The following is a 44095-nucleotide window of genomic DNA, read 5'->3' as shown; positions in this document are numbered from 1 at the left end:
ATACTGCACCGACAGCCAGCCCAGGTTCAGTGCCGAGACGAAAGCCCTGGCGATCGAGATGTACATGAATGGCATGGGCATCCGGGCGATCGGCCGGGTGCTGGGWGCATCGCCGGCGGGGGTCCTCAARTGGATCCGCAAGGAGCATGCGRCKCTGCARSAGAARYTGGCRCAWGCCGCTCCGGTCGACACCGGGGTAGCCGACGTCATCGAGATGGACGAGATCTACACCTACGTCCAAAAAAACGGCAGCGAGCGGTGATCTGGACGGCGTACAGCCGCCGGCATCGACGCGTCGTCGCATACCATGTGGGCGATCGCGGCGTCAGAAGCGCGACCGCCATCTACACCCTGGYCAAGGCCGCTGTCGGCCAGATCAGCGCCATCTTCACCGACGCCAACTCCTGCTACCACCTCGCCTTTGCGCGGATCGGCGCGCCCGAACCCCACCAGCAGACCAAGGCGCAGACGCATCTGATCGAATCGTCCAACGCCTCGTTCCCGCTTCAACCGCCGAACCAAACGCGCCTCCAAGACCCAACAGATGCTCGAGATCACCCTCGACATCTTCCTCGCCAGAAAACGTCTACAGAGTCCGAMGTGAACACTCCCGCCTGCGCGGGGGTACGCAATGTCGCGGATCATGACGGCCAAGGGTATCCCCCTGCCCGCACCTAAATGGGAGTACGGGACAAGGCGGGGGATAAGTACTTTCGCAGTTACCCTACCTTCGCCGCGTCACGACATCGACAAGGCGATCCCGTCAGATGTCGGCGTATACGTGGCGCTCGGCCTTGGCACCCGGATGGGTCACCGCGCCCTGATAGGCCGGGCCGACCGTCGTCGAATAGCGCCACAGTGCCCCTGCCTGATAGTCGTTGACGCGTGGTTGCCATTTCGCGCGGCGGTCGGCGAGCACGTCGGGGGCGACGTCGAGGTCGATGGTACCGGCTTCGGCATCGATGGTGATGATATCGCCTTCCTCGACCAGCGCGATCGGACCACCCTCTGCCGCTTCGGGACCGACATGGCCGATGCAGAAGCCGCGCGTCGCCCCCGAAAAGCGGCCATCGGTGATCAGCGCGACGCTTTCGCCCATGCCGAGGCCGTAGAGCGCGGCGGTGGTCGACAGCATCTCGCGCATGCCGGGACCGCCCTTCGGCCCTTCATAGCGGATCACGACGACCGATCCTTCCTTGATGCTGCGCGCCTCGACGGCGGCGAAGGCGTCCTCCTCGCAATCGAAAACCTGTGCGGGTCCCGTGAATTGCAGCCGCTTCATGCCGGCGACCTTCACGATCGCGCCATTGGGGGCGAGCGTTCCGCGCAGGCCGACGACGCCGCCGGTCGGCGACAACGGCGTCTTCACGTCGTAGATCACCTTCTGATCGGGGTTCCACGTTACTTCGTCGATATTCTCGCCCAGTGTCTTGCCGGTGACGGTCATGCAGTTGCCGTCGAGCAGGTCGTTGGTCAGCATCGTCTTCATGAGCATGTAGACGCCACCGGCCTCATACATATCCTTGGCGACATATTTACCGCCGGGCTTGAGGTCGGCGACGTAAGGCGTTGATTTAAAAGCTTCCGCCACATCGAACAGGTCGAAGTCGATGCCGGCTTCGGACGCCATCGCCGGCAGGTGCAACGCGGCGTTGGTCGAGCCGCCGGTCGCGGCGACGACGCGTGCGGCGTTGATGAAGGCAGCGCGGGTGGCGATGTCACGCGGGCGTAGGTTCAGGCGGACCAGTTCCATGACCTGCTTGCCCGCGGCAATCGCGATCTCTTCCCGGCTGCGATAAGGGGCGGGCACCATGTTGGAGTTGGGCAGCGACAGGCCGATCGCTTCGCCGACGCATGCCATGGTGTTGGCGGTGAACTGACCCCCGCAAGCGCCGTGGCCGGGACAAGCTACCTTTTCGAGCGCGGTCAGATCGTGCAGCGGACAGGTGCCGGCGGCATAACGGCCGACCGCTTCGAACACGTCGACGACGGTGACGTCACGGTCCTCGAACCGGCCGGGCAGGATCGATCCGCCATAGACGAAGATCGACGGCACGTTCAGCCGGAGCATCGCCATCATCATGCCGGGCAGCGATTTGTCGCAGCCGGCAAAGCCGACCAGCGCGTCGTAGCAATGGCCGCGGACCGACAATTCGACCGAATCGGCGATGACTTCGCGGCTGACCAGCGAGGATTTCATCCCCTGATGACCCATGGCGATGCCGTCGGTGACGGTGATGGTGTTGAAGCGGCGCGGCATCCCGCCGCCGGCTATGACACCTTCGCGGGCGGCATCGGCCTGGAAATCGAGCGTCGTGTTGCACGGCGCGCTGTCGTTGCCGGCGGAGGCCAGCGCGACGAAGGGCTTGGCGATGTCCTCTTCGGCAATGCCCATCGCGTAATAATAGCTGCGATGCGGCGCGCGTTCGGGGCCGACGGAAACATGGCGGCTCGGCAGCCGCGACTTGTCGAATTGCTGGGTCATGGCGACAGCCTATTGCGCAGCCGGAGCGTTCAGCGCAAGTCCGTTGCGCACGACGGCGATCATCTCGGTCAGGATGGCGCACCATCGGGCGACGCCGGCGGCATCGGCGATCAGGTCGTTGCGGATCTCGACCGATAGCGACGCAATACCCTGTCCATTGGCATGACGGTCGAGCGTCGCGTTGAGCAGACGGCCGGAATAGGGCTGCTGATCGCCGGTCGGAATGCCCTGCGCGCGGAGGAAATCGATCGCGATGCGGGCGGCGCGGTCGTCGCGGCCATAGAGGATGCCGGCTTCCCACGGGCGTGGGCCGTCGCCGGTTTCGAGCTGGCGGGTGAAGCTGTGGATCGCGACGATCAGGCGCGGGCGGTCGCGGCGAACCTGCGCGCGGATGGCGCGGTGATAGGGGGCGTGGAAGCGGGCGATGCGATCGGCACGGTCGGCATCAATATTGGCCGGGATGGCATGGCCGTCGGAAACGATGGGGATCAGGCCGGGATGGTCGGTCTGGCGGTGAAGGTCGATGACCAGCCGTGAGACGGTGCCGAGGATCGCGGGCGCATCGAGACTGGCCGAGAGTGCGTGGGTCAGCGGTCCTGCCCCGATATCGACGCCGATATGCAACGACAGCAATTCGGGCGCGATGGCGATATCGGGCGGGACGAATGCCGAGGCGTGATCGCAGAGCAGCAGCAGCGACGTGTCGCGGCCGGGGAGATGATCGGTCATGGAAACTCCGGCGGGCGGCGGGACTGGAAGGCGGCGAGCCCTTCGCGCAGTTCGGGGCCGGCAAAGGCGGCGTCGAACCGGGCCTCGCCACCGGGTTCGGCGTCGAGCGAACGCTTGAGGCCGCGCACGGCTTGCGGGGCGTTTGCGGCAATTCGGGTGGCCAACTGCATGGCGAGCGGGAGTGCCGCGGGGGCGCGGTGGTGGATCAGGCCGATCGCCAGTGCTTCATCGGCGGCGATGGCGTCGCCGGTGAAGAGCAGCCGGGCGGCATGCCCCCGCCCGACAGCGGCGGTCAGGCGGGCGACGTCGGCGGGCGGATAGTGGATGCCGAGCCGCGCGGGCGGAACCGCGAAGCGCGCGTCGTCGCCGGCAACGACGATGTCGCAAGCGAGGATCAGCGCGACCGCTGCGCCGAAACAGCCGCCATCGACTGCGGCGATGACCGGCATCGGCAGCGCGGCGACACCCTCGATCGCGGCGGACAGTGCTTTGCGGAAGGCGGTGGCGCGGTCGGGCTGGCATTGCAGTTCGGCGAACTCGGCGATGTCGGCACCGGCCGAGAAGATGCCCGGTTCACGCGAGGCGATCAGGACGGCGCGGGCGTCGCCGGCGGCAAGATCGGCAACCGCGGCGGCGAGATCGTGCCAGTGCGCGATCGACAGCGCGTTCCTTGCGCTCCCCCGTGCCAGCCAGATCGTGGCGACCTGCTCGCCCTGCGTAACCCCGATCATCGGGGAAAAGTGGGCGGCGTCCGGAGAGACCGCCCACGGACGATCCGCTCGTAGCGTTTGATCCGCGCCCCTTGCCATACAATCTTCGTGCCAGGTCGATCGCCGGGAGGGAATGGCTCACCCTGCCCCGTTTCGATACGAACCGCCGTCACGCGAGGTTCGTTTCGAGGCACCACCAGCCGGGCTGTGCGGTCCGGATGGTGGCGGCGGCGTCGGTGCGGGCGGCGGCGGAGTCGAATAGCGCGAAGCAGGTTGCGCCCGATCCGGACATGCGCGCGAGGCTGACGCCCGGCGCGGCATTCAGCAGGGCGAGCACGGTGTCGATCGCGGGTGCCAGTGCGCGGGCGGGCGGTTCGAGATCGTTGCGACCGGCCAACGCGATCGTCAGCGCATCGCCCTCCGCGATCGGACCGCGATCGATGCGGTCCCATCCGGCAAAGACCTGCGCGGTCGACACGGCGACGCCGGGATTGACCAGCAACACCGGCAGCGTTGGCGCATCGATCGGGGTCAGTCGCTCGCCGCGTCCGCGCCCGATCATCGTCCGCCCGACCAGACAGGCGGGAACATCCGAACCGAGTCGGTCGGCGATCGCCATCAGCGCCGGATCGTCGAGCGCCGCGCCGTACAGCCGCGCCATCCCGCGCAGCGTCGCGGCGGCATCCGCCGATCCACCGCCGATGCCCGATGCGACCGGCAGATGCTTGTCGAGCAGGATCGCGAGCCGGTCGCCGGAGCCGAAGGTCGTCCGAAACGCGTCGCGCGCGCGGGTGACAAGATTGTCGCCCTCCCCGCTCAAACCGGCGGCGAACGGGCCGGTGATGGTGAAGCCGTCGTGCGCGGCGGGGGTTAGCGTCACCGTGTCGCCATCGGCGACGAACGCGAACAGCGTTTCGAGGTCGTGATAGCCATCGGCGCGCCGGGCGCGGACATGGAGCGCGAGGTTGAGCTTGGCGGGAGCGGGTTCGACGATCATCGGATCAGCGTTGCGACGAAGCGGGTCCGTTCGCAAGCTTGCTCGCCAATCGGGCCGCATCCGCGCCCTCCGCCTCGACCGACGCCGCCCGCCATGCGTAGCGCGCCTCGACCCGGCGACCGGCGTTCCAATAGACGTCGCCGAGATGTTCGTTGATCTCGACATCGTCGGGCGCTTCGCGCGCGGCCCCTTCGATCAGCGGCAGCGCGGCGGTCAGGTTGCCGGCCCGGAACCTTGCCCAGCCGAGCGAATCGGCGATCGCCGGGTCCTTGGGCGCAAGCGCATGGGCCTGTTCGAGCATGCGCGTCGCTTCGACGACATTCTCGCCGCGATCGACCTGCGCATAGCCGAGATAGTTGAGCGCGGCGGGTTCCTGCGGGGCCAGTTCGACCGCGCGGCGCAGCATCGGCAGCGCCCCCGCCCAGTCGCCGGCACGGTCGAGCGCCGCGCCGCGTTGCAGATAGAGCGACCAGTCGTTCGCCGCGCCCGGCCGGGCCATGGCGCGGGCATAGACGGCGGCGGCTTCCCCCGCCCGACCGGTTTCGAGCAGCAGATCGGCATAGCGGCGCAGGCCGGCGGTGGTCGCGTCGAGGCGATCGGCCTGTCTGGCGGCCAGCGCCAATGCCGCATCGGGTTTGCCGGCGCGCTGCTGGATGACGATGGCGAGCGCGGCGGCGCTGGTCGCGAACGGATCGTCGGCGGGGATCGCCGCCAGCGTCGCCTGCGCTTCCGCCGTCGCTTCGCTGCGGGCGAGCGCGTCAGCCAGCGCGAGCCGGGCGCGGGAAAAATTCGGGTCAAGTTGGAGCGCCGAGCGGCTGAGCATGATCGCCAGCGGTTCGGTCCCCTCGGCCGACAGGTCGCCGGCCATGCGCGCGAACAGGCGGGAAATGCCGAAGCGGGCATCGCCTTTGCTGCCCCGACCAAGCACGGCCGCGCTGCGCGACAGGACGGGGTCGCCACCGGCAAGCAGTGCGCGCGCCGTCGTACCATCGCCTGCCCGCGCCAGCAGTTGCGCGGCGTTCAGGCGAAGATCGGCGTCGTTGCCGCCGGTGGTCAGCAGGGCACGGACTGCAGCTACGCCTTCCGCCGTCTGTCCGGTCGCGAGCAGGCGCAGCGCGCGGTTCTCGGCGGCATAGCGGCGGGGGATCGCGCCGCCGTCGCCGGTGATTGCCGGCGCGGGCTGATCGACCCATTCGGCCAGCAGCGGCGCGAGGAAGCCCAGCGGCGATCCCGCCAGTCGGGTCAGCGCCATCCGCTGTCCGGCCACGTCGCGCCGGACGACGGCATCGGCGAGGCCGAGGATGTCGAGATCGGGCGGCGCGACATCGGCGGCGCGCAGCACCGCCCCGGCGCGGCGGACCAGCGCCAGGTCACCGCTCGCCAGCGCCTCCCGCAGTGTCCGCACGGCGATGACCGGATCCGACGGCTGTGCCGCCAGCGCCTGTGCATAGCCCTGCGCCGCGATCGTCACCCGGCCATCGGCATCGGCAGCGCGAGCACGGGCATAGGCAGCGAGCGGGGTGTCGGCGGCGGCCGGCGACGCGACCAGCGCCGCCACCAGCAGGCCGATACTACATGTTCGGATAATTCGGTCCTCCGCCGCCTTCCGGCACCACCCAGTTGATGTTCTGCGTCGGGTCCTTGATGTCGCACGTCTTGCAGTGGACGCAGTTCTGCGCGTTGATGACGAATTTGGGATCGTCGCTCTCCGCCCCGACGATCTCATATACGCCCGCCGGGCAATAGCGTTGCGCGGGTTCATCATAGAGCGGCAGGTCATATTTGACCGGGACGTCGGGGTCTTTCAGCGTCAGATGGACCGGCTGATCCTCCTCATGATTGGTGTTCGACAGGAACACCGAGGACAGGCGATCGAAGCTCAGCACGCCATCGGGCTTGGGATAGGCGATCGGCTGCACCTGATCCTTGCGCCACAGGCTTTCGTGATCGGGATGGTGGCCCATGGTGAACGGCATCCGCAGCCCCCAATGCTCCGCCCACATCGTCGCGTTGGCGACGCCCGACCCGACGAAATCACCGAATTTCTTGACCAGCGGCACCACGTTGCGGACGGTGCGCAGCTCCTGATACACCCAGCTCGCTTCATAGGCGGCGGTATAGGCGGTCAGTTCGTCGCCCTGCCGCCCGTCGCGCACCGCGGTAAAGGCGGCTTCGGCGGCCATCATGCCCGACTTCATCGCGGTATGGATGCCCTTGATCCGCGGCACGTTCAGGAATCCCGCCGAACAGCCGACCAGCACGCCGCCGGGGAAGGTCAGCTTCGGCACCGACTGCCACCCGCCATCGTTGATCGCACGCGCACCGTAAGACACGCGCTTGCCGCCCTTCAGGATCGCGGCGATCGCCGGATGGGTCTTCCACCGCTGCATCTCGTGGAAGGGCGAGAGATAGGGGTTCGAATAGTTGAGCCAGGTGACGAAGCCGAGCGCGACCTGCCCGTTCGCCTGATGATACAGGAAGCCGCCGCCGTTCGACCCGCGCGTTTCGCTAAGCGGCCAGCCCTGCGTATGGATCACGCGGCCGGGGACATGGTTTTCGGCCGGAATGTCCCAGAGTTCCTTGATGCCCAGCCCATAGACCTGCGGCTGGCTGTCGCGTGCGAGATCGAAGGTCCGGATGATCTGTTTGGACAGATGCCCGCGCACCCCTTCGGCGAAAAACGTATATTTGGCATGGAGTTCGAGGCCGGGCTGCCAGTCGGGCTTGTGCGTGCCGTCGCGCGCCACGCCCATGTCGCCGGTCGCGACGCCCTTCACCGAACCATCCGCATGATACAGGATTTCGGCCGCCGCGAAACCGGGGAAGATTTCGACGCCCATCCCCTCGGCCTGTTCGGCCAGCCAGCGGCACATATTGCCGAGCGACCCGGTATAGGTGCCGGTATTCTGCATGAACGGCGGCAGGATACGGTGCGACACCTCGCTGCTGTCGGTTGCCGACAACAGCCAATGGTGGTTCTCGGTCACCGGAACCTCGGCCATCGGGCAGCCCATCGTCCGCCATTCGGGCAGCAGTTCGTCCATCGCGCGCGGATCGAACACCGCGCCCGACAGGATATGGGCACCGACCTCCGATCCCTTTTCCAGCACGCACACGGCCAGTTCCTCGCCCGTGTCCGCCGCCATCTGTTTCAGCCGGATCGCCGCGGACAGGCCGGCAGGCCCCGCGCCGACGATCACGACGTCATAGGGCATCGATTCCCGTTCGCTCATCTTCCATCCTCATCGCGGGCGCTGCGCACTGCCCGTATCGTCGCGTCGCTGCAACGCCCTGTCCTCCCCCACGATTTGGGCAGATTGACGGGGAGGTCAAGGAGAGCGTTAAAGGCGACATGGGGGCGGACCAGCATATCCAGTGGCACGAAGCCGCAGCCAGCGCACTGTTATGGTGGCAGGATGCCGGTGTCGACACGCTGGTCGAGGACGAACTGCGCGACTGGTTCGCGGCCCCCATCCCGACCCGAGCGCCCGCTGCCGTAGCGTCGACGCCCGCCGCCGACCTGCCGCCCGACACGCTCGATGCGTTTCTGGCATGGCGCATGGGCGATGCCGCGCCCGAGGCGGGATGGAATGGCGAACGCCTGACCGTCGCCCAGACAAAAAATCCGGCGCTGATGATTTTGACCGACCTGCCCGAAGCCGATGATTCGGCGGAAACGGGCTGGATGACCGGTCCGGTCGGGGTGCTGCTCGACCGGATGCTGGCGGCGATCGGGCTGGACCGGGGTGCGGTGACGATCGCCGGGGTCGCACAGGCGCGACCGCTGGCCGGACGGGTGCCGGACGAGGCGCAGGCGACGCTCGACGATCTGGCACGGCGGCTGGTGACGCTGGTCGCGCCGCGCAGGCTGTTGCTGTTCGGTGCGGAACCGTGCCGGGCCCTGCTGGGGCCGGACGGGCAACGCGGTGGTTTACGGACCCTTCACCATGATGGCATAGACTGCCCCGCCATCGCCACTTTCCATCCGCGCTTCCTGTTGGAGCGGCCCTTGGCCAAGGCGGAAAGCTGGCGGCATTTGCAGTTGCTTACCAGGGAAACGACCACGTGAAGCTGAACCCCATCGTGTTCGCGGCGCTGATGCTGCCCGCCCTCCCCGCTTATGCCGGCGAAGCGCCGACGCTGGTGAGCGTCGCCCGGACCCCGGTCGAGGCGCGGGTGCCGCCGCAATTGTCGCCCGAAGATCGCGATGCCTATACGCAGGTGTTCGCGGCGATCCGCGGCGGGCGCTGGGCCGATGCGCAATTGCGGCTCGACGCGATGAAGCCGGGGCCGCTGCATGCCGTCGCCCGTGCCGAACTCTATACGGCCAAGGGGTCGCCGAAGGTCGAGCTGCCGCAATTGCTGGCGCTGCTGACCACGGCCCCCGACCTGCCGCACGCCCCCGACCTCGCCCGCCTTGCCAGGTTGCGCGGGGCCGACGCCCTGCCCGAACTGCCAATGCAGCAAAAGCTGGTATGGTTCGATGCCGCGCCGGTGCGACTGCGCGCCAAGGCGGCCCGCAGCGACGCGGCCGCCGCGCAACTGCTCGAAGCGATGAAACCGTTCGTGAAGGTCGATGACGGTGCCGCCGCCGAAGCGTTGATCGCCACGCGCGAACCGGACCTGACGCCCGAGGCGCTGACCGAGATGCGTGGACGGGTCGCGTGGATCTATTTCGTGGCGGGCGACGACGCCAATGCCCGGCGGCTGGCGGCGGTGGCGCAGCGTGGGTCGGGCGACTGGGCGGCGCAGGCCGACTGGACGCAGGGGCTTGCGGCGTGGCGGCAGCAGGATTGCGCGGCGGCCCAGACCGCCTTTGCCAGCGTCGCGCAGCGCGCGGGCGATACCGAATTGCGCTCGGCCGGGCTGTACTGGGCGACACGCGCCGATATTGCGTGCGGGCGGCCCGATCTGGTGCAAGGGCGGTTGCAGACGGCGGCGCAATATGGCGAAACCTATTACGGGTTGCTGGCGCGACAGGCGCTGGGGCTGATCGACGGGGCCGATACCGCGGCGCGCGCGCCGGCGACCGACGACTGGCGCGCGCTGGAGCGACGGTCGAACGTCAAGGTCGCCGCGGCGCTGACCGAGATCGGCGAAGGTGCGCTGGCCGACAAGTTGCTGCGATATCAGGCGCGGATCGGCGGCGCGGGCGACTATCCGGCGCTGACCCGGCTGTGCGGCAGCCTGAACCTGCCCGCGACGCAATTGTGGCTGTCGCATAACGGACCGCAGGGTGCCCGGCCGCTGGTCGAGGCGCGCTATCCGGCCCCCGACTGGACGCCCGAGGGTGGCTGGCGCGTCGACAAGGCGCTGGTGTTCGCGCACACGTTGCAGGAATCGCGCTTCGATGCCGGCGTCGTCAGCCCGGCGGGCGCGACGGGATTGATGCAGATCCGGCCCGGTGCGCTGACCGACTATGCCCGCGCGCACGGATTGCAGCTGGAAAAATCGGCGCTATCGAAACCGCAGGTCAATATGGCGGTGGGGCAAAGCTATCTGGAGCAATTGCGCGACCGGCCGTTCACCGGCGGGCTGCTGCCCAAGGTGATCGCGGCATATAATGCCGGGCCGACCCCGGTCGAGGCATGGAACGTCCAGTTGCGCGATGGTGGCGATCCACTGATGTATATTGAATCGATCCCTTATTGGGAGACGCGCGGCTACGTCATGACCGTGCTGCGCAATTACTGGATGTATGAAAAGCAGGCAGGCAAGCCGTCGGCCAGCCGCGCCGCGCTGGCACAGGGGATGTGGCCGAAATTCCCCGGCCTGCCGGGTGCTGCCGCGATCCGCGTGAGCAAGACCGGCCGGACGCGCGTCGCCGATGCCCATTGATGCAAGCCAGGCATTCGTGCCCGTGCGGATCGCGGTGCTGACCGTATCGGACACGCGCGGACTGGCCGAGGATCGGTCGGGCGACACGCTGGTCGCGCGGGTCGAGGGGGCGGGCCATATCCTTGCCGTCCGCGCGATCGTGCGCGACGATATCGACACGATCGTCGCGCGACTGGACCGGTGGATCGACGATGCGGCGATCGACTGCATCATCACCACCGGTGGCACCGGGGTCACCGGCCGCGACGTGACGCCCGAAGCGGTCGAGCGGATCGCGACCAAGCTGATCCCCGGTTTCGGGGAGCTGTTCCGCTGGCAAAGCTATGCCAAGATCGGCACCTCGACGATCCAGTCGCGCGCCATCGCCTGCGTCGCGCGCGGCACTTATGTCTTCGCACTGCCCGGATCGACCGGCGCGGTAAAGGACGGCTGGGACGGCATCCTCGCCGAACAGCTCGATAGCCGCCACCGGCCGTGCAATTTCGTCGAACTGATGCCGCGCCTGCTCGAACGATAGCGTTATTCGGGCACCATTGCCGCCAGCACATGCCCGTCGGGATCGCGGAAATGGAACCGGCGTCCGCCCGGAAACGCAAAGATCGGCTCGACGACCGTGCGCCCGGCGGCTTCGACCGCGGCCAGCGTCGCCTCGAGGTCGTCGACCTGAATGACGGGCAGCATGACTTTCAGCACCGTATCGGCATCGAGCCCGAGATCGGTGTCGCCGGTCGTCGTCGCGGCATAATCGGGGCCGTAATCGGTAAAGGTCCAGCCCATCACCTTCGCATAGAATTCCGCCGCCGGTCCGGTCGCGACGACCGGAAGCTCCAGATAGTTCAATCGCGCCATACCGCTCCCTCCACTCTTGTTCTTGCTACGTTCTAATCGGCGACGTAGGATAGCGCAATGCGCAACCGTCCTGCCCGTGGAGCGACCGAGAACGCAGTGAGCAACCGCTTCGCGCTGCCCTCTCGCGAGGCGGACGGCGACTGGCTCGATTGGCGCGAGACGGTGGACGGCGCGGAACCGATCCTGCGGACGACGGTGACCATCGAGCAACCACGGACGATCATCGCCCGGAACACGTCGCCGGACATGCCGTTCGATCGGAGCATCAACCCGTATCGGGGCTGCGAACATGGCTGCATCTATTGCTTCGCGCGGCCGAGCCATGCCTATCACGACCTGTCGCCGGGGCTGGATTTCGAAACGAAGCTGTTCGCCAAACCCGATGCGGCGGCGTTGCTGCGTGGCGAGCTCGCCAAGCCCGGCTATGTCGCGCGGCCGATCGCGATGGGGACGAATACCGATCCCTATCAGCCGATCGAGCGCGAGTGGCGGATTACGCGCGAGTGTATCGCGGTGCTGGCGGAGACGAATCATCCGCTGAAGATCACGACCAAATCCGACCGGGTGGTGCGTGATATTGACCTGCTGGCACCGATGGCGGCCAGGGGGCTGGTGAGCGTCACGCTGTCGGTGACGTCGCTCGACCCGGTCATCGCGCGGACGCTGGAGCCGCGTGCGCCGCATCCGGCCAAGCGGCTGGACGCGGTCGCGAAGCTGAGCGCGGCGGGGATTCCGACCTATGTCTCGATTTCGCCGGTCATCCCCGCGATCACCGATCACGAGGTCGAACATCTGCTCGAACGCGCGGCGCAGGCGGGAGCGAAAGGTGCGTATTTCCTGCCGGTCCGATTGCCGCATGAGGTGGCGCCGCTGTTTCGCGCATGGCTGGAGACGCATTTTCCCGATCGCGCGGACAAGGTGATGGCGATCGTCCGGTCGCTGCGCGGCGGGCGCGACAACGATCCGGCATTCCATTCGCGGATGCGCGGGCAAGGGGTGTGGGGACAGTTGCTGGCGACGCGCTTCGCCATTGCCTGTCGCCGCAATGGGTTGACCGGCGGCCATGCGCCGCTGCGCTGCGATCTGTTCCGCCCGCCGGCCGGGGCACAGGGCGAGTTGTTCAGCTGAGCGACGGAACCGTTGTCGTATCGCAACGTATTTTCGGGCAAGACTGAACGGGGAATAGGCACGATGACGACACGGATCTGGACCGCGGCCATGCTGTGCGCCGCGACGATCACGACGCCGGTGGCGGCGCAGACGCGATCGATCTCGCAGAACGACCGGGCACAGGGCGCGCAGGCCAATCCGCAACTGCTGGCGCAATATGGCGGCCGCTATTCGGGGCCGCAGTCCGCCTATGTCGAGCGCGTCGGCAAACGGGTGGCGGTGCAGTCGGGCCTGTCGAACGCCAGCGGCGACTTCACGGTGACGCTGCTCAATTCGCCGGTCGAGAACGCCTTCGCGATCCCCGGCGGCTATGTCTACATCACGCGGCAGTTGCTGGCGCTGATGAACAGCGAGGCGGAACTGGCGGCGGTCATGGGCCATGAGGTCGGCCATGTCGCCGCCCGCCACAGCCACTCGCGAAGCACCCGGTCGACGCTCGGCACGCTGGGCGCGACGCTGCTGGGAGCGGTGACCGGCAGCGATCTGGTCGGGCGGATCGCCGGGGTCGGCTCGCAGCTCTATACCCTGTCTTACAGTCGCAATCAGGAATATCAGGCCGACCAGTTCGGCGTCCGCTATGCGACGGCGGCGGGCTATGCGCCATCAGGCATGGCCGATGCGCTTGTCCAGTTGAACGAAGCGCAGACGCTGGCGGCACAGACCAGCGGACGGGGCGGCAATGCCGTGCCGACGTGGATGAGCACCCACCCCAATGGTGCCGATCGCGTCCGGCGCGCACAGGCACTGGCGCAGCAGACCGGGCGCGCGGCCACGCAGCCGGCGCAGGACGTGACCTATCTGCGGATGCTGGACGGGCTGCGCTATGACGACGATCCCGCGCAGGGCGTCATCGACGGCACGACCTTCAAACACCCTGCGCTGCGCGTCCGCTTCACCGCGCCTGCCGGCTATGCGCTGCAGAACGGCACCGATGCGGTGACCATCGCCGGGCAAGGCGGACAGGCCGAGTTCCGAATGGGCCCGGCGGGCGATCCGGCGAGCGTCGTACGCCAGCGGCTGACGGCACTCGGCGCGCAGAATGTCGGCGAGCCGGAGCGGACGCGGATCAACGGCACCGAAGCGGCGATCGGCACGGTACGCGCGAACGCGAACAACCAGGCGGTCGACGTCACCGTCGTCGCCTATCGCTATCCATCGGCGACCTATTATTTCCAAATCGTGACGCCTGCCGGGCGCGGCATCGGCCCGTTCGAATCGCTGCTCGACAGCTTCGGCACGCTGAGCCAGGCCGAGGCGAATGCGATCGTCGGCAAGCGCATCCGCATCGTCATGGTGAAAGCGAACGACACGGTCGACTCGCTCAGCCGGCAAATGGCCTATCCCGATTTTCAGCGCGACCGCTTCCTGACGCTGAACGGGCTGGAGGACGGCGCACGGTTGGTGCCGGGTCAGCTGATGAAGGTCGTGGTGCGGGGCTGACCCCTTCACCTCACCTGCCGCCCGTGCGAAGGGCCGGGGATGACCAGTCACGACGTCATCATTCTTGGCGCGGGCGGCGCGGGCCTGTTCTGTGCCGGCATCGCCGCACAGCGTGGCCGGCGGGTACTGGTCGTCGACCATGCGCCCGAGCCGGGACGCAAGATCGTCATTTCGGGTGGCGGGCGCTGTAACTTCACCAATGTCGGGACCAGCTGGGACCGCTATGTCTCGGCCAACCCGCACTTCGCGCGGTCGGCGCTCGGTCGCTATACCGCGCAGGACTTCCTCGCGCTGGTCGACCGGTACGGGATCGCGTGGCACGAGAAGACGCTCGGGCAACTTTTTTGCGACGGATCGGCCCGACAGATCGTGACGATGCTGCTGGACGAGGCGGCGGGGGCGGACATCCGGTTGGGCCAGCCGATCCGCGACGTGACCCATGCCGATGGCGTCTTCACCGTGCGACATGGCGATCTCGACGCGACGGCACCGGCGCTGGTCGTCGCGACCGGTGGGCCTTCGATCCCCAAGCTCGGCGCGACCGGCTTTGCCTATGACCTTGCCAAGCGCTTCGGCCTAAAGCTGGTCGAGCCGCGGCCGGCGCTGGTGCCGTTGACGCTGCCGCCCGGGGACGCGCTGTTCCGCGACTTGTCGGGGGTCGCGACCGAGGTCGTTGCGGGCGCGGGCAAGGCGATGTTTCGCGAGGCGGCGTTGTTCACCCATCGCGGGTTGTCGGGGCCGGCGATCCTGCAGGCATCGTCCTATTGGCGGCATCGCGAGGCGGTCACAATCGATTTCGTGCCCGACAAGCCGGCGGGCTGGCTGCTCGCCACCAAGCGGGCGCGCCCGCGTGCCGGGCTGCGTTCGGCATTGGGCGCGGCCCTGCCCGACCGGCTGGCCGAGGCACTGGCGGCGAAGTTCGCGGTGACGGGTGAACTTGGCAATGCGCGCGATGCCGTGCTGGGCGATATCGAACGGCGGCTGTCGGGCTGGCAATTCCATCCCGACGGTACCGAAGGGTTCGCCAAGGCCGAGGTGACCGTCGGCGGGGTCGCGACCGACGGCCTGAACCAGAAGACGATGGCGGCAAAGCACCTGCCCGGCCTGTATGTGATCGGCGAGGCGGTCGACGTGACCGGCTGGCTCGGCGGCTATAATTTCCAGTGGGCATGGTCGAGCGGCTGGGCGGCGGGACAGGCGGTGTGACGCGCAAGGCGTCGTTCCCGCCGGTGGTCGATGCAGGGACGCGTGTGCTGATCCTCGGCAGCCTGCCGGGTGACGCCTCGCTGGCGGCGGGGCGCTATTACGCGCATCCGCAGAACCAGTTCTGGCGGTTGCTGTCGCCGGTGGTCGGGGTGGAGTTGCCTGTGCTTGCGTATGACGACCGGCTGGCAGCGCTGCGGACGGCGGGGATCGGGCTATGGGACGTGGTGGCGAGCGCGACCCGGCCAGGCAGCAGCGATGCCGCGATCCGCGATGCTACCGCGAACGATGTGGCGGCGCTGATCGCGACGCTGCCGGCACTGCGGCTGGTGGCGTTCAATGGCGGGACGGCGTGGAAGGCCGGACGCGGTATGGTGGCCGGCGTCGGGACGCTGGCGCTGCCGTCGAGTAGTCCGCTGCATACGGTCGGCGTGGCCGCGAAGCAGGTGGCTTGGGACGCCATTCGGGACTGTCTTTGAACCGAAGAGCGATACCCCATTCCACGCTCCTACAGCAGCGGTCGGTCGGCAGGTAGATAGCGCTGGCGAGCCTCCGGCCTGATCCGGTAGGTTTCGCCGACCAGTATCAAATCTTTCGCGAGGGGCAGGCCGCCTGTCGGAAGAATGGGAATAGCATGACGGGCCGGCCAATGCCGGTCGATGTCCGCGATCAACGCTTCGCGAAAGCGCGTGGCACGGCCCACACCGGTTCCTTTGGGAAACGTAATCCATATTCGTCCGATGTGACCCCGGTCATCGGCCAGCATCTGGTTCTCCTCATCCTCAGTCCCCTGCCAGACCCCTACGTTGAAACTGCTACGGAATGACGCCGGAAGAGAGGATGTCCGTTCGAACTCCTGCCACTTCTTCGATACGTCATCGACATGAAAACCAGCCGCCAGCGCATGGCGGCGTAAAATCTCCACGAGCAAACGGCGATCCGCATCGTCACGCGGCACGACCTCCAAGGCGGCTAAGGTGCGGACCCGTTCCTGATCGACGGGTCCGCAGGCGGTCATCAGCAATAGAAACGCTATGCACCGCATCCTGTTCATACCGGCACCCTGGATCACTGCCATCGACCAAAACGCATACCAACCCCGGCTCCCCGGTTGCAATCGCCCTGCCCCCTGCCCCATAGCGTCGCCTATGTCCGACGAACGCGATGTTTCCGCCCTGTCCTTCGAAGATGCGCTCCGCGAACTCGAGGGAATCGTAAGCCGGCTGGAGACGGGTCAGGAAGACCTCCAGACCGCGATCGACCTGTATGCCCGGGGCGACCTGCTCCGCGCGCAATGCGCCGCGCGGCTCGATGCGGCGCAGGCGCGGATCGAGGCGATCCGGGTCGATGCCGAAGGGCGCGCCTCGACCCAGCCGTTCGACGCACAATAATGGCGACGATCGCGCCGCCGGTGTCGCTGAACGCCGCCCTTCGGGAAGTCTCGGCAGAGATGGATCGCCAGTTCGACGCGCTGCTGCCGGTTCCCGGCGATCCGCGCGCGAACCTGTACCGCGCGATGCGCCATGCTGCGATCGGCGGCGGCAAAAGGCTGCGGCCGCTGCTGGTGTTCGCGACCGCGCGTCTGTTCAATGTCGAGCGGAGCCGCGCCGCGCGCGCCGCGCTCGCGATCGAATGCATCCATGTCTACAGCCTGATCCATGACGATCTGCCGGCGATGGACGACGACGACATGCGTCGCGGCAAGCCGACGGTGCACAAGGCGTATGACGAAGCGACCGCGATCCTTGCCGGCGATTGCCTGCACGCGCTGGCGTTCGAGATCCTTGCGCACGAGGCGACCCATCCCGACAGCCATGTCCGCATCGAACTGATCGCCGATCTGGCGCACGCGTCCGGCCCGTCGGGCATGGCGGGCGGTCAGGCGATGGACCTCGAAGCCGAGGAAACGAGCTTCGACCTGAACACCGTCACCCGGTTGCAGGCGATGAAGACCGGCGCGCTGATCGCCTGTTCGGTGGAGGCAGGTGTGATCCTCGGCCGGCTGCCCGCCGACCAGCGCACGTCGCTGCGCGGGTTCGCGCGCGACATCGGCCTCGCCTTCCAGATCGCCGACGACATTCTCGACGTCGAGGGCGACGAGGCGGCGGTGGGCAAAGCGCTGCGCAAGGACGGCGAAGCGGGCAAGGAGACGTTCCTCTCGCTGCTCGGCCTCGACCGCGCACGCGAACAGGCACGGATGCTGGTCGAACAGTCGATCGAGCATCTTCGCGACTTCGGCCACGAAGCCGACCTGCTGCGCGCCATCGCCCGCTATGTGCTGGAGCGCGATCGGTGAGGATCGGCGTCTATCCCGGCACCTTCGATCCGATCACGCGCGGGCATATGGATATCATCCGGCGGGGCGCGAAGCTGGTCGACCGGCTGGTGATCGGCGTTACGACCAATCCGTCGAAATCGCCGATGTTCTCGCTCGACGAACGGCTGGCGATGGTCGAGCGCGAGGTTGCCGGCGTTGGCGGCGATATCCGGGTCGTGGCGTTCGATGCGCTGCTGATGACCTTTGCCGAGCGGCAGGGCGCGAGCGTGATCGTGCGGGGCTTACGCGCCGTCGCCGATTTCGAATATGAATATCAGATGGCGGGCATGAACCAGCAGCTGAACGACCGGATCGAAACGGTCTTCCTGATGGCCGACGTCTCGCTGCAACCGATCGCGTCGCGGCTGGTCAAGGAGATCGCGATGTATGGCGGATCGATCGCAAGGTTCGTGTCCCCGGCAGTTTGCGAAGAGGTGATCGCGCGGGTCGAGAAACTGGGGCGCAAGGGGGACTAGGTCCTCCCCATTCATGGGGAGGGGGACTATGCGCAGCATGGTGGAGGGGGGGCATGCCCGAACGGAGCGCCAGCGGCGAGGCCCCTCCACCAGCCTATGGCTGGTCCCCCTCCCCGCGGGGCGGGGAGGAGCTTAGATGCGCCGTTTCCACCACCATGTCAGACCGCCTAATATCACCAGCGCGATGCCGCCGCCCGCCAACACCTGCCATGAGGGCAGCCAGCGGCCGATCAGTTCGCTGAGCCCATGGCCGAACCAATAGCCAATCGACACGAAGATCGTCGCCCATAGCAGCGCCGCCGATCCGTTGAGGATCGCGAAGCGGGCCAGCGGCAGGCGGGTGGTGCCGATCGCGACGGGGCTGACGGTGCGCAATCCGTAGAGGAAGCGGAAGGCGAAAACGAATAGAGTCGGATGCCGCTCGAACGTGGTCAGCGCCCGGGCGAAGGCCGGCTTGCCGCGCCATCGCACCACGCGCGGATGATCGCGAAACCGGCGGCCGGCGGCGAAGAAGAGCTGGTCGGCGATGAACGACCCGATCGCCGCCGCGAGGATCGCGCCGACATAGGGCAGGCTGCCGCGCTCGACCATGATCCCGCCGAGGACGACGACCGTCTCCCCCTCCATGCCCGCGCCGAGCAGCAGCGCGGCAAGGCCGTAGCGCGCGACCAGCGCTTCGATCGTCATGGGCGGGCTTTCGGCATCGCCGCACCGTAGCGGCAAGCCGGGGCGGGTAAAGCGAAACACGCCCCTTCCGCACGACCGGCGCGATCGCTAAATGCCGACGATGCTCGCTCCTCCCCTCCCCTCGCGCGCCCGGCCGGGTGCAGTCGCCCGCTGGCTGTGGTGGGTGGCCGCGCTGATCGTCGCGATGGTCGTGGTCGGGGGCATTACCCGGCTGACCGAATCCGGGTTGTCGATCACCGAATGGAAGCCGTTGTCGGGCACCCTGCCGCCACTGAACGCCGCGCAATGGGAGGCGGAGTTCGCCAATTACCGGCGCATTCCCGAATATCAGCTGCTCAACCAGGGCATGACGCTGGCGCAGTTCAAGGGCATTTTCTTCTGGGAATATGTCCACCGGCTGCTCGGTCGCGTGATCGGGCTGGCATTTGCGCTGCCGCTGGCATGGTTCTGGGTCCGGCGGGCGATCCCGGCGGGGTATAAGGGCCGGTTGGTAGCGCTGCTGGCGCTGGGCGGTTTGCAGGGTGCGATCGGCTGGTGGATGGTCGCGTCGGGGCTGTCGGTGCGGACCGACGTGTCGCATATCCGGCTGTCGGTACATCTGCTCAACGCGCTGTTGATCCTTGCCGGAACGGTGTGGACCGCGCTCGACCTGCGCGAACTGGCGGCCGATCGCCATGCGCAGCCGGCGCGGATGACGACGATCGGGGCGGTTGCCGGGCTGGTGCTGTTCGTCCAGCTGCTGTTCGGGGCATGGGTTGCCGGGCTGAACGCCGGGCTGGTCACCGACCAGTGGCCGCTGATGAACGGGCGGTTCTTTCCGGCGGACGAATGGGCGGCGCGCGCGCCGCTCGATGCGATCGTCAACGATCCCTATGTAGTGCACTTCATCCACCGCTGGTGGGCGTGGGTGACGGTCGCGGTGCTGATCGTGCTGGCGCGCGCGGCCAAGCGCGCCGGGCACCCGAAGGTGGCAAAGGTTGTGCATATCGCGTTCGGCGTCCAGATCCTGCTGGGCATCTCGACCGTGATGACCGGGGTCCGGATCGAGGTGGCGGCGCTGCACCAGTTGGTCGGTGCGATGCTGGTCGTCGCCACCACCTGGGCCGCCCACGCGACCGGTCGGCGGGCTTAGGGTATTTAGATACCCGTCAGCAAAGCCGCTGTTTGCTTGACTTCCCAGGCCCCTTTCGGCATTTAGCCAGCGTTCGCACCGCTCCGGTTCGGAACGGACGCGTTAATCTTCCGAAAGGTCCAACGCCCATGAAGGCGCTCATGAAGACCACCAAGTCGGCCAAGCCGCACGAGGTGGAGAAGAAATGGCATATCGTCGATGCCGACGGCCTGGTGGTCGGTCGCGCTGCGTCGATCATCGCCAACGTGCTGCGCGGCAAGCACAAGACGTCGTTCACCCCGCACGTCGATTGCGGTGACAACGTCGTCGTCATCAATGCCGACAAGATCCGCTTCACCTCGAACAAGGCGAAGACGAAGACCTATTACAAGCACACCGGCTATGCCGGCGGCATCAAGGCGGTCACCGCCGAGAAGGTCCTCGAAGGTCGTTTCCCCGAGCGCGTCCTTGAAAAGGCCGTCGAGCGGATGATCCCGCGCGGACCGTTGGGCCGTGAGCAGATGCGCAACCTGCGCATCTTCAAGGGCACCGAGCATCCGCACGGCGCGCAGAACCCCGAGGTTCTCGACATCGCGGGCATGAACCGCAAGAACAAGGTGGGCGCATAATGTCCGACAACCGCCAGTCCCTTTCCGACCTCGCCAACCTGACCGGTCAGCAGGCTCCGGCCGCCGCACCGCAGGCTTCGGCCCCGCAGGTCGACGGTACCGAAGCACCCGCCGCTTCGGTCGAGCCGCCCCGTCCGACGATGCCGTTGCGCGCGCAGGAAATCGACGCCTATGGCCGCGCCTATGCGACCGGCCGTCGCAAGGATGCCGTCGCTCGCGTCTGGATCAAGCCGGGTTCGGGCAAGATCACGATCAACGGCCGCGACCAGGAAGTGTATTTCGCACGTCCGACGCTGCGTCTCGTCATCAACCAGCCGTTCGGCGTCGCCGACCGCAATGGTCAGTATGACGTGATCTGCACCGTCAAGGGCGGTGGCCTGTCGGGTCAGGCCGGCGCGGTCAAGCATGGCATCAGCCAGGCACTGACCCGCTACGAGCCGATCCTGCGCGCACCGGTCAAGGCCGCCGGGTTCCTGACCCGCGACAGCCGCGCGGTCGAGCGTAAGAAGTACGGCAAGGCGAAGGCCCGCCGCAGCTTCCAGTTCTCGAAGCGCTAAACGTCGTCTGGAAGCGCGCCCGGCCGGGTGGGCTTCGCGATGCCGGCCCGTTTTCCCGTCCTGTCATCCACGGCGTATCGTGTTCGGGTGGTCGGCGGGGAACACGGGCCGGAGTTGCGTTCGGACGACATCGCACGCGCGCGGGACCGAAAGGTTCCGGTTTGCGGCCAGTTGCGATCCCGATGGGGCGGTCCGGTATCGGGCCGCCCTTTTCGTTTGGGCCATAACCGTATAGCGAGTGGCCGTCCGCACGCTGGCGGAGCCGAAAACAAGAGACGCCATGACCTCGCGTGCCAAGACTTCGTTGCTGCCGCTCGCCGATTCGGACCTGTGGCCCGAGGAACTGCGCCGCAGCCTGTCCGACAAGCTGTTCACCATCGCGTTCGGTGCGATCCAGTGGCCGTGGCTGTTGCGCAGCCTGTCGGGCGGCAAGCGTGCCGACAAGGCGCGGTTGATGGCCGAACTGGGCCTTGCCCCCGATGCGCTGCCCAATCTGGGCAGCTGGAAGGCCGATACCGGGTATCTGTCGCTGATCGTCGAGCAGATCGCCGACAGCCGGCCGCGCACCGTCGTCGAGCTTGGCACCGGCGCGTCGAGTCTGGTGACCGGCGCGGCGCTGGCCAAACATGGCGGGGGGCAGCTGATCAGCTTCGACCAGCATGCCGGCTTCGTCGACGCGACGCGCGAATGGCTGGCCGAACACGGCATCGCCGCCGATCTGCGCGCAGCACCGCTGGTCGAATCGCCGGGGGACTGGCCGGGCGTCTGGTACGATATCGATACGCTGCCCGATCAGGTCGACCTGCTGCTGATCGACGGGCCGCCATGGACGATCCATCCCTATGTCCGCGGCGCGGCCGAGACGCTTTTCGATCGCTTGCCGGTGGGCGGCGTAGTGATGCTCGACGACGGCGCACGGCCGGGCGAGCGCGTGGTCGCGCAGCGGTGGCGGCGGCGGTGGCCGAACTTCCGGTTCGAACTGGTCAATCGCGGGACCAAGGGTACGTTGATCGGGCGGCGGTTGTCGTAAAGGATCGGTTCGAAGCGGTGGCCGGGCGGATGCAGATCGCGGTTCGGCGGTGGCACCGCCTTTGCAGGACCTTCGCGAACGTCCTGCGCTCCACTGCACACGTGGCGTACCCCGCGCAGGCGCGGGTCCAGAGCCACGCAAAGCAACGGCTTGTCCCTGGTACCCTGGACCCCCGCCTACGCGGGGGTACGCCACGCGATCGGCAATCGGTACGTTTGCATAGGTCCCGCCGGCACGAGACTTCAGCGAAAACCCTCTGTCCGTACCCCGGCGAAGGCCGGGGTCCAATTGGGAAGTCTTCTCCGTAAATTACCGATGTCCCGCAACTTGGCCCCGGCCTTCGCCGGGGTAAAGCAGCGAGTTGGCTCCTTTCGGAACGTTTGGGGTAACCGCGCCTGCGCAGGGCTTTTCGGCCACTCTATCGACCAATCTAACAGGGTCGCCCCTACTCGCGCATCGTCACCGGTTCGTCCGCCGCGCCCATTTTGCGCGCGATCGTCTCGAACGCAGTGCCGTCGATCCGGATCTCGTTGAACGACGGCGGATCACGGCGGGTTCGGGTCGACAGCGTGCCGGCACCGATCATGCGCAACCGACCCTCGGCCGTGCGATAGGGAAGATCGAACGGGTCGTGGACATGGCCCGACAGCACCGCATGAGCCCCGGCCGCGATGACGGCGTCAAGCGCGGCGGCACCGCCATCGGTCTCGCCACTGGATTTGGTGCCGACATCGACCAGCGGGTGGTGCGCGGCGATGAAGATCAGCCGCCCTTCCGGCACCCGTTCGATCAGCCGCAGGGTGCGCGCCAGCGCCTTCGGCCCGACATAGCCTTTCGACCAGTCCCAACGGAACTGGAAGCGGGCGGTCGTCTTGAGCGGCACGATCGCGACGCCGTCGATCTCCAGCGGGCGTTCGATCATCCGTTCCAACCGCTTGTAGCGTTTGTACGGCCGGACGAAGCGGGCGAAGAGATTGTAGAGCGGCAGGTCGTGATTGCCGACCTCGACCGTGACCGGACGACCCAAGCTTTCGAGCCATTCGGCCGCCGCCTCGAACTCGGCGGTGCGCGCGCGCATCGTCAGGTCGCCGGTCATGATGATCGCATCGGGTTGTTCGCGAGCGACCGCCTCCCCGAACCATGCGATCGCGTCCTTGTCCTCCGCGCCGAAATGGACGTCGCTGACATGGAACAGACGGATCATCGGGAGCTCCCCTAAAACTGCAAGTGCGGGCAACGCACGAGGGGGCCTAGTGCTCCGACCGGATCGCCAGCGCGGTCAGCCCGCCCCCCGCCGCGACCAGCGCCAGCACGACGAACACCGCGCCCAGCCCAGCGCCTGCCGGCACCAGCGCCGCCAGCAATGGCGGAACGCAGGCGGGTAGCGTGTTGGTGAGGTTCAGGATCGCCAGATCGCGCCCACGGGTACGCGACGAGGGCAGCAACTGCATCGCCAGCGCCGAATGCAGCGCGAGGAATACCGACAACCCGGTCTGGGTCACGCCATAGCCGATCGCCGCACCGGCAAAGCCGGGCGCGATTGCCATGCCGATCAGTCCGGCCACGACCAACAGCGTCGCCCCGCCCAGAAACGGCTTGCGCCCGCCGACCCGGTCCGACCAGCGCCCGGCAAGGATGGTGGCGACGACGACGACGGCGGTGACGATCGCCATCGCCCGCGCGACCGGTCCCGCCGCATCGCCCTCGCCCCGCCAGCGATCGGCGAAATGGAAAAAGGCATAGGCCGTCAGTCCGTTGCCCGCGACCTGCATCGCCAGCCGCGCGATCCAGGCGCGGATCAGGTCGCCGCGCGGCACGACGGTCGCCGCTGCTGCATCCGCGCCGGCCGAACCGCCGCCCGCCCCCCGCTCACGCACGAACAGCAGGAACGGCAGGATCATGACCGCCGCCAGCGCGACGTTGGCGGCGAACCGTGCGCCTTCGCCGGCGAACATCGCGGCGGTCACCGCCGCCGCCGACAACACGCCGATCGGGTGCGAGATACCGAGCAGGCCCGATACCCGGCCCTTGGCGGCGTCGGGCACCTCATCGGCGATCACCGCGACCATCGGCGCGAACATCAGGTTCAGTGCGACCTGCCAGAAGGCGATGGCCGCAAGCAGCCAGCCGGGCGTCTGCGCGCGGTGGATCGCGGCGAAGGCGATCGCGATCAGCACCAGCCCGACCGCGATCGGCAACCGCCGGCTGCCGCTGCGCCGCCAGCCGATATCGCTCAGCCAGCCGGCGGCGATATTGGCGATGCTGGCGATCAACGCACCGCCCAGCACCGCCTGTCCCAACAGGGTCACGCGGTTGGCGGGGTCGATCGCGGCGACCTTCACCTGCAACAGGATCGACACGAACGGCATGAACGCGACGAACAGTCCGCAATAGGCGAGCGTGTAGAGCGCGACGAACCCGCGCGGCGTCGCGACCGGGGGTGCGTTCACCGTCCGGCGGTCCGGCGCAGCGCGACGACCAACTGGCTGATGGTATAGGGTTTGTGCAGCAGATCGAACCCCATCGTGCCGTGGCGGACGATTACGTCGCTATAGCCGCTGGTCAGCAGCACCGGCAGCCGCGGATACTGGTCCCGCACCCGCGCCGCCAGTTCCATGCCGTCAATCCCCGGCATCATCACGTCCGAAAACACGGCATCGAAGCCGTCCGGATTGGCGGCCAGCATGTCGAGGGCCACCTGTCCGTCGGCCGCATGGACCGTGACGAAGCCGTGCGCCTCCAGCGCATGGGTGGTGGTGGTGCCGACCGCTTCGTTATCTTCGACCACCAGCACGCGCAGCCCGTCGCCGCCGCCCGGTTCGATGTGGCTGCGGATCGGGGCGGCATCGCCCGTCGGTGCGGCGGCACGCGGCAGGTACAGGATGAATTCGGTATTGCCGGGCACGCTGCGCGCGCGGACCTCACCACCCGATTGCTTGGCGAACCCGAACACCTGGCTGAGGCCGAGGCCGGTACCCTTGCCCAGCGCCTTGGTCGTGAAAAAGGGTTCGAAAATGCGGCCGAGCGTTTCCTCGTCGATGCCGCTGCCGGTGTCGGCGATGGTCACCGCGACGAACGATCCCGGCGTGGCGGGCGCGGTCGCGCTGGCGGGGATGCCGTCGATGCACCCGACCGACAGCGTCAGCCGCCCCTCCCCCTGCATCGCGTCGCGGGCATTGGCAGCGATGTTGACGAGGGCGGTGTCGAACTGGTTGGGATCGGCATCGACGAACGCCGGGTCGGCGCTGGCGTCGATCGTCACCTTGATCCGGGACCCGGCGAGGGTGCGGACGATGTCGCCGAGCGCCGCGACGGCGACATTGGCGTCGAACGTCTCGGGCCGAAGCGCCGAGCGGCGGGCGAAGGCGAGCAGTTGCCCGGTCAGTTTGGCGGCACGATCGACGGTATCGCTGATCGCGGAGAGGTAGCGTTCGCGGCGTTCGGGCGCGAGGGCGGGTTGCCGGAGCAGGTCGACCGACGAGCGGACGATGGTCAGCAGATTGTTGAAATCATGGGCGACACCGCCGGTCAGCTGGCCGATCGCCTCCATCTTCTGGCTCTGGCGCAGCGCATCCTGTGCGGTGACCAGCGCCCTCGTCCGGTCGACCACCTGTTCCTCCAGCGACGATGCGAGCTCGGCGAGTTCGCGTTCGGCGCGGCGGCGCTCGGTCGCGGCGCGGGTGCGTTCGGCTACTTCGCGGACGAAGGCGATTTCATCGTCGCGCCAGACGCGCGGTTCGCCGTGATTGGCGTAGAGCAGCGCGACCAGCCCGCCCAGTTCGGTGAGCGGCATGTTGATCAACGCACGCGCGTTGATCGATTCCAGCTGCGCGGCGGTGTCGGCGGTGCGCGGATCGATCCGGGCATCCTCGACCACCGCCGTCTCGCCGCGTTTCAGGTCGTCGATGTAACAACCATAATCGCGGAACTGGAGCACCCCGGCAAGGCTGGCGACGCCGGGCGTGTTCCAGTCGCGTTCGATGGTGATCGTTTCCGCTGCGCGGTCGACGATGCCATAGCCGACCCGGTCGACGCCCAGCGCCTCACCGATGATGCGCGACGCGGCGGTGGTCATCTCGACCGGATCGTCGAGCAGGCGCAGCATCTCGTTCAATTCGGCCATCGCCGCGCGCATCCGCTCGAGCCGCTTGTACGCGGTGACGTCGATCGACACGCCGGTCAGGCGGGTGATGTCGCCCGCAGCGTTCCGAGTCGGCTGTCCCCGGCTGGCGATCCAGCGGGTCTCGCCGTCGGGCAGACGGACGCGGACCTCGATCTCGAGCGATGCTCCCTCGAAGCTCGCCTCGATCGCGGCCATGGCGGCCGGACGATCGTCGGGATGGAGGATCGCGGAGATTTCGGCGGGCGATGGCGGGTAATCGGCGTCGAAGCCGAAATTGGCGCGGCAGATTGCCGACATGCTCAGCTGTCGCGTGACGCGGTCGAACGACCAAGTGCCGAACCGCCCGGCCTCCAGCGCGAACAGCATCTCGCGTTCACGCTCTTCCTGTTCGCGAAAACGGCCCGCCAGCTCGGCGAGCAACGCGGCATTGGTCGATTCCAGTCCGTCGACCCGGTCGCGTTCGGCAGTGACGTCGAGCTGGCTGGCGAAAAAATAGGCGAGCTTGCCATCGGCATCGGGGACGGGGGCCAGCAACAGCCGGTTCCAGAACGCCGTCCCGTCGCGGCGATAGTTGCGGATGTCGATCTCGATCGACTCTTCGGCCGCCACCGCCGCGCGGATCTGCGCGACGGCCGCGGGGTCGCTATCCTCACCCTGCAGGAAACGGCAGTTCCGACCGATCACCCATTCGCGGTCGTACCCGGTCAGACGGCAAAACGCGTCGTTGACGAAGACCAGCGGATTGTCGGGCAGTCGGGGGTTGGTAACGACCATCGGCATCCGGGTCGCGCGCACCGCCGCCACGAACGGGTCGGTACCGCTGTCGGTCCCGGCGATTTCCAGCGCGATGCGATGGTCGTCGCGCTGCGCCCGTTCGCTGCTACCCCCGTCCAGATCCACGTCGCCTCGCATCGTCCACACAACGTGGCCCGACGGCCGCCGTTCCGCAGCCGTGCCCCCGGACCCATGCTATGATCGGATCAGCGACGGACGTCCAGCCCGCCGGCAAGAAACGCATCGATATCGGATTGATGAAACAGGCTAAAATCGCCGGGCAACGAATGCTTCAAAGCAGCCACCGCAAGGCCCCAGCGCGCCGCCACTTCCTCGCTTTCGCCCGACATCAGCCCGTGCAGCACGCCGCTGGCAAAGGCGTCGCCGCCGCCGATCCGGTCGACGATGCCGGAGATCGAGACTTCCGGGGTCTGGACCGAACCGGTCGGCGTGTCGATCCGCGCCGACAGGCGGTGATGGTCGGCATCGATAACGTGGCGCGCGGTCGAGGCGATGTGCTTGAGGTTCGGGAACGCCGCGAACGCCGCTTGCGCGGCTTCACGCCGGCGATCTTCGCCATCGCCGGAAAAGTCCTGTCCGAGCAGCAGCGACACATCGCGGTGGTTCCCGAACAGCAGATCGGCAAGGTCGACCAGCCGGGTCAGCACGCTACGCGGATCGCTGTCCCATGCTTCCCACAGCCGAGCGCGGTAATTGCCGTCGAACGAGATCGTCAACCCCTTCGCGCGCGCCGCTTCGGCGGCGGCGATCGCGGCGTCGGCGCTCTCCCGCCCCAGTGCCGGGGTGATCCCCGACAAGTGCAGTCGGGTACAGCCGTCGAGCAGCCGGTCCCAGTCCCAGCTGTCGGCCGGTGCGGTCGCAAAGCTGGAGCCGGCCCGGTCATAGACGATGTCCGACGCACGCAACCCCGCCCCGACGCTGAGGAAATACAGGCCCATGCGTCCGTCGCGGGTCGCAACCCGCGAACAATCGACGCCCTGCGCGCGGAGCGCCGACACGGCCCCGCGCCCCAGCGGGCTGTCGGGGACCGCGCTGGCGCAAGCGGTGGCATGGCCGAGATTGGCGAGACCGACCGCGACATTCGCCTCCGCCCCGCCGACATTCACGTCGAACCGGCCGCTCTGCATCAACAACTCGCGGCCCGGCGCGGTCAGTCGCAGCAGCAATTCGCCGAAACACAGGATCATCGCGCCAGCCATCCCCCATCGACCGCAAGGACGTGACCGTTAACATAATCGGACGCGGACGAGGCAAGGAATACCGCAGCACCGCCCAGATCGTCGGCCGCACCCCAACGCCCGGCGGGAATGCGCTCGACAATCTGGCGGTTGCGGGTTTCGTCGGCCTGCAAGGCGGCGGTGTTGTTGGTCGCGATATAGCCTGGCGCGATCGCGTTGACGTTCACGCCCTTCGCCGCCCATTCGTTCGCGAGCAGCTTGGTCAGGCCACCGATCCCCGATTTCGACGCGGTATAGCTCGGCACGCGGACACCACCCTGAAAGGTCAGCATCGACGCGATGTTGATGATCTTGCCCCGCCCCTGCGCGACCATATGCCGGCCGGCGGACTGGCAGAGGAAAAACACCGATTTCAGGTTGGTGTCGATCACCGCGTCCCAATCGGCTTCGGTGAAGTCGAGGCTGTCGGCGCGGCGGATGATCCCGGCATTGTTGACCAGAATGTCGAGGCCGCCCAGCGTATCGACGACCTGCGACACGACCCCGTCGACCGGCGCGATGGTCGACAGGTCGGCGGAGACGATCTCCGCACGGCGACCCATCGCCCGCGCCCGTTCGGCGGTATCGGCGGCCGGGGTACGACCGATTAGCGCGACATCGGCCCCGGCGGCGGCCAGCGCCAGCGCGATGGCCTGTCCGATGCCGGTATTGGCACCGGTGACGGCCGCGACCCGGCCCGAAAGATCGAAAGGATTCATGGTTGGTCCCTCATGTCCCGCCGGGCGGGTTCCAAAGCGGTCATGGCAATGCGGCTGGAAGAACGCCCCTTCGAACCGGACGTCGCCCCGGCGCAGGCTGGGGCCTCCCGCGGCTCCTGCCGCGCTCCATCACCGGGAGATCCCAGCCTGCGCCGGGATGACGTTTGGTTCGAGTACGATCGTCAGCAGTGTTGTTCGCTCACGCCAGTTGGCAGATGTCGAGCACGTTCATGTCGGTATAGTCCTGGTTCTCACCCGCCATCGCCCAGATAAACGCATAGGCGCGCGTGCCCGACCCCATATGCACCGACCACGGCGGCGAGATGACCGCTTCCTCATTGCCCATGACGATGTGGCGCATCGCTTCGCCCTCGCCCATGTAATGGAACACCTTGTCGTTGTCGGTCGGCAGTTCGAAGTAGAAATAGATCTCGCTGCGACGCTCATGGATGTGCGGCGGCATGGTGTTCCACACGCTGCCGGGCTTCAGCACCGTCAGCCCCATGACCAGCTGCGCCGAATCGCATACGCCCGGAATGACCAGCTGATAGATGGTGCGTTCGTTCGATTCCTCCAAGCTGCCACGGTCGAGCGCATTGGCGTCGGCGATGCCGAGCTTGCGGGTGGTGAAACCTTTATGCGCCGGGCACGATGCGATATAGAAACGCGCGCCCGTGCCGCCGAATTCGACGTCGGTGGCACCCATGGTGACATAGACGCAGTCCTTGTTGCCGAGCGTGAACGTCTCGCCATCGACGGTCAGCGTGCCTTCGGCATCGCCGACATTGACCACGGCCATTTCGCGCCGTTCGAGAAACGGGTGCCCGGCGGCCGATTTCGGTTCGGTCTGCGCGGGCAGCTTCACCGGCGTATCGCCGACCGCAACGCCACCGATCACGAACCGGTCGGCATGGGTATAGTTCAGGACGCATTCGCCTTCACGGAACAGCCCGTCGATCAGATACCGGTCGCGCAGTTCCTCGTTCGAAACGCATTCCATCATGTCGGGATGGGTCGCGTAATAGGTGCGGTCGAACATGTCTCTCTCCATCAGGTAACCGGTATCAGCGTAGGTTCGCTGCCGAAAGGTCCGGCGGTTCGATTTGGTTGTCACCGTCCTACCCCCACGGAACCGTCCCGTCGACCGGTTTTTATGATACAGGAATGGCAGATTTGCGTCGCAGCGAGCCGTTGCCGCCGATAGAGCCGGCACGCCTTGTTGTTCCGTAATATGATTTATCTGTTCGATATGCGGACATTTAAAGGTCGCAAACCGGGTTAACCGACGTGCTTCAACAAAAAATGACACCGGTTCCCTGTCGTTGTGCATCCGGTAGACGCTCTCCGTCCTCTTGCCCCTGCCCGCCCCGCCCGGCAAAGCGATGGCCATGCAACCGCTCGACCCCCAGCAACAATCCGCCCGCATCTGGTTCGAATCACTGCGGGACCGCATCTGCGCTTCGTTCGAAGCGATCGAGCGCGAGGGCGGGTCGGACGCGACCTTCGACTATACCCGCTGGGACCGCGTCGACCCGTCGGACGAACCCGGCGGCGGCGGTGTTCGTGGGGTGATGAAGGGCAAGGTATTTGAAAAGGTCGGGGTGAACGTCTCGACGGTCGGCGGCACGTTCGAGGGCAAGTTCGCCAAGTCGATCCATGGGGCCGCCGACGATCCGCGGTTCTTCGCGACGGGTATCAGTCTCGTCGCGCACATGGCCAATCCACATGTCCCCGCCGTCCATATGAACTGCCGGTTCCTGGTGACCACCAAACGCTGGTTCGGCGGCGGCGCGGACCTCAATCCGCCGCTCCCCTATCCACAGGATACCGCCGACTTCCACGCGGCGATGCAGGCCGCCTGCGATGCCCATGATCCGGCGCATTATCCGCGGTTCCGGCAATGGGCCGACGATTATTTCTACATCCCCCATCGCGGCGTGCACCGCGGGGTCGGTGGCATCTTCTACGATCATCTGTCGAACGACTGGGAGGATGATTTCGCCTTCACCCGCGATGTCGGGGAAGCATTCCTGTCGATCTATCCGCAACTCGTCCGGCGGCGGATGGGAATGCCGTTCGACGATGCCGATCGCGCCCGGCAGCTCGAATGGCGCGGGCGCTATGCCGAGTTCAATCTGGTCTATGACCGGGGGACGCTGTTCGGCCTGAAGACCGGCGGCAATATCGATGCGATCCTAATGAGCCTGCCGCCGCTGGCGACGTGGAGTTGACGCGGTGGGGCTGATCCCGGTCAAGCCGGACGAGGTGGCGACGATCGTCACCTCGCTCGAAATGCTCGAACGGCCGCGTCCGGCCCCGCTGCCGGCGTCGTCGCTGCAACTGGTGCGCTGGGACAAGCCGGCGATCGATCGCTATCGCGCGCTCTTCCGCCGGATCGGCGGACCATGGCTGTGGTTTTCGCGACTGGTGATGGCCGACGACACGCTGGCCGCAATCCTCCACGGCGATGCGGTCCGCATCTGGGCGGTGGTCGATCGCGCGGGGATCGAGGTCGGGATGCTCGAACTCGACGACCGGAAGGCGGGCGAGTGCGAACTATCCTATGTCGGACTGATCCCCGAACTGACGGGACAGGGCCATGGCCGCTGGCTGATGGCGCAGGCGCTGGGGCTGGCGTGGCGCAAGGATGTGCGGCGGGTGTGGGTCCATACCTGTACGCTCGACCATCCCGGTGCTTTGGGCTTCTATCGGCGTTCGGGCTTCGTGCCGTACCAGCGGACGATCGAGACCTTCGCCGATCCGCGCGCCATCGGCATCCTTCCCGCCGACGGCGCGCCGCATTATCCCCTGCTGGCCAACCGTCGATAGACGGTCGCCCGGACCAGCGCGAAGGCGGTCGACATTGCCGCCCCGACAAAGGCAATGGCGGTCGCAAGCATCGCCATCGTCACCGGATTGCCGCCGCTGCGCGATACCGCACTGGCGGTGTTGGTCAGCAGCAGCGCAATCAACTGCCCGCCGAAATACAACAGCGCCGACAGCGACAGCAGTTGCAGCACATGACCGCGCGTCAGCGCGAGCGCGCGGCTCATCGCATCGCCAAAACGCCGCTCCGGCTCGGCAACCAGTACCGGCATAACCACGAACACCCGGCCGATCACGTACAGGCCGGGCAGTACCAGCAGCAGCAATCCGACCGTCTTGGCCGCGTTGACCAGCAGCGTCGCCGCCACCAGCACCGGCAGGCGGCGGGCGACGCTGCGCAAGGCCTCGCCCACCGTCGGACGGGTAGAATCGAGCAACAGCGTCAGCAGCACTGCGATACCGATCAGTTCAACCAGCAGCTGCAGGCCGAACCATGGGGCGTTATCGATCAACTGTGCCTGCATCACTGCCAGCATCGCGCGCTCGTCCGCCGCGCCAGCCGCGCCGACCGAAACCTGCGTCTGTGCCGTCGTCAGCAACAGCGACAGCGCCAGATTGGGCAGGAAGAAGAACACGCCCGCGACCGCCACGATGACGTCGCGATCCCGCCGCCAGATCGCGACCGCGTCACGTACTGCCGCACCGATATCCAGCCTCATGCGAAGACGGCCAGATCGTCCTGTTCACCGACGACGGCGCGATACAGCTTGCCGATGAACGCCGACTGGAACAGCGCCAGCACCGAACTGACCGCCGCAACCGCGACCGCGCCACCGATGGCGGCGAGCGACAGGCCGCCGGTATCGCCGGCGATCAGCGCGACGACCGAACCGAACACGAACTGCGCCGCCGATACGGCGATCCCGGCGACGATGGCGTACAGGATGATCAGCCCGATCAGCTTCCACGTCATGCCCCGCGTCAGCGCGAACGCACGACCGAACGCGCCCAGCCCGCGCCGCTCCATCGCGATGACCGCATTGATCGGCAGCAACCGCGCCGACAGCCACAGGACGAACAGCGCGAAAACGACGAGATAAAGCAGCGCCGAACCGAGCTTGCCGAATTCGGACGGCTGCAACGACGTGCCGTTCGCGATCGCCATGAAATCGAACCCGCTGGCCACGGCCAGCAGGATGCCGGGAAGCGCGAGGATGGCGAGTGCGACGAGGACGACGATGCTGATCCCGATCAGCGGCACGAACCGGCGGGTGGCGATGTTCATCGCCGCATGACGATCCTCGCGACCGCTCGGCTGCGCGGCGAACCCGATCAGATACAGTGCGCCCCATAGCGAGATCAGCATGGTCGCCACCGACAACAGCCCGAGGGCGGCGGCGGTACCGCCGGTCGCATCGGCGCGCACCCCGGCGAGGCTGCCGCTGACCGCCGGCGCAGCGAACTGGGTGACGATCAGTACCGGCATCACCGCGCCCAGATGATCGCGGACGAAATCGACCGCCCGGTCCCACACCGTTCCGACACTTACCATCGTTGCGCTCGCTCCCCATTTGTTCGATGGACGTCGCTCTACCTCTCCTCTTCGCGAATGAAAATGGCTACCCACTCCTTCGTCCCGCCCATCGCGACCGAACAGCAGATCGAATGGCGCCGCTCGCCCGGCCGCATCGAATATCCGGCGGCGCTGGCAGAAATGGAGGCGCGCGCGACCGCTATCGCCGATCGCAGCGCGACCGAAATGGTGTGGCTGCTCGAACATCCGCCGCTCTACACCGCCGGCACCAGCGCCGACCCCGCCGAGCTGCTCGATACTCGGTTCCCGGTCCATGCGGCGGGACGCGGCGGTCGCTATACCTATCATGGGCCGGGCCAGCGGATCGGGTATCTGATGCTCGACCTGACCCGGCGCGGGCGCGACGTGCGGCGCTTCGTCCATGCGGTCGAATCATGGGTCATCGGCGCGCTCGGCGAATTCGGCATTCATGCCTATGCCGTGCCCGACCGGATCGGCATCTGGACCAGCGACGGCGGGACCGAGGCCAAGATCGGCGCGATCGGCGTCCGGGTGCGGCGATGGGCGACCCTGCATGGATTTTCGGTCAATCTCGCCCCGGATCTGACACATTTCGGTGGGATTATTCCATGTGGTATCGCGGAATATCCGGTGACGAGCGCGCAGGCCCTTGGCAAACCGATCGATACCAATGATTTCGACCGGGCGTTGGCAGACGGTTTCGCCGTCTTCCTGAGCGCCTTGTACGCTAGTGCACAAAACGAGGCTTGAGGGGGACGGGTCGTTCGACTACTGTCCCGAGCGGATTGGGTATGAACGGCTAAGAACGCCGCCTACTCCACAGCTTAGGGAGCTTACCATGCGTGCATTTTCGAAGATTCTGACCGGTTCGATCGTTGCCGGCGCGGCACTGGCACTGTCGGCTTGCGGTGGCAACACCGAAACCACCGCCGACAACGCGACCGTCACCGACCTGAACTCGACGGACATGATGGACGGCACGATGTCCGACAACATGACCGCCGTTGACGGCGCGATGGGCAACGACACCATGATGATGTCGAACGACAGCATGATGTCGAACGACACCATGATGATGTCGAACGAAGCCGGCATGACCAACGCCATGTAATCAGCCGTTTCGGCTATTCTGGCAGGGGGCCGTCCGGGCGACCGGGCGGCCCCTTTTCGTTGCCCGATCGGGCGGCGCAACGATCGTTACGCGGCCGTGCGGCGAAACGTGACGATGATCGTAAAATCGGGCTTGGGTCGCTGGGCAAAACTGCCTAACCATCGCGCTCGTCCAAGGCGCCGATGCGCCGTGAAAGAAAGAGATGAGCGTAGTGCGTACTCTGGTCCTGGCCGCTGTCGCCGCCCTGACCGTCGCGGCAACCCCCGCGTCGGCACAATTTTATCTGAAGCCGGTCGATATCGACGGCCCGCGCGTCACCGGCGAGGAGACCGGCGTCGCCACGCAGGCACTGCCCGGCGCGACCCCCGCCGAACTGCGTGCCGCGGTGTTGTGGAACCTGCGATCGGGGCTGAACGTCGCGGCGTTGCAATGCCAGTTCGAACCGACGCTGCTGACGCTGCACAATTACAATGCGATGCTGTTCGATCACACCGACGAGCTGAAGCAGAGCTATGACGCGCTCAGCAAATATTTCATCCGCACCGCCGGGTCGACCAAGGCCGGCCAGACCGCGCTCGACCAGTTCGGCACCCGGGTATATTCGGGCTTCTCGACGGTTTCGGCGCAGCTCGGCTTCTGCCAGGCGGCAAACGAGATCGGACAGGAAGCGATCTTCGTACCGCGGGGCTATCTGGGCGAGTTCGCCGAGATGCGGCTGCGCAAGCTGCGCAACTCGCTGGTCGCGTATGGCGATCAGCAGTTCACGCGCGCCATCCCCTATTATGTGCGCCCGGTGCGGCTCTACCAGTTCGAGAACAAGAAGTGCTGGCGCAAGGGGCTGTGGCAGACGAAGCGTTGCGGCGAGTTTCCCGCCTGATCGTCACCGGCCGACGATTTCAAAAAAAGAAGCGTAGCGGTCGGAACCAAGCATCGGGCATCCCGTTATCACCCTCGGATAGCGATTTTATGCCCCCCCGCTCTCGCTATCCACGAACAGGGCCCGGTTGGTGTGAACCCTCCCCCCCCGGTAGCATCGCCGGGCCCGAATTCGAATTCTGAGTTAAACAGCCCGTCCGCGAAAGCGGGCGGGTTGTTTTTTGTCGGTAGCGCGAAACGGTTGCCGAACCGGAACGAACCGACGGGTCGGTCATTTTCCTGTGGAGCGGCTCGAGCCGCCTATTCATCGGAGGTCCTCATGCGAAAGTTTCTCAGCCTGGCAGTAATTGCCGGTGCCCTCGTCATCAGCGCGTGCAACACCGTCGAGGGTGTCGGTCGTGACGTTTCCTCGGCAGGCGATGCCGTCGCAGGCGCGGCGAAGGATTCGAAGTAAGTCCGTCGGACGGACCAGTGTCACGGGGCGGTTCGGGTTTCGTCCGGACCGCCCCTTTTTCTCTGCGCGTGACCGTGTCCACGATGACCGACAGCACCGCAAACCTTGCCGGCCGGTCCAACACTGGCGGTCGCGACTACTCTGTAAAGATGGCGCCCGGCGTGGGCGGTGATCGCCGCACCCGGCAAGATGCGTCGCGCGTACCCGACACCGACGCTGCGGCACTTCGCTGGCTTCCCGAGCGCCGCGACATAGATCGTCACGGCACCTCGTCGACCTTCAGGCGGCTTCTTCGTCGGTTTCAGCTTCGGGATCACGCTTTGCCCGGCGCTTCTCGGTGAACCAGATCGCGATCAGTGCCAGTTCGTAAAGCAGGATCAGCGGCACCGCGAGCAGGACCTGGGACCCGATATCGGGCGGCGTCGCGACGGCGGCGATGGCGAATGCCGCGACGATCGCATAGCGCCGCGCGCCGACCAGCTGCTTGCGGGTAACGATGCCGGCCAGTTCGAGCAGCATCAGCAACACGGGCAACAGGAACGCCAGACCGAATGCGAACAGGAACTGCATCACGAACGACAGATAGTTTTCGACCGACGGTAACGCTTCCTGCTGCACGCCGCCCAGATTGCCCTGATAGCCAAGCAGGAAATGGAGCGCGACCGGGATCGTCGCGTAATAGGCGAGCGCCGCGCCAGCGATGAACAGAACCGGCGTGGCGAGCAGGAACGGAAACAGCGCCTTCTTTTCGTTCCGGTACAGTCCCGGCGCGACAAACTGCCACACCTGGTTGGCGATCACCGGAAAGGCCAGCATCATCGCGGCGAAGAACGCAACCTTGATCTGGACGAAGAAGGCTTCGAAAATCTGGGTGAAGATGACCTTCTTCTGTCCGGCCGCCAGCAACGGCTGAACGAGGAACGACAGGATCTGTTCGGAAAAATAGAAGCAGAGGCCGAAACACAGCGCGACGGCGATCACCGAGTAGAGCAGACGACGGCGAAGCTCGATCAGGTGATCGAGCAGCGGTGCCTGACTATTGTCGATATCGTTCATGACGCTGCCTTGCCATCGGCCGCGGGCGGTTGATCGGCCGGACCCTCGCGCAGTTCGGGACGCTCGACCATGACCGGCGCTGCATGATCAACCGGCTGCACCGGGTCATGGACCGGCGGTGGCGGCGACGGCGCGTCGACCGGATGGACGGCAGCATCCGTGGTCGGATGCTCGCGCATGATCCGGGCGTTCTCTTCCGCCCATTTCTTTTCCATTTCGGCCAGTTCTGCCTCGCGGACCATCGTATCGAACCCCGACCGGAACTGCCGCGCCACGCCACGCGCCTTGCCGACCCAATGGCCGACGAAACGCATCGCTTTGGGCAGGTCCTTCGGGCCGATGACGAGCAACGCTACGAGCCCGACGAGCAGCAATTCGGAAGAATCGATATTGAACATCGGCGCTCGACTTCAGGCGGACCACCGGCCCGCCGGTTGGCAAAGGATCAGCGGTCGCCGTGCGGACGGTCGGTGTCGCGCACGACCGGATCGCGGTGGACCGGATCACGCGGGGCGGGATCATGGTCGTAGCGATCGTCGACGGGACGCTGCTCCAGCCGTTCGCGCGGGCGCGCGGGCGGCGGCGGCACGTCGTCATCCTCGGCCATCCCCTTTTTGAAGCTTTTCAGCCCCTTCGCCACGTCACCCATCATATCGGAAAAACGCCCCTTGCCGAACAGCAACAGGACCAGGACGCCGACGATAAGCCAGTGCCAAATACTAAGACCACCCATCGTCCACACTCCAAGCGAAACGGATCGTGCGCCTCACTTAGTCGCTATCGTCGCCGCTTTCCAGCATGGTTGCGAAGGCATCGTCGATTGGTTCGAGCAGACCGGCGGCGCGCAGGTCGTCGATCCCCGGCAGGTCACGCCGGCTGTCGAGGCCGAAATGGACGAGAAAGGCGGGGGTCGTGGCATAGGTCAGCGGTCGCCCGGGCACTTCGCGCCGCCCCGCCGGCCGGATCCAGCCGGCGGCGAGCAACACGTCGATCGTCCCCTTCGAAATCTGTACGCCGCGGATCGATTCGATGTCCGCACGGGTCGCGGGCTCGTGATAGGCGATGATTGCCAGCGTCTCGATCGCCGCACGCGACAGCTTGCGTGATTCGTCCCGGTCGCGGCGCAGGAAATGGGCGAGGTCGGGGGCGGTCTCGAAATGCCAATACTCGCCGCGCCGGACCAGCCCGAACCCCCGCCCGGCATGGTCGGTCTGGATCACACCCAGCGCCGCCCGCACATCGCCCTCGCCGACATAGGCGGCGATCATGCCGGCGGTCAGCGGCGTCTCGCTGGCGAACAGCACCGCCTCCACCGCGCGGACGAACGGGTCGGTCATGCGATCCGCCGGATGTCGATCGGGCCGAACGGTACGTCCTGCCGGATTGCCACCCTGCCCTGCCGCGCCAGTTCGAGTGTCGCGAGAAAGGTCGAGGCCAGCGCCGAGCGACGAAAGCGTTCGTCGGCGTCGCCGGGCAGGAACGTGCCGATCGCGGTCCACTCGATCCGGGTGCCGAGCATCGCTTGCACCCGTTCGATCGCAACCTCCAGCGTCATGACCGGTCGGTGCCGCACGACATGCAGCACCGGCCGGGTCCGTGCGCTCACCCGGCCATAGGCGCCAATCAGGTCGTACAGGCTGGCGTCCCAGCGGGCCTTGCGCACCACATGCAACCCTTCAGGATCGCCGCGCGTGAACACGTCACGGCCGATCCGGTCGCGCGCCATCAGCCGCGCGCCGGCCTCGCGCATCGCATCGAGCCGTTCGAGCCGCAGTTGCAGGCGCAGCGCCAGTTCCTCGGGGTCCGGGTCCATCTCCGGCTCGCGCGGCAGCAGCAGCGCCGATTTGAGATAGGCCAGCCAAGCCGCCATCACGAGCCAGTCGGAGGCCAGTTCGAGCCGCACCGCCGCCGCCCGATCGATCCAGCGCAGATATTGCTCGACGAGCGCAAGAATCGAGATGCGCCGCAGATCGACCTTCTGCGTGCGGGCGAGCGCCAGCAACAGGTCGAGCGGCCCTTCCCATCCATCGAGTTCGATCGTCAGCGTCGGCGCGTCGGCTTCCATGGCGGTAATCCTATCCGCGCAACGCGGTGGCCGTCACCGGGTTTCGCGCGTGACGTTGCGATGTACGCCCCGCGACGAGCGCGACCTGGCAGCGTCAGGCGAGCGCGAGCAGTTGGTCGCGGGTCGCGATCAGGTCGGCGAACGGGATATCGGTCGGTTTGCCGACGCCGACCATCGCCCGATCGAGCCGCTCGCGCGAACCGGCGGCGATGCTGTCGAGGCGGTCGGCGATCGCCGCCATCTCGTCCATACGCGCCCAGCAATCGAGCACCACGTCGCAGCCGGCGGCAATCGCCGCCGATGCCTTGTCCGCCGGTGTCCCCGACAGCGCCTTCATATCGATATCGTCGGTCATCAGCAGGCCGTCGAACCCGATCCGATCGCGGATGATCCGCTGAATCACAGTCGGTGACAGCGTCGCCGGACGGTCGGCGTCCCATGCCGAAAACACGACATGCGCGGTCATCGCCATCGGCGCGTGCGCCAGCGTACCGAACGGTTGCAGGTCGATCTTTAGTTCGGCATCCGACGCATCGACGCGGGGCAGTTCGAGATGGCTGTCGACCTGTGCCCGGCCATGGCCCGGCATGTGCTTGACGATGCCCACCACCCCGGCCGCCGCGAGCCCGTCGAGCGTGGCGCGGCCAAGGGCGGCGACCTGCATCGGATCGGTGCCATAGCTGCGGTCGCCGATCGCGCCGGTCATATCGGGTTGGGCTACGTCGAGCAGCGGCAGCGCATCGACGGTCACGCCGACCTCCGCCAGCATCGCGCCGATCGCCTGCCCATTCGCCTTGGCCGCCGCAATCGCCGACGACGGCGCGCGGGCATAGAGCGCGGCAAACGCGGCAGGGGCCGGAAAGGCGGGCCATTCGGGCGGCCGCATCCGCGCGACGCGGCCGCCCTCCTGATCGATCAGGATCGGCAGGTCGGTCCGACCTGACAGATCGCGCAACGCATCGGTCAGCGCACGCATCTGTTCGCGATCGATGCAATTGCGACCGAATAGGATATAGCCGAGCGGATCGGCTTCGCGGAACAGCGCGGCTTCGTTGGCGGTCAGCGTCGGGCCGGACAGGCCAAAGATCACGGGCTTCATACACGCCGGGCTACCGCAGGCGGCCCGGCGCGACAACCGGTGGTTGTCACCGGGCGATGAAGCAATTCTCCCCGGCCAGTTTCAGCTTGCCGCACAGGTCCGACGCCTGATTGGCGCTGCCGGCATTCACCCGCAGGCGATAGACGGTCTTGCCCTTCACCTCGGCGACCTGCACCGATTTGCCCAGCGGGGCGAGATAGGCGAAACGGCGGGACAGCTGGTTCCAGGCGGTGTTGGCAACCGCTTCACTGGGGAACGAACCCAGCTGGACCACCGAGCCACCGGCCCCCGCCGCCACCGGCGCGGGTGCCGCAACCGCCGGGGCGCGTGCCTCCAGCCGCTGGGTAGTGGTCGGCACTGCCGTGGCGACACGGCCGGTGCCGCTGTTCGCCGGGACATTGGCCGGCGCGGCGGCGCTGCCCTGCACCGGTGCCTCGGGCACCGCCTTCAGGTTGACCGAGGCATTGCCGCCAGTCGCCCCCTCGCTGGTCGCGATGGCGGTGTCGCTGTCACCGGTCACCTGCATGCCGTCGCTTCCCTCGGCACGCGTCTTGTACGGCTCGTTCGGCGCGGCGATCAGGTCACCGGTGCCGCTGGCGGTCGGCGCGTCGCGTTGCCGGAGCAAGGCAAAGACGATCGCGGCCACCATCAGCAGCCCGATCAGCACCAGCAATACCGTCCGCCAGACCGGGCGCGGCGCGTCCGGTTCCGGATCGGCGCTTTCGAGCCACGGCAGACGTTCGTGGTCGGGATCGCGCGATGCGATCGAATCCGCCATTATTTCATCTCCTCAACCGCCTCGACCCCCATGATGGCGAGGCCGTTGCGGATAATCTGCCCGATCGCGCGCGCAAGGAAAAGCCGTGCCTGCGTCAGCGCCACATCATCGGGCTGAAGATAGCGGCGCGACGGATCGTCATTGCCCAAATTCCACGCCGCGTGGAATTCGGCGGCCAGGTCGTACAGATAAAATGCGATGCGATGCGGTTCGCGCACGGCGGCCGCACTTTCGACCATCCGCGGGAACTGCGCCGCGCGCTTCACCAGCGCCAGCTCGACCGTGTCGAGACGGGACAGGTCGGCATCATCGGCCACGGCGATCCCCGCCTCCGCCGCCCGCCGGGCCAGCGAATGGACGCGCGCATGGGCATATTGGACGTAGAAGACCGGATTGTCCTTCGACGCCTCGACCACCTTGGCGAAGTCGAAATCCATCTGCGCATCGGCCTTGCGCGTGAGCATGGTGAAGCGGACGACGTCCTTGCCGACTTCGCTGACGACGTCGGCGAGCGTCACGAAATTGCCGGCGCGTTTCGACATCTTGACCGGCTCGCCGCCGCGCAGCAGCCGAACCATCTGCACCAGCTTTACGTCGAAGCGCGTCTTGCCCTCGGTCAGCGCCTGTACCGCCGCGACGATCCGTTTGACGGTGCCGGCATGGTCCGCGCCCCAGATGTCGATCAGCTGGTCGACACCCTCCGCCTTCTGGAAATGATAGGCGAGGTCGGCACCGAAATAGGTCCAGCTGCCGTCCGACTTCTTGATCGGACGATCCTGATCGTCGCCGAACTTCGTCGAGCGGAATAGCGGCAGCTCGACCGGCTCCCAATCCTCGGGCGTCTCGCCCTTCGGCGCTTCGAGGACGCCGTCATAGACGAGGTCCCGCGCGCGCAGCCATGCCTCGGCAGCTTCGGGCTTTTTCGCCGCCTGCAACTCGGCTTCGGACGAAAAGACGTCATGTTCGATGCCGAGCAGCTTCAGATCGGCGCGGATCATGTCGAGCATCGCCGCGACGGCACGGGTCCGGAACAGCACCAGCCACTCGTCCTCCGGCGCGTTCACATACCGGTCGCCGAATTCGGCGGCGAGTGCTTGCCCCACCGGGACGAGATAGTCACCGGGATACAGCCCCTCCGGAATGGTCACGGTTTCGCCCAGTGCCTCGCGATAGCGCAGATGCGCCGATCGGGCGAGCACGGCAACCTGCCCGCCGGCGTCGTTGACATAATATTCGCGGACGACGCGCGCGCCGTTCCATTCGAGCAGGCTGGCCAGCGCATCGCCGACGACCGCGCCACGGCAATGGCCCATATGCATCGGCCCGGTCGGATTGGCCGAGACATATTCGATATTCACGACCGTCCCGGCCCCCGCCTGCGACCGGCCATAGGTGTCGCCTGCTTCGGCAATGGCGGCCAGTTCGGCGCGCCACGTCGCTTCGGTCAGCGTGAGGTTGATGAAGCCCGGCCCGGCGACCGACGCGGCAGCCACTTCGGGCAGGCCCGCCAGTTCGGCGACCAGCAATTCGGCCAGCGCGCGCGGGTTGGTCTTCGCCGGCTTGGCAAGGACCATCGCCGCATTGGTCGACAGGTCGCCATGGGCAGTATCGCGCGGTGGCTCGACCGTGATCGCTCGTCGCTCCAGCCCCGCCGGCAGGTCGCCACGTGCCACGAGCGTGTCGAGCGCGCGGTCGAGATGGGCGAAGAAACGGGGGTACAGCGTCATGGCGGTTCCGGTCGATTGGTGGAACCGCGCCGCTTAGCGGAAAGGACCGGCTTAGGCAAAAGCTGCTATGCGGTCAGAACCCTTCGGGCAGGTCGATCGGCCCAACGACCTCGCGATAGCAGCGGACGGCGAACCGGTCGGTCATACCGGCGATGTAATCGGCGATGTGGCGGCTGCGATCGGGCTCGCTTTCGGGCAGCGTCGTGCGCCAGCCATCGTGCATCGCATGGGGATCGGCGTGGTAGGCGGCGAACAGCCCGGCGACGACTTGCCCCGCCATCTCCGCCGCCGCCAGCTGGCGCGGGTGATGGTACAGATTGGCGTACATGAAGCGTTTGAGCACCCGCTCCTGCTCGGCCATTTCGGGCGAGAAATGCGCGAGGCACTGGCCGGCGGCGCGCACATCGGCGACGGTCTCGACGCCTGCCGTCGCGACCCGGCGGCTGGTCTCGGCGATCAGGTCGTTGACCATCGAACCGATCTGCGACCGGGTCAGTTCGCCGACCAGTCGTTCGGGCGGCACGTCGGGGAAGCGACGGCGCACCGCGTCCCATCCGGCGGCGACGAACGGCACGCTCAGCAACTGGTCGAGCGTCAGCAGCCCGGCGCGCAAGCCATCGTCGATGTCGTGATTGTCATAAGCGATGTCGTCGGCGATCGCCGCGACCTGCGCCTCGAGCGAAGGCCATTCGTTCAGCCGCAGCGCGTGCGCCGCATCCGCCTGTGCCAATGCCCATCCCGGCGTCGGAATCGGGCCGTTATGCTTGGCCAATCCCTCCAGCGTGTCCCAGGTGAGGTTCAGCCCGCGCCAGCGCGGATACGGGCTGTCGAGCCAGGTCAGCGTCCGCAGCGTCTGCCCATTATGGTCGAACCCGCCATGCGCGACCATCGCCGCCTCCAGCGCATCTTCGCCGGCATGGCCGAACGGCGGATGGCCGATGTCATGGGCGAGACACAGTGCCTCGGTCAGATCCTCGTTCAGCCCCAGCGTGCGGGCGACCGCCCGGCCGATCTGGGCGACTTCGAGGCTGTGGGTCAGCCGGACGCGGAAATGATCGCCATCGGGAGCCATGAACACCTGCGTCTTGTGACGCAGGCGACGGAAGCTGATCGAATGGATGATGCGGTCGCGGTCGCGCTGGAACGCGTCGCGTGGACCACGCGTGGCGTCGCCGGGTTCGGCGTGCAGGCGGCCCCCATGGGCGTGCGGATTCGCGGCATGGCTTGCGGTCACTTGACCGGGACCCGCGCGACCTTCTGACCGACTTCGCTGGTGAAGGCGAAGGCCTGTACCCCCGATTTGCGCAGCGTGTTGACGAAGGCCTGCGCCTCGTCATCGCTCTTGAACGGTCCGGTCAGCAGGCGGTTGGTCGCGCGCAGCGACGTGGTCCAAGCCTGCCGCCCCTTCAGCGCGGGCGCCTTGTTGGCCATGATCGCCCACGCGGCGGGCAGGCCGGCGACGTTGG

47 protein-coding genes and 1 pseudogene (1 of these 48 running past the window's edge) are annotated in these 44095 nt (G+C 66.9%); 21 read left to right on the top strand and 27 right to left on the bottom strand.

All coding sequences use genetic code 11. The features are described from left to right. A pseudogene (locus ASE70_RS20490) lies at window positions 1-262 on the top strand (hypothetical protein); the annotation flags it as partial. A gap of 501 nt (window positions 263-763) precedes the next feature. On the opposite strand, the gene ilvD reads toward ASE70_RS20490, so the two are convergent. The 6 genes from ilvD to ASE70_RS01850 all read right to left on the bottom strand — a co-directional run bounded on the left by ilvD (window position 764) and on the right by ASE70_RS01850 (window position 8154). Further along, the gene (gene ilvD, locus ASE70_RS01875) at window positions 764-2485 is read right to left on the bottom strand and encodes a dihydroxy-acid dehydratase (RefSeq protein ID WP_056403524.1); all 1722 of its coding nucleotides are present in this window, start codon (window positions 2483-2485) and stop codon (window positions 764-766) included. A 9-nt stretch (window positions 2486-2494) separates the two neighbouring features. Next, on the bottom strand, window positions 2495-3214 hold the full coding sequence (locus tag ASE70_RS01870; RefSeq protein ID WP_056500743.1) for an N-formylglutamate amidohydrolase: 720 nt from the start codon (window positions 3212-3214) through the stop codon (window positions 2495-2497). Further along, complete coding sequence (locus ASE70_RS01865) at window positions 3211-3945, bottom strand: enoyl-CoA hydratase/isomerase family protein (RefSeq protein ID WP_056403528.1); 735 nt, start codon at window positions 3943-3945, stop codon at window positions 3211-3213. The genes ASE70_RS01870 and ASE70_RS01865 overlap by 4 nt, the downstream gene beginning before the upstream one ends. Window positions 3946-4093: 148 nt before the next feature. Then, window positions 4094-4921, bottom strand: coding sequence for a 4-(cytidine 5'-diphospho)-2-C-methyl-D-erythritol kinase (locus tag ASE70_RS01860; protein WP_056500739.1), 828 nt, complete (start codon window positions 4919-4921; stop codon window positions 4094-4096). A 4-nt stretch (window positions 4922-4925) separates the two neighbouring features. Then, window positions 4926-6479 carry a tetratricopeptide repeat protein gene (locus tag ASE70_RS01855; protein ID WP_235519515.1) on the bottom strand — a complete coding sequence of 518 codons (1554 nt, stop codon included), beginning with the start codon at window positions 6477-6479 and terminating at the stop codon, window positions 4926-4928. A gap of 13 nt (window positions 6480-6492) precedes the next feature. Then, complete coding sequence (locus ASE70_RS01850; RefSeq protein ID WP_056500737.1) at window positions 6493-8154, bottom strand: electron transfer flavoprotein-ubiquinone oxidoreductase; 1662 nt, start codon at window positions 8152-8154, stop codon at window positions 6493-6495. Between the two features lie 119 nt (window positions 8155-8273). On the opposite strand from ASE70_RS01850, the gene ASE70_RS01845 reads away from it, so the two are divergent. From ASE70_RS01845 to moaB, 3 genes are read left to right on the top strand one after another with little or no spacing between them, the layout of a single operon-like run. Beyond that, complete coding sequence (locus tag ASE70_RS01845) at window positions 8274-8990, top strand: uracil-DNA glycosylase family protein (protein WP_056500734.1); 717 nt, start codon at window positions 8274-8276, stop codon at window positions 8988-8990. Between the two features lie 29 nt (window positions 8991-9019). Next, on the top strand, window positions 9020-10759 hold the full coding sequence (locus ASE70_RS01840) for a lytic transglycosylase domain-containing protein (protein ID WP_056500877.1): 1740 nt from the start codon (window positions 9020-9022) through the stop codon (window positions 10757-10759). Beyond that, window positions 10749-11276 carry a molybdenum cofactor biosynthesis protein B gene (gene moaB, locus ASE70_RS01835; RefSeq protein WP_056500730.1) on the top strand — a complete coding sequence of 176 codons (528 nt, stop codon included), beginning with the start codon at window positions 10749-10751 and terminating at the stop codon, window positions 11274-11276. The genes ASE70_RS01840 and moaB overlap by 11 nt, the downstream gene beginning before the upstream one ends. 2 nt (window positions 11277-11278) lie before the next feature. On the opposite strand, the gene ASE70_RS01830 is transcribed toward moaB, so the two are convergent. Beyond that, the gene (locus ASE70_RS01830) at window positions 11279-11608 is read right to left on the bottom strand and encodes a VOC family protein (protein WP_056500728.1); all 330 of its coding nucleotides are present in this window, start codon (window positions 11606-11608) and stop codon (window positions 11279-11281) included. A 57-nt stretch (window positions 11609-11665) separates the two neighbouring features. On the opposite strand from ASE70_RS01830, the gene ASE70_RS01825 reads away from it, so the two are divergent. The 4 genes from ASE70_RS01825 (at window position 11666) to ASE70_RS01810 (ending at window position 15900) form a co-directional block, all read left to right on the top strand. Then, window positions 11666-12736 carry a PA0069 family radical SAM protein gene (locus tag ASE70_RS01825; RefSeq protein WP_056500725.1) on the top strand — a complete coding sequence of 357 codons (1071 nt, stop codon included), beginning with the start codon at window positions 11666-11668 and terminating at the stop codon, window positions 12734-12736. 63 nt (window positions 12737-12799) lie between these two features. Further along, window positions 12800-14218: a M48 family metalloprotease gene (locus ASE70_RS01820; RefSeq protein ID WP_200925576.1), complete on the top strand. Its 1419-nt coding sequence runs from the start codon at window positions 12800-12802 to the stop codon at window positions 14216-14218. Between the two features lie 39 nt (window positions 14219-14257). Beyond that, complete coding sequence (locus ASE70_RS01815) at window positions 14258-15424, top strand: NAD(P)/FAD-dependent oxidoreductase (RefSeq protein ID WP_056500722.1); 1167 nt, start codon at window positions 14258-14260, stop codon at window positions 15422-15424. Beyond that, the gene (locus tag ASE70_RS01810) at window positions 15388-15900 is read left to right on the top strand and encodes a DNA-deoxyinosine glycosylase (RefSeq protein WP_056500720.1); all 513 of its coding nucleotides are present in this window, start codon (window positions 15388-15390) and stop codon (window positions 15898-15900) included. Before ASE70_RS01815 ends, ASE70_RS01810 begins: the two co-directional genes overlap by 37 nt. A gap of 29 nt (window positions 15901-15929) precedes the next feature. On the opposite strand, the gene ASE70_RS01805 is transcribed toward ASE70_RS01810, so the two are convergent. Next, a complete protein-coding gene (locus tag ASE70_RS01805) occupies window positions 15930-16499 on the bottom strand; it encodes a hypothetical protein (protein WP_156355898.1) in 570 nt (189 codons plus the stop codon). A gap of 70 nt (window positions 16500-16569) precedes the next feature. Here ASE70_RS01805 and ASE70_RS01800 point away from each other — a divergent pair, with 70 nt between their 5' ends. From ASE70_RS01800 to coaD, 3 genes are read left to right on the top strand one after another with little or no spacing between them, the layout of a single operon-like run. Next, complete coding sequence (locus ASE70_RS01800) at window positions 16570-16812, top strand: exodeoxyribonuclease VII small subunit (RefSeq protein WP_055999565.1); 243 nt, start codon at window positions 16570-16572, stop codon at window positions 16810-16812. Continuing rightward, complete coding sequence (locus tag ASE70_RS01795) at window positions 16812-17717, top strand: polyprenyl synthetase family protein (RefSeq protein WP_056500715.1); 906 nt, start codon at window positions 16812-16814, stop codon at window positions 17715-17717. The genes ASE70_RS01800 and ASE70_RS01795 overlap by 1 nt, the downstream gene beginning before the upstream one ends. After that, window positions 17714-18214 carry a pantetheine-phosphate adenylyltransferase gene (coaD, locus tag ASE70_RS01790; RefSeq protein WP_082449697.1) on the top strand — a complete coding sequence of 167 codons (501 nt, stop codon included), beginning with the start codon at window positions 17714-17716 and terminating at the stop codon, window positions 18212-18214. The genes ASE70_RS01795 and coaD overlap by 4 nt, the downstream gene beginning before the upstream one ends. Before the next feature lie 132 nt (window positions 18215-18346). Here the strand turns inward: coaD and ASE70_RS01785 are convergent, their stop codons facing one another. Next, window positions 18347-18901, bottom strand: coding sequence for a DedA family protein (locus ASE70_RS01785; protein ID WP_056403564.1), 555 nt, complete (start codon window positions 18899-18901; stop codon window positions 18347-18349). Between the two features lie 100 nt (window positions 18902-19001). Between ASE70_RS01785 and ASE70_RS01780 the strand changes: the two genes are divergently transcribed. From ASE70_RS01780 to ASE70_RS01765, 4 genes are all read left to right on the top strand, one after another. Then, window positions 19002-20033 carry a COX15/CtaA family protein gene (locus ASE70_RS01780; RefSeq protein WP_056500869.1) on the top strand — a complete coding sequence of 344 codons (1032 nt, stop codon included), beginning with the start codon at window positions 19002-19004 and terminating at the stop codon, window positions 20031-20033. A 128-nt stretch (window positions 20034-20161) separates the two neighbouring features. Further along, a complete protein-coding gene (gene rplM / locus ASE70_RS01775) occupies window positions 20162-20641 on the top strand; it encodes a 50S ribosomal protein L13 (RefSeq protein WP_082439099.1) in 480 nt (159 codons plus the stop codon). Then, on the top strand, window positions 20641-21198 hold the full coding sequence (gene rpsI, locus ASE70_RS01770) for a 30S ribosomal protein S9 (RefSeq protein ID WP_082450509.1): 558 nt from the start codon (window positions 20641-20643) through the stop codon (window positions 21196-21198). Before rplM ends, rpsI begins: the two co-directional genes overlap by 1 nt. 280 nt (window positions 21199-21478) lie before the next feature. Continuing rightward, the gene (locus tag ASE70_RS01765) at window positions 21479-22228 is read left to right on the top strand and encodes a class I SAM-dependent methyltransferase (protein WP_056403566.1); all 750 of its coding nucleotides are present in this window, start codon (window positions 21479-21481) and stop codon (window positions 22226-22228) included. Between the two features lie 445 nt (window positions 22229-22673). On the opposite strand, the gene ASE70_RS01760 is transcribed toward ASE70_RS01765, so the two are convergent. From ASE70_RS01760 to kduI, 6 genes are all read right to left on the bottom strand, one after another. Next, window positions 22674-23432 (bottom strand): metallophosphoesterase family protein, encoded by a 759-nt coding sequence (locus ASE70_RS01760; protein ID WP_056500712.1) that lies wholly within the window; start codon window positions 23430-23432, stop codon window positions 22674-22676. A gap of 46 nt (window positions 23433-23478) precedes the next feature. Then, the gene (locus tag ASE70_RS01755; RefSeq protein WP_056500708.1) at window positions 23479-24678 is read right to left on the bottom strand and encodes an MFS transporter; all 1200 of its coding nucleotides are present in this window, start codon (window positions 24676-24678) and stop codon (window positions 23479-23481) included. Continuing rightward, on the bottom strand, window positions 24675-27263 hold the full coding sequence (locus ASE70_RS01750) for a GAF domain-containing hybrid sensor histidine kinase/response regulator (RefSeq protein WP_056500705.1): 2589 nt from the start codon (window positions 27261-27263) through the stop codon (window positions 24675-24677). The genes ASE70_RS01755 and ASE70_RS01750 overlap by 4 nt, the downstream gene beginning before the upstream one ends. A gap of 68 nt (window positions 27264-27331) precedes the next feature. Beyond that, window positions 27332-28333, bottom strand: coding sequence for a sugar kinase (locus tag ASE70_RS01745; RefSeq protein ID WP_056500865.1), 1002 nt, complete (start codon window positions 28331-28333; stop codon window positions 27332-27334). Further along, a complete protein-coding gene (gene kduD / locus ASE70_RS01740; RefSeq protein ID WP_056500702.1) occupies window positions 28330-29082 on the bottom strand; it encodes a 2-dehydro-3-deoxy-D-gluconate 5-dehydrogenase KduD in 753 nt (250 codons plus the stop codon). Before kduD ends, ASE70_RS01745 begins: the two co-directional genes overlap by 4 nt. Window positions 29083-29281: 199 nt before the next feature. After that, window positions 29282-30121, bottom strand: a complete 840-nt coding sequence (gene kduI / locus ASE70_RS01735; RefSeq protein WP_056403585.1) for a 5-dehydro-4-deoxy-D-glucuronate isomerase — start codon at window positions 30119-30121, stop codon at window positions 29282-29284. Between the two features lie 349 nt (window positions 30122-30470). On the opposite strand from kduI, the gene hemF reads away from it, so the two are divergent. Then, entirely contained in the window at window positions 30471-31313 is an 843-nt protein-coding gene (gene hemF / locus ASE70_RS01730; protein ID WP_056500699.1) for an oxygen-dependent coproporphyrinogen oxidase, read from the top strand. A 4-nt stretch (window positions 31314-31317) separates the two neighbouring features. Further along, window positions 31318-31911 (top strand): GNAT family N-acetyltransferase, encoded by a 594-nt coding sequence (locus tag ASE70_RS01725; protein WP_056500697.1) that lies wholly within the window; start codon window positions 31318-31320, stop codon window positions 31909-31911. Here the strand turns inward: ASE70_RS01725 and ASE70_RS01720 are convergent. Together ASE70_RS01720 and ASE70_RS01715 are read right to left on the bottom strand one after the other, a co-directional pair. Further along, window positions 31884-32627 (bottom strand): hypothetical protein, encoded by a 744-nt coding sequence (locus tag ASE70_RS01720; protein WP_056500693.1) that lies wholly within the window; start codon window positions 32625-32627, stop codon window positions 31884-31886. The two genes, ASE70_RS01725 and ASE70_RS01720, sit on opposite strands and share 28 nt — an antisense overlap. Beyond that, window positions 32624-33460: a hypothetical protein gene (locus ASE70_RS01715; protein WP_056500690.1), complete on the bottom strand. Its 837-nt coding sequence runs from the start codon at window positions 33458-33460 to the stop codon at window positions 32624-32626. The genes ASE70_RS01720 and ASE70_RS01715 overlap by 4 nt, the downstream gene beginning before the upstream one ends. Before the next feature lie 63 nt (window positions 33461-33523). On the opposite strand from ASE70_RS01715, the gene lipB reads away from it, so the two are divergent. The 4 genes from lipB (at window position 33524) to ASE70_RS01695 (ending at window position 35904) form a co-directional block, all read left to right on the top strand. Beyond that, the gene (gene lipB / locus ASE70_RS01710) at window positions 33524-34213 is read left to right on the top strand and encodes a lipoyl(octanoyl) transferase LipB (protein ID WP_056500685.1); all 690 of its coding nucleotides are present in this window, start codon (window positions 33524-33526) and stop codon (window positions 34211-34213) included. 88 nt (window positions 34214-34301) lie between these two features. Further along, the gene (locus ASE70_RS01705; protein WP_056403601.1) at window positions 34302-34574 is read left to right on the top strand and encodes a hypothetical protein; all 273 of its coding nucleotides are present in this window, start codon (window positions 34302-34304) and stop codon (window positions 34572-34574) included. 202 nt (window positions 34575-34776) lie between these two features. Next, window positions 34777-35451, top strand: a complete 675-nt coding sequence (locus tag ASE70_RS01700; RefSeq protein ID WP_056403604.1) for a hypothetical protein — start codon at window positions 34777-34779, stop codon at window positions 35449-35451. A gap of 318 nt (window positions 35452-35769) precedes the next feature. Further along, entirely contained in the window at window positions 35770-35904 is a 135-nt protein-coding gene (locus tag ASE70_RS01695; protein WP_056500683.1) for an entericidin A/B family lipoprotein, read from the top strand. Between the two features lie 279 nt (window positions 35905-36183). On the opposite strand, the gene tatC is transcribed toward ASE70_RS01695, so the two are convergent. The 10 genes from tatC to ASE70_RS01645 all read right to left on the bottom strand — a co-directional run. Then, window positions 36184-36960, bottom strand: a complete 777-nt coding sequence (tatC, locus tag ASE70_RS01690; protein ID WP_056500679.1) for a twin-arginine translocase subunit TatC — start codon at window positions 36958-36960, stop codon at window positions 36184-36186. Then, window positions 36957-37358 (bottom strand): Sec-independent protein translocase protein TatB, encoded by a 402-nt coding sequence (tatB, locus tag ASE70_RS01685; protein ID WP_056403612.1) that lies wholly within the window; start codon window positions 37356-37358, stop codon window positions 36957-36959. The genes tatC and tatB overlap by 4 nt, the downstream gene beginning before the upstream one ends. Before the next feature lie 47 nt (window positions 37359-37405). Then, window positions 37406-37693 carry a twin-arginine translocase TatA/TatE family subunit gene (locus ASE70_RS19025; RefSeq protein ID WP_082450504.1) on the bottom strand — a complete coding sequence of 96 codons (288 nt, stop codon included), beginning with the start codon at window positions 37691-37693 and terminating at the stop codon, window positions 37406-37408. A 37-nt stretch (window positions 37694-37730) separates the two neighbouring features. Further along, a complete protein-coding gene (gene scpB / locus ASE70_RS01675; RefSeq protein WP_056500674.1) occupies window positions 37731-38297 on the bottom strand; it encodes an SMC-Scp complex subunit ScpB in 567 nt (188 codons plus the stop codon). Then, window positions 38294-39025 (bottom strand): segregation and condensation protein A, encoded by a 732-nt coding sequence (locus ASE70_RS01670; protein WP_056500671.1) that lies wholly within the window; start codon window positions 39023-39025, stop codon window positions 38294-38296. Before ASE70_RS01670 ends, scpB begins: the two co-directional genes overlap by 4 nt. A 94-nt stretch (window positions 39026-39119) precedes the next feature. Beyond that, window positions 39120-40124, bottom strand: coding sequence for a beta-N-acetylhexosaminidase (gene nagZ / locus ASE70_RS01665; protein WP_056500668.1), 1005 nt, complete (start codon window positions 40122-40124; stop codon window positions 39120-39122). Window positions 40125-40170: 46 nt separating this feature from the next. Continuing rightward, window positions 40171-40902 (bottom strand): SPOR domain-containing protein, encoded by a 732-nt coding sequence (locus tag ASE70_RS01660; RefSeq protein WP_056500666.1) that lies wholly within the window; start codon window positions 40900-40902, stop codon window positions 40171-40173. After that, window positions 40902-42629 carry an arginine--tRNA ligase gene (argS, locus tag ASE70_RS01655; protein ID WP_056500663.1) on the bottom strand — a complete coding sequence of 576 codons (1728 nt, stop codon included), beginning with the start codon at window positions 42627-42629 and terminating at the stop codon, window positions 40902-40904. The genes ASE70_RS01660 and argS overlap by 1 nt, the downstream gene beginning before the upstream one ends. Window positions 42630-42702: 73 nt before the next feature. Beyond that, window positions 42703-43863 (bottom strand): deoxyguanosinetriphosphate triphosphohydrolase, encoded by a 1161-nt coding sequence (locus tag ASE70_RS01650; protein ID WP_056500659.1) that lies wholly within the window; start codon window positions 43861-43863, stop codon window positions 42703-42705. Further along, window positions 43860-44095 carry the final stretch of an SPOR domain-containing protein gene (locus ASE70_RS01645; protein ID WP_235519514.1) on the bottom strand. The gene runs 1663 nt beyond the window's last position, so 236 of the gene's 1899 nt are visible here — the last part of the coding sequence; its start codon lies beyond the right edge, outside the window; its stop codon occupies window positions 43860-43862. Before ASE70_RS01645 ends, ASE70_RS01650 begins: the two co-directional genes overlap by 4 nt.

It is taken from the genome of Sphingomonas sp. Leaf22 (assembly GCF_001421715.1).
Lineage (GTDB): Bacteria > Pseudomonadota > Alphaproteobacteria > Sphingomonadales > Sphingomonadaceae > Sphingomonas.
The sequence above is the reverse complement of the archived record's forward strand: the minus strand, read 5'-3'. Positions and strand labels throughout refer to the sequence as shown.

Coding starts and splice junctions, on each gene's coding strand:
- ASE70_RS01830 (WP_056500728.1), bottom strand. CDS start 11,608: ATGGCGCGATTGAACTATCTGGAGCTTCCGGTCGTCGCGACCGGACCG.
- kduD (WP_056500702.1), bottom strand. CDS start 29,082: ATGAATCCTTTCGATCTTTCGGGCCGGGTCGCGGCCGTCACCGGTGCC.
- ASE70_RS01670 (WP_056500671.1), bottom strand. CDS start 39,025: ATGGAAGCCGACGCGCCGACGCTGACGATCGAACTCGATGGATGGGAA.
- ASE70_RS01810 (WP_056500720.1), top strand. CDS start 15,388: ATGGTCGAGCGGCTGGGCGGCGGGACAGGCGGTGTGACGCGCAAGGCG.
- ilvD (WP_056403524.1), bottom strand. CDS start 2,485: ATGACCCAGCAATTCGACAAGTCGCGGCTGCCGAGCCGCCATGTTTCC.
- ASE70_RS01845 (WP_056500734.1), top strand. CDS start 8,274: ATGGGGGCGGACCAGCATATCCAGTGGCACGAAGCCGCAGCCAGCGCA.
- nagZ (WP_056500668.1), bottom strand. CDS start 40,124: ATGAAGCCCGTGATCTTTGGCCTGTCCGGCCCGACGCTGACCGCCAAC.
- ASE70_RS01765 (WP_056403566.1), top strand. CDS start 21,479: ATGACCTCGCGTGCCAAGACTTCGTTGCTGCCGCTCGCCGATTCGGAC.
- ASE70_RS01705 (WP_056403601.1), top strand. CDS start 34,302: ATGCGTGCATTTTCGAAGATTCTGACCGGTTCGATCGTTGCCGGCGCG.
- rpsI (WP_082450509.1), top strand. CDS start 20,641: ATGTCCGACAACCGCCAGTCCCTTTCCGACCTCGCCAACCTGACCGGT.
- ASE70_RS01825 (WP_056500725.1), top strand. CDS start 11,666: ATGCGCAACCGTCCTGCCCGTGGAGCGACCGAGAACGCAGTGAGCAAC.
- lipB (WP_056500685.1), top strand. CDS start 33,524: ATGGCTACCCACTCCTTCGTCCCGCCCATCGCGACCGAACAGCAGATC.
- ASE70_RS01720 (WP_056500693.1), bottom strand. CDS start 32,627: ATGAGGCTGGATATCGGTGCGGCAGTACGTGACGCGGTCGCGATCTGG.
- rplM (WP_082439099.1), top strand. CDS start 20,162: ATGAAGGCGCTCATGAAGACCACCAAGTCGGCCAAGCCGCACGAGGTG.
- moaB (WP_056500730.1), top strand. CDS start 10,749: ATGCCCATTGATGCAAGCCAGGCATTCGTGCCCGTGCGGATCGCGGTG.
- tatB (WP_056403612.1), bottom strand. CDS start 37,358: ATGTTCAATATCGATTCTTCCGAATTGCTGCTCGTCGGGCTCGTAGCG.
- ASE70_RS01840 (WP_056500877.1), top strand. CDS start 9,020: ATGCTGCCCGCCCTCCCCGCTTATGCCGGCGAAGCGCCGACGCTGGTG.
- ASE70_RS01850 (WP_056500737.1), bottom strand. CDS start 8,154: ATGAGCGAACGGGAATCGATGCCCTATGACGTCGTGATCGTCGGCGCG.
- ASE70_RS01760 (WP_056500712.1), bottom strand. CDS start 23,432: ATGATCCGTCTGTTCCATGTCAGCGACGTCCATTTCGGCGCGGAGGAC.
- tatC (WP_056500679.1), bottom strand. CDS start 36,960: ATGAACGATATCGACAATAGTCAGGCACCGCTGCTCGATCACCTGATC.
- ASE70_RS01660 (WP_056500666.1), bottom strand. CDS start 40,902: ATGGCGGATTCGATCGCATCGCGCGATCCCGACCACGAACGTCTGCCG.
- ASE70_RS01815 (WP_056500722.1), top strand. CDS start 14,258: ATGACCAGTCACGACGTCATCATTCTTGGCGCGGGCGGCGCGGGCCTG.
- ASE70_RS01820 (WP_200925576.1), top strand. CDS start 12,800: ATGACGACACGGATCTGGACCGCGGCCATGCTGTGCGCCGCGACGATC.
- ASE70_RS01860 (WP_056500739.1), bottom strand. CDS start 4,921: ATGATCGTCGAACCCGCTCCCGCCAAGCTCAACCTCGCGCTCCATGTC.
- ASE70_RS01800 (WP_055999565.1), top strand. CDS start 16,570: ATGTCCGACGAACGCGATGTTTCCGCCCTGTCCTTCGAAGATGCGCTC.
- ASE70_RS01865 (WP_056403528.1), bottom strand. CDS start 3,945: ATGATCGGGGTTACGCAGGGCGAGCAGGTCGCCACGATCTGGCTGGCA.
- scpB (WP_056500674.1), bottom strand. CDS start 38,297: ATGACCGACCCGTTCGTCCGCGCGGTGGAGGCGGTGCTGTTCGCCAGC.
- ASE70_RS01695 (WP_056500683.1), top strand. CDS start 35,770: ATGCGAAAGTTTCTCAGCCTGGCAGTAATTGCCGGTGCCCTCGTCATC.
- ASE70_RS01715 (WP_056500690.1), bottom strand. CDS start 33,460: ATGGTAAGTGTCGGAACGGTGTGGGACCGGGCGGTCGATTTCGTCCGC.
- ASE70_RS01805 (WP_156355898.1), bottom strand. CDS start 16,499: ATGGCAGTGATCCAGGGTGCCGGTATGAACAGGATGCGGTGCATAGCG.
- ASE70_RS01870 (WP_056500743.1), bottom strand. CDS start 3,214: ATGACCGATCATCTCCCCGGCCGCGACACGTCGCTGCTGCTGCTCTGC.
- ASE70_RS01745 (WP_056500865.1), bottom strand. CDS start 28,333: ATGATCCTGTGTTTCGGCGAATTGCTGCTGCGACTGACCGCGCCGGGC.
- hemF (WP_056500699.1), top strand. CDS start 30,471: ATGCAACCGCTCGACCCCCAGCAACAATCCGCCCGCATCTGGTTCGAA.
- ASE70_RS01750 (WP_056500705.1), bottom strand. CDS start 27,263: ATGCGAGGCGACGTGGATCTGGACGGGGGTAGCAGCGAACGGGCGCAG.
- ASE70_RS01700 (WP_056403604.1), top strand. CDS start 34,777: ATGAGCGTAGTGCGTACTCTGGTCCTGGCCGCTGTCGCCGCCCTGACC.
- ASE70_RS01795 (WP_056500715.1), top strand. CDS start 16,812: ATGGCGACGATCGCGCCGCCGGTGTCGCTGAACGCCGCCCTTCGGGAA.
- ASE70_RS01785 (WP_056403564.1), bottom strand. CDS start 18,901: ATGACGATCGAAGCGCTGGTCGCGCGCTACGGCCTTGCCGCGCTGCTG.
- argS (WP_056500663.1), bottom strand. CDS start 42,629: ATGACGCTGTACCCCCGTTTCTTCGCCCATCTCGACCGCGCGCTCGAC.
- ASE70_RS01780 (WP_056500869.1), top strand. CDS start 19,002: ATGCTCGCTCCTCCCCTCCCCTCGCGCGCCCGGCCGGGTGCAGTCGCC.
- ASE70_RS19025 (WP_082450504.1), bottom strand. CDS start 37,693: ATGGGTGGTCTTAGTATTTGGCACTGGCTTATCGTCGGCGTCCTGGTC.
- kduI (WP_056403585.1), bottom strand. CDS start 30,121: ATGTTCGACCGCACCTATTACGCGACCCATCCCGACATGATGGAATGC.